Annotated in this window: 56 protein-coding genes and 1 other RNA gene (2 of these 57 running past the window's edge); 27 read left to right on the top strand and 30 right to left on the bottom strand. The window is 68.9% G+C overall.

Annotated elements, in window-relative coordinates:
• The 3 genes from EV644_RS08685 to EV644_RS08675 form a co-directional block, all read left to right on the top strand.
• Positions 1–63, top strand: partial view of a zinc ribbon domain-containing protein gene (locus tag EV644_RS08685; protein ID WP_241997934.1) — the final stretch only. The gene continues 849 nt to the left of window position 1, outside the view; the window shows 63 of its 912 coding nt (coding positions 850–912); its start codon lies beyond the left edge, outside the window; its stop codon occupies positions 61–63.
• Positions 60–1,196 (top strand): bifunctional RNase H/acid phosphatase, encoded by a 1,137-nt coding sequence (locus tag EV644_RS08680; protein WP_132187699.1) that lies wholly within the window; start codon positions 60–62, stop codon positions 1,194–1,196. The genes EV644_RS08685 and EV644_RS08680 overlap by 4 nt, the downstream gene beginning before the upstream one ends.
• A 72-nt stretch (positions 1,197–1,268) precedes the next feature.
• The gene (locus tag EV644_RS08675) at positions 1,269–2,705 is read left to right on the top strand and encodes an RNB domain-containing ribonuclease (protein ID WP_132187700.1); all 1,437 of its coding nucleotides are present in this window, start codon (positions 1,269–1,271) and stop codon (positions 2,703–2,705) included.
• Here EV644_RS08675 and EV644_RS08670 read toward each other — a convergent pair.
• Positions 2,694–3,263, bottom strand: coding sequence for a TetR/AcrR family transcriptional regulator (locus EV644_RS08670; protein WP_132187701.1), 570 nt, complete (start codon positions 3,261–3,263; stop codon positions 2,694–2,696). The genes EV644_RS08675 and EV644_RS08670 overlap by 12 nt on opposite strands.
• A gap of 46 nt (positions 3,264–3,309) precedes the next feature.
• Here EV644_RS08670 and EV644_RS08665 point away from each other — a divergent pair, with 46 nt between their 5' ends.
• Together EV644_RS08665 and EV644_RS08660 are read left to right on the top strand one after the other, a co-directional pair.
• Positions 3,310–3,819, top strand: a complete 510-nt coding sequence (locus EV644_RS08665) for a GNAT family N-acetyltransferase (RefSeq protein WP_242001012.1) — start codon at positions 3,310–3,312, stop codon at positions 3,817–3,819.
• A gap of 274 nt (positions 3,820–4,093) precedes the next feature.
• Complete coding sequence (locus EV644_RS08660) at positions 4,094–4,864, top strand: DUF899 domain-containing protein (protein WP_132187702.1); 771 nt, start codon at positions 4,094–4,096, stop codon at positions 4,862–4,864.
• Positions 4,865–4,922: 58 nt separating this feature from the next.
• Here EV644_RS08660 and rnpB read toward each other — a convergent pair.
• The 7 genes from rnpB to EV644_RS08625 all read right to left on the bottom strand — a co-directional run bounded on the left by rnpB (position 4,923) and on the right by EV644_RS08625 (position 9,355).
• An RNA gene (gene rnpB / locus EV644_RS08655) (RNase P RNA component class A) lies at positions 4,923–5,327 on the bottom strand.
• A gap of 7 nt (positions 5,328–5,334) precedes the next feature.
• The gene (locus tag EV644_RS08650) at positions 5,335–5,703 is read right to left on the bottom strand and encodes a DUF952 domain-containing protein (protein ID WP_132187703.1); all 369 of its coding nucleotides are present in this window, start codon (positions 5,701–5,703) and stop codon (positions 5,335–5,337) included.
• Between the two features lie 181 nt (positions 5,704–5,884).
• The gene (gene frdD, locus EV644_RS08645) at positions 5,885–6,244 is read right to left on the bottom strand and encodes a fumarate reductase subunit FrdD (protein WP_132187704.1); all 360 of its coding nucleotides are present in this window, start codon (positions 6,242–6,244) and stop codon (positions 5,885–5,887) included.
• On the bottom strand, positions 6,241–6,621 hold the full coding sequence (locus tag EV644_RS08640; RefSeq protein WP_132187705.1) for a fumarate reductase subunit C: 381 nt from the start codon (positions 6,619–6,621) through the stop codon (positions 6,241–6,243). Before EV644_RS08640 ends, frdD begins: the two co-directional genes overlap by 4 nt.
• Complete coding sequence (locus tag EV644_RS08635) at positions 6,618–7,361, bottom strand: succinate dehydrogenase/fumarate reductase iron-sulfur subunit (RefSeq protein WP_132187706.1); 744 nt, start codon at positions 7,359–7,361, stop codon at positions 6,618–6,620. The genes EV644_RS08640 and EV644_RS08635 overlap by 4 nt, the downstream gene beginning before the upstream one ends.
• A 1-nt stretch (position 7,362) precedes the next feature.
• Entirely contained in the window at positions 7,363–9,111 is a 1,749-nt protein-coding gene (gene frdA, locus EV644_RS08630) for a fumarate reductase (quinol) flavoprotein subunit (RefSeq protein WP_132187707.1), read from the bottom strand.
• A 10-nt stretch (positions 9,112–9,121) separates the two neighbouring features.
• On the bottom strand, positions 9,122–9,355 hold the full coding sequence (locus tag EV644_RS08625; protein WP_132187708.1) for a hypothetical protein: 234 nt from the start codon (positions 9,353–9,355) through the stop codon (positions 9,122–9,124).
• A gap of 227 nt (positions 9,356–9,582) precedes the next feature.
• Between EV644_RS08625 and EV644_RS08620 the strand changes: the two genes are divergently transcribed.
• Positions 9,583–10,392, top strand: coding sequence for a maleylpyruvate isomerase N-terminal domain-containing protein (locus EV644_RS08620; RefSeq protein ID WP_199239692.1), 810 nt, complete (start codon positions 9,583–9,585; stop codon positions 10,390–10,392).
• A 39-nt stretch (positions 10,393–10,431) separates the two neighbouring features.
• Here the strand turns inward: EV644_RS08620 and EV644_RS08615 are convergent, their stop codons facing one another.
• The gene (locus tag EV644_RS08615) at positions 10,432–10,989 is read right to left on the bottom strand and encodes a TetR/AcrR family transcriptional regulator (protein ID WP_132187709.1); all 558 of its coding nucleotides are present in this window, start codon (positions 10,987–10,989) and stop codon (positions 10,432–10,434) included.
• Entirely contained in the window at positions 10,989–11,378 is a 390-nt protein-coding gene (locus EV644_RS08610; RefSeq protein WP_199239691.1) for an ester cyclase, read from the bottom strand. Before EV644_RS08610 ends, EV644_RS08615 begins: the two co-directional genes overlap by 1 nt.
• Positions 11,379–11,466: 88 nt before the next feature.
• Here EV644_RS08610 and EV644_RS08605 point away from each other — a divergent pair, with 88 nt between their 5' ends.
• Entirely contained in the window at positions 11,467–12,996 is a 1,530-nt protein-coding gene (locus EV644_RS08605) for a S10 family peptidase (RefSeq protein WP_132187711.1), read from the top strand.
• Positions 12,993–13,766, top strand: coding sequence for a nucleotidyltransferase domain-containing protein (locus EV644_RS08600; protein WP_132187712.1), 774 nt, complete (start codon positions 12,993–12,995; stop codon positions 13,764–13,766). The genes EV644_RS08605 and EV644_RS08600 overlap by 4 nt, the downstream gene beginning before the upstream one ends.
• A gap of 131 nt (positions 13,767–13,897) precedes the next feature.
• Here EV644_RS08600 and map read toward each other — a convergent pair whose 3' ends face one another.
• On the bottom strand, positions 13,898–14,746 hold the full coding sequence (gene map / locus EV644_RS08595; protein WP_132187713.1) for a type I methionyl aminopeptidase: 849 nt from the start codon (positions 14,744–14,746) through the stop codon (positions 13,898–13,900).
• Between the two features lie 54 nt (positions 14,747–14,800).
• On the opposite strand from map, the gene EV644_RS08590 reads away from it, so the two are divergent.
• On the top strand, positions 14,801–14,989 hold the full coding sequence (locus EV644_RS08590) for a hypothetical protein (RefSeq protein WP_132187714.1): 189 nt from the start codon (positions 14,801–14,803) through the stop codon (positions 14,987–14,989).
• Positions 14,990–15,063: 74 nt separating this feature from the next.
• On the opposite strand, the gene EV644_RS08585 is transcribed toward EV644_RS08590, so the two are convergent.
• Positions 15,064–15,738 carry a histone H1-like repetitive region-containing protein gene (locus EV644_RS08585; protein WP_132187715.1) on the bottom strand — a complete coding sequence of 225 codons (675 nt, stop codon included), beginning with the start codon at positions 15,736–15,738 and terminating at the stop codon, positions 15,064–15,066.
• 394 nt (positions 15,739–16,132) lie between these two features.
• On the opposite strand from EV644_RS08585, the gene EV644_RS08580 reads away from it, so the two are divergent.
• Together EV644_RS08580 and EV644_RS44415 are read left to right on the top strand one after the other, a co-directional pair.
• The gene (locus tag EV644_RS08580; protein ID WP_132188312.1) at positions 16,133–16,870 is read left to right on the top strand and encodes a helical backbone metal receptor; all 738 of its coding nucleotides are present in this window, start codon (positions 16,133–16,135) and stop codon (positions 16,868–16,870) included.
• Positions 16,871–16,933: 63 nt separating this feature from the next.
• Complete coding sequence (locus EV644_RS44415; protein ID WP_158292769.1) at positions 16,934–17,110, top strand: hypothetical protein; 177 nt, start codon at positions 16,934–16,936, stop codon at positions 17,108–17,110.
• Here EV644_RS44415 and EV644_RS08575 read toward each other — a convergent pair whose 3' ends face one another.
• On the bottom strand, positions 17,111–17,608 hold the full coding sequence (locus EV644_RS08575; protein WP_132187716.1) for an NUDIX hydrolase: 498 nt from the start codon (positions 17,606–17,608) through the stop codon (positions 17,111–17,113). It abuts the gene before it with no gap.
• Positions 17,609–17,711: 103 nt separating this feature from the next.
• Between EV644_RS08575 and EV644_RS08570 the strand changes: the two genes are divergently transcribed.
• Entirely contained in the window at positions 17,712–18,614 is a 903-nt protein-coding gene (locus EV644_RS08570; RefSeq protein WP_132187717.1) for an aldo/keto reductase, read from the top strand.
• Positions 18,615–18,641: 27 nt separating this feature from the next.
• Here EV644_RS08570 and panB read toward each other — a convergent pair whose 3' ends face one another.
• The 3 genes from panB to EV644_RS08555 form a co-directional block, all read right to left on the bottom strand.
• The gene (panB, locus tag EV644_RS47700) at positions 18,642–21,314 is read right to left on the bottom strand and encodes a 3-methyl-2-oxobutanoate hydroxymethyltransferase (RefSeq protein ID WP_241997936.1); all 2,673 of its coding nucleotides are present in this window, start codon (positions 21,312–21,314) and stop codon (positions 18,642–18,644) included.
• A 191-nt stretch (positions 21,315–21,505) separates the two neighbouring features.
• On the bottom strand, positions 21,506–23,278 hold the full coding sequence (locus tag EV644_RS08560; RefSeq protein ID WP_132187718.1) for an NAD+ synthase: 1,773 nt from the start codon (positions 23,276–23,278) through the stop codon (positions 21,506–21,508).
• A gap of 350 nt (positions 23,279–23,628) precedes the next feature.
• Positions 23,629–23,991: a nuclear transport factor 2 family protein gene (locus EV644_RS08555; RefSeq protein WP_132187719.1), complete on the bottom strand. Its 363-nt coding sequence runs from the start codon at positions 23,989–23,991 to the stop codon at positions 23,629–23,631.
• Positions 23,992–24,077: 86 nt separating this feature from the next.
• Here EV644_RS08555 and EV644_RS08550 point away from each other — a divergent pair, with 86 nt between their 5' ends.
• Together EV644_RS08550 and EV644_RS08545 are read left to right on the top strand one after the other, a co-directional pair.
• Entirely contained in the window at positions 24,078–24,611 is a 534-nt protein-coding gene (locus EV644_RS08550; protein WP_241997937.1) for a hypothetical protein, read from the top strand.
• Positions 24,608–25,594, top strand: a complete 987-nt coding sequence (locus tag EV644_RS08545) for an HTTM domain-containing protein (protein ID WP_132187720.1) — start codon at positions 24,608–24,610, stop codon at positions 25,592–25,594. Before EV644_RS08550 ends, EV644_RS08545 begins: the two co-directional genes overlap by 4 nt.
• On the opposite strand, the gene EV644_RS08540 is transcribed toward EV644_RS08545, so the two are convergent.
• Positions 25,520–25,924: a hypothetical protein gene (locus tag EV644_RS08540; protein ID WP_132187721.1), complete on the bottom strand. Its 405-nt coding sequence runs from the start codon at positions 25,922–25,924 to the stop codon at positions 25,520–25,522. The two genes, EV644_RS08545 and EV644_RS08540, sit on opposite strands and share 75 nt — an antisense overlap.
• 10 nt (positions 25,925–25,934) lie before the next feature.
• Positions 25,935–26,351 (bottom strand): thiol-disulfide oxidoreductase DCC family protein, encoded by a 417-nt coding sequence (locus EV644_RS08535; protein WP_241997938.1) that lies wholly within the window; start codon positions 26,349–26,351, stop codon positions 25,935–25,937.
• A 134-nt stretch (positions 26,352–26,485) separates the two neighbouring features.
• Between EV644_RS08535 and glnA the strand changes: the two genes are divergently transcribed.
• The 3 genes from glnA (at position 26,486) to EV644_RS08520 (ending at position 32,574) form a co-directional block, all read left to right on the top strand.
• Positions 26,486–27,826, top strand: a complete 1,341-nt coding sequence (glnA, locus tag EV644_RS08530) for a type I glutamate--ammonia ligase (RefSeq protein WP_132187722.1) — start codon at positions 26,486–26,488, stop codon at positions 27,824–27,826.
• Positions 27,827–27,949: 123 nt separating this feature from the next.
• Complete coding sequence (locus EV644_RS08525; RefSeq protein WP_132187723.1) at positions 27,950–29,017, top strand: HupE/UreJ family protein; 1,068 nt, start codon at positions 27,950–27,952, stop codon at positions 29,015–29,017.
• Complete coding sequence (locus EV644_RS08520; protein ID WP_132333346.1) at positions 29,014–32,574, top strand: outer membrane protein assembly factor BamB family protein; 3,561 nt, start codon at positions 29,014–29,016, stop codon at positions 32,572–32,574. Before EV644_RS08525 ends, EV644_RS08520 begins: the two co-directional genes overlap by 4 nt.
• Before the next feature lie 173 nt (positions 32,575–32,747).
• Here the strand turns inward: EV644_RS08520 and EV644_RS08515 are convergent, their stop codons facing one another.
• Positions 32,748–33,248 carry a hypothetical protein gene (locus EV644_RS08515; RefSeq protein WP_132187725.1) on the bottom strand — a complete coding sequence of 167 codons (501 nt, stop codon included), beginning with the start codon at positions 33,246–33,248 and terminating at the stop codon, positions 32,748–32,750.
• 176 nt (positions 33,249–33,424) lie between these two features.
• Between EV644_RS08515 and EV644_RS08510 the strand changes: the two genes are divergently transcribed.
• Entirely contained in the window at positions 33,425–36,409 is a 2,985-nt protein-coding gene (locus EV644_RS08510; protein WP_132187726.1) for a bifunctional [glutamine synthetase] adenylyltransferase/[glutamine synthetase]-adenylyl-L-tyrosine phosphorylase, read from the top strand.
• Positions 36,410–36,416: 7 nt separating this feature from the next.
• Here EV644_RS08510 and EV644_RS08505 read toward each other — a convergent pair whose 3' ends face one another.
• Complete coding sequence (locus EV644_RS08505; RefSeq protein ID WP_199239690.1) at positions 36,417–37,169, bottom strand: phosphotransferase enzyme family protein; 753 nt, start codon at positions 37,167–37,169, stop codon at positions 36,417–36,419.
• A 433-nt stretch (positions 37,170–37,602) separates the two neighbouring features.
• On the opposite strand from EV644_RS08505, the gene trmB reads away from it, so the two are divergent.
• Entirely contained in the window at positions 37,603–38,238 is a 636-nt protein-coding gene (trmB, locus tag EV644_RS08500) for a tRNA (guanosine(46)-N7)-methyltransferase TrmB (protein WP_241997939.1), read from the top strand.
• A gap of 16 nt (positions 38,239–38,254) precedes the next feature.
• On the opposite strand, the gene EV644_RS08495 is transcribed toward trmB, so the two are convergent.
• The 5 genes from EV644_RS08495 to EV644_RS08475 all read right to left on the bottom strand — a co-directional run bounded on the left by EV644_RS08495 (position 38,255) and on the right by EV644_RS08475 (position 44,961).
• On the bottom strand, positions 38,255–40,927 hold the full coding sequence (locus EV644_RS08495; RefSeq protein ID WP_132187728.1) for a family 78 glycoside hydrolase catalytic domain: 2,673 nt from the start codon (positions 40,925–40,927) through the stop codon (positions 38,255–38,257).
• Positions 40,928–41,019: 92 nt separating this feature from the next.
• A complete protein-coding gene (locus EV644_RS08490; RefSeq protein WP_132187729.1) occupies positions 41,020–41,754 on the bottom strand; it encodes an SDR family NAD(P)-dependent oxidoreductase in 735 nt (244 codons plus the stop codon).
• A 2-nt stretch (positions 41,755–41,756) separates the two neighbouring features.
• Positions 41,757–42,995 (bottom strand): SAM-dependent methyltransferase, encoded by a 1,239-nt coding sequence (locus EV644_RS08485; protein WP_132187730.1) that lies wholly within the window; start codon positions 42,993–42,995, stop codon positions 41,757–41,759.
• Positions 42,995–43,708: a DUF1365 domain-containing protein gene (locus tag EV644_RS08480; protein ID WP_241997941.1), complete on the bottom strand. Its 714-nt coding sequence runs from the start codon at positions 43,706–43,708 to the stop codon at positions 42,995–42,997. The genes EV644_RS08485 and EV644_RS08480 overlap by 1 nt, the downstream gene beginning before the upstream one ends.
• Complete coding sequence (locus EV644_RS08475) at positions 43,702–44,961, bottom strand: NAD(P)/FAD-dependent oxidoreductase (RefSeq protein ID WP_132187731.1); 1,260 nt, start codon at positions 44,959–44,961, stop codon at positions 43,702–43,704. The genes EV644_RS08480 and EV644_RS08475 overlap by 7 nt, the downstream gene beginning before the upstream one ends.
• A gap of 176 nt (positions 44,962–45,137) precedes the next feature.
• Here EV644_RS08475 and EV644_RS47695 point away from each other — a divergent pair, with 176 nt between their 5' ends.
• The 5 genes from EV644_RS47695 to EV644_RS08455 all read left to right on the top strand — a co-directional run bounded on the left by EV644_RS47695 (position 45,138) and on the right by EV644_RS08455 (position 48,885).
• A complete protein-coding gene (locus EV644_RS47695; RefSeq protein WP_363704822.1) occupies positions 45,138–45,233 on the top strand; it encodes a putative leader peptide in 96 nt (31 codons plus the stop codon).
• A gap of 98 nt (positions 45,234–45,331) precedes the next feature.
• Positions 45,332–46,408 carry an ABC transporter substrate-binding protein gene (locus EV644_RS08470; RefSeq protein WP_132187732.1) on the top strand — a complete coding sequence of 359 codons (1,077 nt, stop codon included), beginning with the start codon at positions 45,332–45,334 and terminating at the stop codon, positions 46,406–46,408.
• 59 nt (positions 46,409–46,467) lie between these two features.
• On the top strand, positions 46,468–47,280 hold the full coding sequence (locus EV644_RS08465) for an ABC transporter ATP-binding protein (RefSeq protein ID WP_132187733.1): 813 nt from the start codon (positions 46,468–46,470) through the stop codon (positions 47,278–47,280).
• Positions 47,267–48,172, top strand: a complete 906-nt coding sequence (locus tag EV644_RS08460) for an ABC transporter permease (RefSeq protein ID WP_132187734.1) — start codon at positions 47,267–47,269, stop codon at positions 48,170–48,172. Before EV644_RS08465 ends, EV644_RS08460 begins: the two co-directional genes overlap by 14 nt.
• Positions 48,173–48,372: 200 nt before the next feature.
• Positions 48,373–48,885, top strand: coding sequence for a PLD nuclease N-terminal domain-containing protein (locus tag EV644_RS08455; RefSeq protein ID WP_132187735.1), 513 nt, complete (start codon positions 48,373–48,375; stop codon positions 48,883–48,885).
• A gap of 220 nt (positions 48,886–49,105) precedes the next feature.
• Here the strand turns inward: EV644_RS08455 and EV644_RS08450 are convergent, their stop codons facing one another.
• Positions 49,106–49,399, bottom strand: coding sequence for a WhiB family transcriptional regulator (locus EV644_RS08450; RefSeq protein ID WP_012920258.1), 294 nt, complete (start codon positions 49,397–49,399; stop codon positions 49,106–49,108).
• A gap of 153 nt (positions 49,400–49,552) precedes the next feature.
• On the opposite strand from EV644_RS08450, the gene EV644_RS08445 reads away from it, so the two are divergent.
• Positions 49,553–50,560, top strand: coding sequence for a MerR family transcriptional regulator (locus tag EV644_RS08445; protein ID WP_132187736.1), 1,008 nt, complete (start codon positions 49,553–49,555; stop codon positions 50,558–50,560).
• 15 nt (positions 50,561–50,575) lie between these two features.
• On the opposite strand, the gene EV644_RS08440 is transcribed toward EV644_RS08445, so the two are convergent.
• Both EV644_RS08440 and EV644_RS08435 read right to left on the bottom strand, forming a co-directional pair.
• The gene (locus tag EV644_RS08440; RefSeq protein ID WP_132187737.1) at positions 50,576–51,118 is read right to left on the bottom strand and encodes a histidine phosphatase family protein; all 543 of its coding nucleotides are present in this window, start codon (positions 51,116–51,118) and stop codon (positions 50,576–50,578) included.
• A gap of 187 nt (positions 51,119–51,305) precedes the next feature.
• On the bottom strand, positions 51,306–51,830 hold the full coding sequence (locus EV644_RS08435; protein WP_132187738.1) for a GNAT family N-acetyltransferase: 525 nt from the start codon (positions 51,828–51,830) through the stop codon (positions 51,306–51,308).
• A 287-nt stretch (positions 51,831–52,117) separates the two neighbouring features.
• Between EV644_RS08435 and EV644_RS08430 the strand changes: the two genes are divergently transcribed.
• Positions 52,118–53,203 carry a 3-deoxy-7-phosphoheptulonate synthase gene (locus EV644_RS08430; RefSeq protein WP_132187739.1) on the top strand — a complete coding sequence of 362 codons (1,086 nt, stop codon included), beginning with the start codon at positions 52,118–52,120 and terminating at the stop codon, positions 53,201–53,203.
• Between the two features lie 65 nt (positions 53,204–53,268).
• A complete protein-coding gene (locus tag EV644_RS08425) occupies positions 53,269–55,344 on the top strand; it encodes a phosphocholine-specific phospholipase C (RefSeq protein WP_132187740.1) in 2,076 nt (691 codons plus the stop codon).
• A gap of 45 nt (positions 55,345–55,389) precedes the next feature.
• Here the strand turns inward: EV644_RS08425 and ybaK are convergent, their stop codons facing one another.
• On the bottom strand, positions 55,390–55,881 hold the full coding sequence (ybaK, locus tag EV644_RS08420) for a Cys-tRNA(Pro) deacylase (protein WP_132187741.1): 492 nt from the start codon (positions 55,879–55,881) through the stop codon (positions 55,390–55,392).
• Between the two features lie 52 nt (positions 55,882–55,933).
• Positions 55,934–56,013: the 3' portion of a helix-turn-helix transcriptional regulator gene (locus tag EV644_RS08415; protein ID WP_132187742.1), read on the bottom strand. It continues 601 nt past the right edge of the window; 80 of the gene's 681 nt are visible here — the last part of the coding sequence; the start codon falls outside the window, past its right edge; it ends in the stop codon at positions 55,934–55,936.

The raw sequence follows: 56,013 nt of genomic DNA, 5'->3' as shown, positions 1-56,013 counted from the left end.
GCCGTACTGCGGTGCGAGGAGTGCGGGCGGATCCTGGTCCGCACCGCGGAGAGCAACGTATGAGCCAGGGCCTGTCCCACGTCATCGTCGAGGCCGACGGTGGTTCCCGCGGCAATCCGGGGCCGGCCTCGTACGGCGCGCTCGTGCGCGACCCGTCGACCGGTGCGGTGATCGTCCAGAAGGGCGTCATGATCGGCGTCGCGACGAACAACGTGGCGGAGTACAGCGGGTTGATCGCGGGACTCGAGCTGGCCCGGGAGTATGCGCCGGACGCCTCGATCGAGGTCCGGATGGACTCCAAGCTGGTGATCGAGCAGATGGCCGGGCGCTGGAAGATCAAGCACCCGGACATGAAGCCGCTGGCGATCAAGGCGCAGAGCCTGGCCCCGTTCGGCACCGAGTGGACCTGGGTGCCGCGGGAGCAGAACTCGGCCGCCGACGCGCTGGCGAACATGGCGCTCGACGGCAAGCCGGTCCCGCTCCGCCCCAGTGAGGCCCCTACCGGTCCGGGGGCCGGTGCTGCGGTCGCGAAAGAGCCATCGGACCAGCAGAAGGCCCTGCAGGGTTGGGGTGCTCAAACCGAGCCTCCGACCCAGCTGATCTTCCTGCGGCACGGCGAGACCGCCCACACCGTGGACAAGCGCTTCTCCGGGGCGGGTGGCGACGACCCGGGGCTGAGCCCGACCGGCGAGGCCCAGGCGCAGGCGGCCGCGCGGTACCTGTCGACCATCGGCGGGATCGACGCAGTGGTGGCGTCGCCGATGCGGCGCACTCAGCAGACGGCCGCGGTGGCGGCGGAGTCGCTCGGGCTCGAGGTGAAGGTCGAGAAGGGCTGGGTGGAGTGCTCGTTCGGCGACTGGGACGGGTACACCTTCGCCGAGGTGCAGGAGAAATGGCCCGACGCGCTGAAGGCGTGGATGGGGTCGACGTCGATCGCGCCGCCCGGTGGTGAGTCGTTCGACGCGTGCGCCCGGCGGGCTCGGTCGGCCCGCGACGGCCTGCTCGCGGCGTACCCGGGCAAGACGGTGCTGGTGGTCACCCACGTGACGCCGATCAAGCTGATGGTGCGATCGGTGCTGCAGGCCCCGATGACGTCGCTGTTCCGGATGGAACTGAGCTCCGCGACCATCACCGAGATCCACTGGTACGCCGACGGCCTCGCGTCGCTGAAGTCCTTCAACCTCCAACCCTCGTGAGTGGTGCGGGCTCCACTACTCTGAGCCTGACCCCGCACAACGAGGTGCGGGGCGGAGGGACGGAGTGGTCGCGTGCCGTTGCAAAGGGTGCATTTCGCTGAAGAGGTGCCGGAGGTGTTCCGCGCGTCGCTGCAGGCGATCCGGCGCGAGCTCGAGGTGCCGGCCGACTTCCCGGCCGAGGTGGTCGAGGCCGCGCTGGCCGCGGCGGCGAACCCCCGGCTGCCGGAGCTCGACCGGACCGACCTGGAGTTCGTCACCATCGATCCGCCGGACTCGATGGACCTCGACCAGGCGTTGTACATCGAGCGCGCCGGCGACGGCTACACCGTGTACTACGCGATCGCGGACGTCGCCGCCTTCGTCCAGCCGGGTGACCCGATCGACGTCGAGGCCCGCAAGCGCGGCGAGACCCTTTACGCGCCGGACAAGCGCACGCCCCTGCACCCGCCGGAGTTGTCCGAAGGCGCGGCCTCGCTGCTGCCCGACGAGGTCCGGCCCGCGCTGCTCTGGACCATCGCGGTGGACGCCACGGGTGAAGGCACGGACGTCTCCTGCAAGCGTGCGCTGGTGAAGTCGCGCGCCAAGCTGAACTACGCCGGCGTGCAGCGCGACCTGGACGCCGGTACCGCGTCGGAGTCGTTGCAGTTGCTCCGCGAGGTCGGCAAGCTCCGCGAGCGGCGCGAACTCGAGCGCGGCGGCGTCAACCTGCCGATCCCGGACCAGGAGATCATCGCCGCGAACGGCGACTGGACACTGGAGTTCCGCGCGCCGCTGCCGGTGGAGGGCTGGAACGCGCAGATCTCGCTGCTCACCGGGATGGGCGCCGCGCACCTGATGATGTACGGCGAGATCGGCATCCTCCGGACGCTGCCCGAGTCCCACGACGATCTGCGCCGCAAGCTGGAGAACACCGCGAAGGCCCTCGGGATCGGCTGGCCTGTCGGCACGTCGTACGCGGCGTTCATCCACGGGCTCGACCCGAAGGTGCCCGCGCACGCGGCGATGCTGGCGGCCTGCACGGTGCTCTTCCGCGGCGCCGGCTACACCTCCTTCTCGGGTGGTGTGCCCGACCAGCCGGAGCACGCCGCGATGAAGTCGGAGTACGCGCATGTCACCGCGCCGCTGCGGCGGCTGGTGGACCGCTGGACCGGCGAGATCTGCGTGGCGCTGTGCGCGGACGCCGAGGTGCCGCAGTGGATCCGCGAGTCGCTCGACGAGATCCCCAAGATCATGGACGAGTGCGACCGCAAGGCGCACGCGTACGAACGGTCGATCGTCAGCATGGTCGAGGCCGGCCTGGTCGCCGACCACCTCGGCTCGAGCTTCGACGGAGTGATCACGGATGTCGACGAGCGCGACCCCACTCGCGGCATCGTCGCGCTGACCACGCTCGCGATCGAGGGCCGGGTGACAGGCTCTGCCGCGCTGCCGCTGGGTCAGCCGGTGCGGGTGAAGCTGGTCGAGGCCGACATCGCGAAGCGCACGATCGCCTTCGCACTAGTGAGCTAAGTACTCGTTCACGGCCGCAGTCGTCCGCTTGACGTCACCAGTCGCGAGCAAGTCGAGCAACGCACCCCGCAGTACAGCCAGCACTGCGGTACGCCGTGCTTGCTGCGTCTGGGTGGTTCCACTGCCGGTCTGGGCTGTCCTGAGAAGCTCCAGCCAGTCGTCGACGGTCGAGCGGGCGAAGTCCGTCCACGGGCCGTCGGGCGCCACCAGCGATCGCCCGTAGGCCTCGACCCAGAGCTTCATCAGCGGGCGGCGCTCCTCTGCGGCCAGCCACGTCCACAGTTCCCGGGCGATCACGTCGAGCCCGGGCGGTTCGTCGTACCGGTCGGTGATGCGCTCCAGCAGGTCCAGTTCGTCGCTGCGAGCGCGCGCCAGCAACGCCCGGATCAGCCCGTCCTTGCTGCCGAAGAGGAACAGCAGCACCCGCGGGCTCGACCCGATCGCGGCCGCGAGGGGACGCAGCGAGAGATCGGCCAGCCCGTGCGTCAGCGAGTACGCGTAGGCGAGCTCGAGCAACTCCGTCTCCCGCGCGGACGGGGCTGGTTTCGTGGTGGACACCGGTCTAGTATCTCCTACTGAAACAGTCGTGTCAGTAGATCGGGTGATGGCTGTGATGGATGTGACGGCAGTGGAGATCAGAAGGCTCGGCCGGCCGGGGGATCTCGGCTGGGTGGTCCAGGCGCACGGCGAGCTGTACGCCGCGGAGTACGGGTGGGGTGAGGCGTTCGAGTCGCTGGTGGCGCGGATCGTCGCCGACTACGCGAGCGACCACGACCCCGAACTGGAGGCGGCCTGGATCGCCGAGCAGGACGGCGAACGCGTCGGCTGCGTTTTCTGCGTCCGTGGTCCCGACGAGGGGACCGCCAAGCTCCGGTTGCTGCTGCTCCATCCAGATGGGCGTGGTCAGGGCCTGGGCGGGCGACTGGTCGACACCTGCTTGCAGTTCGCCCGCTCGGCCGGTTACAAGCGGATGGTGCTGTGGACGAACGACCCGCTCGTCGCCGCCCGGCACATCTACCTCGCCCGCGGCTTCAAGCTGACTGGCTCCGAGCCGCACGACCTGTTCGGCGAGGAAGTGCTCAGTCAGACCTACGAGGTAGACCTGACCAGGTAATGCAGAGCAGTAGAACCGGGCGTCTGGCCGAAGGCGCGGCGGAAGACGTCGATGAAGGCGCTCGGGGTGGACCAGCCGCGGCGATGGGCGACGCTCGGTGCCGTGATCACCTTGCCGTTTGCTACGAGCCGGTGGTGGCGTGCTGGTGCGGACGAGAACCCTGTCCGGAGCGGACGACTGGCGGTTGGGCTGACAGATCCGTCCTGAGGCATGTCGAGAAGGTCTGACCGGCTCCGACGTCCCGGTGATCTGATTGCCGACCGAGGAGATGTCGATGAACCTGCCCGAGGTGGTTTCGGCCGAGAGGTGGCTGGTCGCCCGGAAGAAGTTCCTGGCGGAGGAGAAGGACTTCACCAAGCGCCGGGACGCGCTGAACGCGAACCGCCGGCGGCTGCCGATGGTGAAGGTCGAGAAGGACTACGTGTTCGAGGGTCCGGCGGGACAGGCGCGTCTGATCGACCTGTTCGAGGACCGCCTGCAACTGGTCGTCTATCACTTCATGTTCCAGCCGGAGTGGGACGCGGGCTGCCCGAACTGCTCGGGGTTCGCGGACGAGATCGGCCACCTGGACTCACTCAACGCCCGGGGGACCACCTTCGCGGCGGTGTCGCGCGCGCCGTACGAGAAGATCGCCGCGTTCAAGCAGCGGATGGGGTGGAGGTTCCCGTGGTACTCGTCGTACGGGAGTGACTTCAACTTCGACTTCCACGTGACCATGGACGAGTCGGTGCTGCCGGTCGAGTACAACTACCGGACGAAGACCGAGTGGGACCAGGTGCCGAACAACGAGCATGTGCAGGGCGGGCAGCCGTTCGACCTGCACGGCCTGAGTTGCTTCCTGCGGGTGGCGGACGACGTCCACCACACCTACTCCACCTACGGCCGGGGCACGGACTCGATGGGCTTCACCACCAACGCCCTAGACCTCACAGCCCTGGGCCGCCAGGAGCCGTGGGAACAACCTGCGGGCCGCACCACCGGCCTGGGCGCCAAGGCCGGCGACTCCTCCATCACGCACCGCGAGACCGACGACCACTGCCACTGAGACCGTCAGCCGGGGGGTGCGGCCGAGCCCCAGGGCCGCGCCCGGCTGGGGGAGTGAGTGAACGGGCCGGTCATGTAAGCCGGATTCTGTCGGTGGCGATCATCTATCTACGGTGCCCGTTGCCGGACACCTCTAGCGGCCTACCCGCGAGCTCGGGCGGGCAGCCCTCGAGCGCTCGCGCGGACGACGGTCGCCCGCCGTCCTTCTTGGCCTTGCTCCACGTGGGGTTTACCGAGCCTCCGCAGTCACCTGCGGAGCTGGTGGTCTCTTACACCACCGTTTCACCCTCACCCGCACCTGGATGAACCACGGGGTTCATCCAGGCCGCTGGCGGTCTGTTCTCTGTGGCACTGTCCCGCGGGTTACCCCGGGTGGGCGTTACCCACCACGTTGCCCTGTGGAGTCCGGACTTTCCTCGGCGCCCACCGTCTCCGGTGAACAACGCGATCGCCCGACCGGCCCGTTCAGCTTCAGGATAGGGCCTGAGCGGTGACATCGGGCCATCGGCCGTCCGCACCCCGCTCGTACGGCCGTACGTCGACCACCGCGTCCAGGTTGAGCGGGCCGTAGATGTGCGGGAACGACATCCCGATCCCGTCCAGGTCCTCGTCGCACAAAGCGGAGACCAGCCGCTCCGTGTCGATCACCAGCAGGCACAGCGGCTCGGTGGCATCGGCGTACACGAAGTTCGCCACCAGGCTCACCTGTTCGGGCCGGGACGCGTGGATGAACGTGGCCCCGTCGTCCAGGCTCTTCCCTCGCGTGGACATCCGGTAGCTGCCCGCCCGGTGCGCCGCTTCCCACTGCTCCACAAAGGCAATGTGCAAAATCAACGCCATGCCCCGACCCTAACGGTGCACCAGTCAGCCGCCCGGCAGCGCCGCTCAATCGGCCGGTTCCGTCGATCCAGGGGCCTGGCTGGCGGGTTCTTCGACGACTGGCGTTTCGTAAGGCGCCAGCCGCCGAACAACCCACCAGCGAGCAACCCACGGGCAGCCCACCAGCCCGCCGGTCGGGAGGTCAGACGCGGAGCAGGAGGTAGGCCGAGATGATCGATCCGATGACCGCACCGCCGTAGCAGAACAGGATGATCGGGACGCTGAACCTCTTGAGCTGCAGGCCGTCGTACAGCGTGTACCGGAACCGATGCGCCCAGTGGAACAACGCCAGGGCGCACAGTCCGAACAAGACCAACCTGGTGATGGGATTCTGCAGTACTGCGAGCAGGTGGGCGTGGCTGGGCGCGGTCAGCCAGTCCAACGGGAAGGCGACGCCGAACAGGAACAGGAGGACTGGGACGAACAGGGCGGCGATCATGCCGCCGGCGCTGAACAGCAGCCAGAGGAACGGCTCGGGCGCGGGCGGTCGGCGGGTCGTCATCGGAGGATCACCCAGGCGATGACAGCAGACAGCACCAGCCAGGCGGCGTAATGCGCTACCGCGATCTGGCGAGGTGGCACGCGGCGACCGCGCAGGCGCGCCACGATCGCTTTCGGCGCCAGGCCGAACCAGGTCACCGAGTGCAGCAGCACGAACAGCAGGGCGATCACATTGATGGCGACCACCCACCAGTGCCCACTCCGGTCGAGGAAGCGTTCGTACTCGGCGCTGCCGCCGCTGACCGCGTTGATCAGCAGCAGGAGGTACACGACGAACCAGGCGATGAACACGCTGCTGAGCTCACGGAGTACGAACACGAGGTAGGAGCGACGCTCGAGCCACCAGAAGATGGGGATCGGCCGGTGGTACAGGCTCATCGTGCGCCCCGGGGCAGGAGGAGGTTCTTGACCGCCTGGGTGGCCGCGGTGAGCTTGTAGCGCTGGATCGCGGCGGCCGGGTCGACGTCCTTCGGGCAGGCAGCGCTGCACTCGCCGACGAAGGTGCAGGCCCAGATCCCTTCCGGAGAGGTCAGTACGTCGTCACGGTCCGCGGCGCCCTCGTCCCGGGAGTCGAGGTTGTACCGCTGGGCCAGCGCGATCGCCGCCGGGCCGACGAACGAGGGGTCGAGGGCATAGACCGGGCAGGCCGAGTAGCACAGCATGCAGTTGATGCACATGCTGAACTGCTTGTACTCGTCCAGCTCCTCGGGCGTCTGCAGGTACTCGCCTTCCTCGACCGGACTGTCCACGTCGCGGATTATCCACGGCTTGACGGTCGGCAACTTCTCCATGAAGTCACCGATGTCGACGACGAGGTCGCGGACCACCGGGAAGTTGCGCAACGGCTCGACCCGCACCGGACCGGGCGCGTAGTCGGTGAGGAAGGTGGCGCAGGTCAGCTGGGGGTCGCCGTTCACGGTCATGCCGCAACTGCCGCAGATGCCCATCCGGCACGACCACCGGAAGGAGAGCGTGCCGTCCAGGTGGTCCTTGATGTAGGTGAGACCGTCGAGGATGGCCCAGTGCTCGCGCAGCGGCACCTGGTAGGACTGCATCACCGGTTCGGTGTCCAGCCCCGGCCGGTAGCGTGCGACCTCGAGGGTTATCTGGTCGGCCATGCTATCTCCCGTAGACGCGTTCGCCCGGTGGCCAGCGGGTGATGGTCACCGGGAGGTACTGGACCCGACGGCCGTGGCGGTCGGGTTCGCGGTGGACCAGCGAGTGCGCGAGGTAGCGCTCGTCGTCGCGGGCCGGGAAGTCGGTGCGTTGATGCGCCCCGCGTGACTCCTCACGCTGCAGTGCGCAGGTGATGATGCTCTCGGCAACGTCCAGCATGAACGACAGCTCGAGGAGGGCGACCAGCTCGGTGTTGAACGTCCGGCTGTGGTCGTCGATGGCGGCATCGGCGAACCGCAGTCGCAGCTCCTGCAGCTCATCGGCCGCCTTCGCCAGCGAGTCGCCGTCCCGGTAGATCCCCGCGCCGTTCTCCATCGCTGTCTGCATCTCGGTCCTGATGTCCGCGATCCGCTCGCGCCCCTCCTCGGCGTGCCGCGTCAGCTCCCGCTCCAGCCGGTCTTCCTCGTCGCGGCCCTGCGCCAGAATCGCCGGCGGGATGGCGCCGCCGTACTGGCCGGCGAACACGGCGGCGGCCCGGCCGGCGCGGGTACCGAACACCAGGCACTCCGGCAGCGAGTTCGACCCCAGCCGGTTGGCGCCGTTGATGCTCACGCAGGCGACCTCCCCGGCGGCGTACAGACCCTGGATCGGCGTCGCACCATGGATGTCGGTGTGGATGCCGCCCATCATGTAGTGCACCACCGGGCGCACCGGGACCAGCTCGGTCACCGGGTCGATGTTCTGGTACTGCGAGCACAGCTCCCGCACGAAGGGGAGCTTGGCGTCGATGAGCTCGGCACCCAGATGGCGAAGGTCCAGATGCACGATCGGCCCGTACGGCGTGTCGATGGTCCGGCCCTTGTCGAACTCGTGCACGAAGGCCTGTGACAAGCGGTCGCGTGGTCCCAGCTCCATGCTGCGCATCACCGGAGTGGGCTCGGGGATGCCGAGGTCGTAGTCCTGCAGGTAGCGGTAGCCGTCCTTGTTGAGCAGCCAGCCGCCCTCGGCCCGAGCTGCCTCGGTGATCAGGATGCCGGTGAAGGGCAGGCCGGTCGGGTGGTACTGGACGAACTCCATGTCCTTGAGCGGTGCGCCGGCCCGGTAGGCGAGCGCCATGCCGTCACCGGTCTTGATGTTGGCGTTCGTGGTGAACGGGTAGACCCGGCCACAGCCGCCGGTGCACACGATCACGGCGCTGGCGGTGATGGTCTCGGTCCGCCCGGTGGCGAGTTCGATGGCGACGACGCCGTACGTTCTGCCGTTGTCGACCAGGAGCTTCGTGACGTACCACTCGTCGTACCGGACGACCTCGGGAAACGACAGCACGGTCTGGAAGAGCGTGTGCAGCATGTGGAAGCCGGTCCGGTCGGCGGCGAACCAGGTGCGCTTCTTCTTCATCCCGCCGAAGGCCCGTACGGCGGTGTGCCCGTCCGGCTGGCGGCTCCAGGGACAGCCCCAGTGCTCCAGCCGGAGCAGTTCACGGGGAGCCTCGGCGACGAAGGCCTCGACCGCATCCTGATCGCACAACCAGTCGCTGCCCGACACGGTGTCGTAGGCGTGCTCGTCGAGGCTGTCGTCGGCAGCGGCGACACCCGCAGCTCCACCCTCCGCGGACACCGTGTGGCTGCGCATCGGATAGACCTTCGACACGATCGCCACCCGCAGCCGCGGGTTGGTCTCGGCCACCGCGATGGCCGCGCGCAGCCCGGCGCCGCCGCCCCCGATCACCAGAACGTCATGGAACGCGCTCATCGACGGCCGGTCATGCTTCGTGGTCGCCGCTGTGCTCGTCCATCAGGACCTTCCCGTCGTGGCGGATGGTCCTGATCCGCATACTCCCGTCGTGGAACTCGTGCTTGACCCGACGGCAGCCGCACGCGTACGTCATGTCGTCGAAGCGAAGACCCTCGAGGTCGTCGTCCCTGCTGCGATCACCGTCCACGAGCCGTCCGCAAGGGGCTCGCTCCGCGGTGAAGTGGGTAATGGTTCCGGTCATCACCAACCTCCTCGGCTGCCCGAATGTTTGTGACTCACATCACACATAGATAGTGCCCCTCGGACCTGCTCGCGGCAATGGCTGCGCTTGTTCGCAGACCCTGCTCAACCCAGGCCGGCCGGAGTACGTTTGAACTTTCAAGGTGATGCCCGCCCCGTTCCGGGTGCGGTGCGCCCGGCTCGACGGACACCACCTCCAGCCCCTCAGGCTGCAACGGAGGTAGGGACATGAGCAGCTGGAACCCGATGTCGTACGAGGGCAAGGAGACGATTCTCCGGGTGGTCCGGGACGAGGCCGAACAGTTCTTCGACCTGGTCGACAGCGAGGAAGCCTGGGAGGCGCCGACCGGTGCGGGCCACTGGCAGGTTCGCGACACCGTGGCACACATCGCCGACACCACCGAGGCGTACTTCGTCGCGTTCGACGCGGCCAGGGCTCATACCGAGGTGCCGGCGGCCTATGGTCTGCCGGGCATGGCGGAGCGGGTCGACAAGCAGGCCCTGGCGCTGCGCGACGTCCCCCGGACCGAGCTGGTCGAACGGCTTCGCGGCGACTTCGACAAGATCATGCAGACCTTCGACGCCCTCGGACCGGAGGATTGGGGCGGGCTGACCGTGCCGCACTTCTACATGGGCCCGTTGCCTTCGTTCTTCTTCCCTGCCTTCCAGTTGATGGACTACGGCGTCCATTCCTGGGATGTACGGCAGGGCACCGGCCGGGCGCACGGCCTGACCGGCGAGGCGGCCGACCTGCTCGTGCCCTTCATGTACGTCCTGTGGCAGTACACGACCGGAGTCAACGAGCCCTGCGAGCTGGGCATCCGGATCACCAGCGGCCCGAACGCCGGCGACACCCGGGTCCTGGTCAGGCCCGAGGGCATGTCGTACGAGACCGGAGAAGTGAACGACCTGAGTACGGTCCTCGAGTTCGACCCCGGCAGTTTCGTGCTGACCGCCTTCGGCCGGAGCAACTCCGGGACGATCCGCGGCGATCGGGCCGTCGCCGACCGCTATCTCAACCTGTTCTTCCGCATCTGAGCTGGAGTTCGGGACGCTGGATCGGCCGCGCTAGCGGGATCAGCGGACCAACGCGGACACCAGCGTCGCCGCCGTCTCCCGCAACCGCGCGGGGTCGCCGTACACCCGTTCCAAGACGGCGAGGGCGCGGGTGTGCGCGACGACAAGCCGCGCCGCCTCGCGCCGTTCCACCGTCAGGCCGGCTGCTGGCAACGCCTCGAACACCAACTCCTCCAGGTCATCGAGCAGCTTGCGTACGGCGTCCTCGACCGCGCCCGGGTCCGCCTCGACCGCAGTACGGGTGGAGAGGCAACCGCGTGACGGTGATCCGGTGGTGATCGAAGCGATGCAGCAGTCGAAGAACCGGAGCAACCCCTCGTGGGGATCCGACGGCTTGAGAGCGTCGGCGACCCGGGCTAGGAAGTCGTTCGCGAACTGCTCGAAGAGGCGGAGGAACAGTTGCTCCTTGCCGCCATACGCGTGATAGAGCGAGCCACGCTGTACTCCGGTCGCCGTGGCGAGGTCGAGCATCGACGTCGACCGGAAACCTTTCGTCCAGAAGACGTCGAGCGCCGCCGCGTACGCCTGCTGCTCGTCGAACTGCCGAACTCCGGCCATTAGGTCGTCAGTACGGCAGGCGTCGACCGCTCGACCCAGTTACGTACGAGGCTGCCGTCGCGGACCTCCCAGACGGCCGTCCCGGTGAAGCCGATCGGCTCGCCGATCGCCGCGCTGTGCAGGTAGCCGTAGTTCGTGCCGGTGATTCGCCAGCGCGAGGTGACCCGGCTGCCGTCGGCATTCTCGAACGTTTCCTCCACGTGCATGCGCAGGTCGGGAAGTTCGGCGAGGAACGCGGCCACCCAGGCCTTGAAGGCGTCCCGACCGACGATGTCGCGACCGCCGTTGGTGATCACGAAGTCCTCGACCACGAACCGGTCGACCGCCTCGGGGTCGTGCGCGTTCCAGACCTGCTCCCAGAACGCTTCGACGAGCTCGCTCGATGTCATCGGTGCTCCCATGTTTGACAGTGGTGTCAAACATACCTGATGCCCGGTCGGTGCGGTGCAGGACTGTCCAGCCTCTAGGGTGCAGGCCATGGCGACGGCGGAGCGGGCACCGAAGAAGCAGGCGGCACCGAAGAAGCAGCAGACGGCACCGGAGGACGAGGCGGTGAGCGCGACCGCGCCGGCCGCCGAGGTTCCGGTGGACGACCTGACGACGACGCAGCACGTGCTGACGATCGGGCGGCGGAAGCTGAAGTACACCGCCACCACCGGGCGGATCGTGCTGCGCCAGGAGGTGCTGACCGAGGGCAAGTTCGACGGGCATCTGCCGAAGGCCGAGGTGTTCCTGACCGCCTACACCCTCGACGACGCGGACGCCTCGGACCGGCCGGTCACGTTCGCGTTCAACGGTGGGCCTGGGTCGTCGAGTCTGTGGTTGCACATGGGACTGCTCGGCCCGCGACGCGTCGTCTCGGGTGATGCCGGCGAACTCGCGCCCCCGCCGTACGGGCTGGTGGACAACGCGGAGACGTTGCTGCGGCACAGCGACCTGGTGTTCATCGACCCGGTCTCGACGGGCTACTCGCGTGCGGTGGCAGGGGAGAAGCCGGGGGAGTACCACGGCTTCACCCGCGACCTGGAGTCCGTCGGCGAGGTGATCCGGCTGTGGACGTCGCGCAACGGCCGCTGGATGTCGCCGAAGTTCCTGGCCGGCGAGTCCTACGGTACGACGCGCGCCGCCGGGCTGGCCGCGCATCTGCAGGACCGGTACGGGATGTACCTGAACGGAGTGATGCTGATCTCCGCGGTACTGGAGTTCGGCACGCTGGACTTCACCCCGGGCAACGATCTGCCGTTCACGCTGTTCCTGCCGTCGTACGCCGCGGTCGCGCACTACCACGGGTTGATCCCGGACCGGGAACTGGCGGAGGTGCTCGCCGACGCGGAGCGCTTCGCGGCCGGCCGCTACCCCAATGCCCTTGCCCAGGGCAACCGGTTGCCGGCGGACTACCGGGCCGAGGTGCTCACCCGGCTGGCGGGGCTGACCGGTCTGTCGGAGGACTATCTCGACCGGGTGAACCTGCGGATCGAGCACACCCGGTTCTTCGCGGAACTGCTGCGTTCTCGCCGCCAGGTGGCCGGCCGGCTGGACGGGCGCTTCACCGGCTGGGACGCGGACGCCGGTGGCGAGGTGTCGACCGACGACCCGTCGTTCCGGGCGATCATCGGCCCGTACACGGCGGCGGTGAACCACTACCTGCGCGCGGAGCTCGAGTACCTCAACGACCTGCCGTACGAGATCATCAGCAGCCAGGCGGCCAAGGACTGGTCCTTCAAGGAGTTCGAGAACAGCCACGTCAGCGTCGCGGACAAGCTGGCCGAGGCGATGCGGGCGAACCCGCACCTGAAGGTGCACGTGGCGTCGGGACACTACGACTGCGCGACGCCGTACTTCGCCACCGAGCACACGATCGGCCGACTGCAGATCCCGGCGGAACTGCGCGACAACATCGAACTTCGTTACTACCCGGCGGGTCACATGATGTACGTCCACGAGCCGTCGCGGGTGCAGCAGTCCAAGGATCTCGCGGCCTTCATCCAGGGAGCCTCCAACCGATGACGTCCCTTCCGCCGGAAGTCGCCGAGACCACCACGCGTTATCTGGAACTGATCGACAAGGTGCTGCCGGACCAGGTGGTCGGCCTCTACCTGACGGGGTCGGTGCCGCTCGGCGACTTCCACCCGGCGTCGAGTGACATCGACGGCGTGGTCGTCGTCGCCGAGCCGATGACGGAGGTCGCCGCCGTCCGGTCGGTGCACGAGGAGTTGCCGGCCAAGCCCGCCTTCGACGTCACCTACCTGACCGCCGAGGACTTGGCGGTCGCGCCGGATCCCAGCAAGCCGGTCGTGTTCACCCTGGACGGCGTCTTCAAAGAAGCCCCGTACGGCGGTCCGGTCAGCCCGGTCCTCTGGTCGGAGCTGGCACGCCAGTCTCTGGCTGTACGGAGCGCGCCCGGCCTCACGATCCATGACGACCACCAGGCTCTCGTCGACTTCACCCGCGCCAACCTCACGTCGTACTGGACCCCGAGCTTCGACCAGCTCGAGGCAGCCGTCGCCGACAAGCCCGGCGACGAGGTCCTCCCCGACTGGATCCTCCCGTGGGTGGTCCTCGGCGTCCCCCGGCTCCACGCATTACTTGCCACCGGCAACATAATCTCCAAGACCGCCGCCGGCGAACACGCCCTCACCACCTTCCCCACCTGGACCGGCCTCATCACCCGCTCCCTGACCCACCGCTCCGGCCACCCCCAGCACTTCACCATCGCCGACGCCAAATCAGCAGTCCCCTACGGCCGCGAGGTAGTCACCACAGCCCTGGCCCTCTAGATGCTCAGGAGGGGTAGAGACGGAGGCCTGAAAGCGTGTGGTGGTCCAGTGACGCGTAGAAGGCTTCTGCGGTGTCGGTGACGAGGTCTACTCGGTGGGTGGCGGCGTCGCGGAGTACGGTCGCCGGGGGGTCACGGGAGGGTGAGGATCTCGGCGCCGGTGTCGGTGACGAGCAGGGTGTGCTCGAACTGGGCCGTGCGCGAGTGGTCCTTGGTGGTGGCGGTCCAGCCGTCGTCCCAGAGGTCGTAGTCGTAGGACCCGAGGGTGAGCATCGGCTCGATCGTGAACGTCATACCCGGCTCGATCACGTCGTCGAACCGCTCGTCGTCGTAGTGCGGGATGATCAGCCCGGAGTGGAAGGCGGTGGCGATGCCGTGCCCGGTGAAGTCGCGGACGACGCCGTAGCCGAAGCGTTTCGCGTACGACTCGATCACGCGGCCGATGATGCTGACCTGACGGCCGGGCTTCACCGCCTTGATGCCGCGGTTCAGCGCCTCGCGGGTGCGCTCGACCAGCAGCCGGCTCTCCTCGTCGACGTCGCCGACCGGGAAGGTCGCGTTGGTGTCGCCGTGCACGCCGTCGAGGAACGCGGTGATGTCGACGTTGACGATGTCGCCGTCCTCGAGCGGGCGGTCGTCGGGGATGCCGTGGCAGATCACCTCGTTCACCGACGTGCACAGCGACTTCGGGTAGTTGCGGTAGCCGAGGGTCGACGGATAGGCGCCACGCTCGACCAGGTAGTCGTGGCCGATCGCGTCCAGCTCATCCGTGGTGACACCGGGCTTCGCGGCGGCACCGACAGCCTCGAGCGCCTGCGCGGCGAGCTTGCCGGCGACGCGCATCTTCGCCACCAGCTCGGGCGCGGTGACGTAGGACCCGTCGTACGGCGTCGGCGCGGGCTTGTCGACGTAGTCCGGCCGGGGAATGGACGCGGGTACCGGACGGCGAGGCGAGATGATGCCAGGAGTGAGAAGCGACATGGTGAGATCATTCTAGTTAGCTGCGACAAGACTCCCGGGAGGTGGTCAGCGGTTATGGCCGACGATCACAGCAACGAGTGGTACTACAACGTCAAAACCGGCAAGGTCGAGCCTTACGACGGTGACCGGGCCGCGGAGCGACTAGGTCCCTACAGTTCGCCGGAAGAAGCGGCCCGGGCGCTGGAGAAGGTCCAGGAACGCAACGAGGCCTGGGACAACGACCCCAGGTGGAACGACGACTGACCATCACCTGAGCACGGCTGAGGGGCACCACCGCATTCGGTGGTGCCCCTCAGTGTCGTGGTGCGAGCTCGCGATCAGGCCTTCTTCGCCGCGGCCTTGCGAGCCGGGGCCTTCCGCGCGGTCGTCGCCCGCTTGGCGACGGTGTTGCGGGCCGGGGCCTTCGTGGCAGCCACCTTGCGGACGGGTGCCTTCTTGGCCGCGACCTTCTTCGCGGGTGCCTTCTTCGCTGCGACCTTGCGGGCCGGTGCCTTCTTGGCCGCGACCGTCCTGGCCGGCGCCTTCTTGGCGACGGTCTTCTTGGCCGTCGTCTTCTTGGCGGGGGCCTTCTTGGCCACGGTCTTCTTCGCGGTCGTCTTCTTGGCCGGCGCCTTCTTCGCGACGGTCTTCTTCGCCGTCGTCGCCCTCTTGACGGGGGCCTTCTTCGCCACGGTCTTCTTCGCCGGAGCCTTCTTGGCCGTCGTCTTCTTCGCGACGACCTTCTTGGCGGCGACCTTCCTGGCCGGGGCCTTCTTCGCCGTCGTCTTCTTCGCGACGGTCTTCTTCGCAGTCGTCGTCTTTGCGGCCGTCTTCTTGGCGGGGGCCTTGGAGACCGCCTTCTTCGCCGCACTCACCTTCTTCGTCACTGTCTTCTTCGCTGCGGTGACCTTGCGCGCGGTGGTCGCGGCGCTGGTCTTCTTGGCGACAGTCTTCTTGGCGGGAGAAGCCTTCTTGGCTGTCGCCTTCCCTGCGGCTGCCTTTGTGGCTGGCACTCTGCCTCCTTGGTGCGGCTGAGGAAAACCACGGTGGATTCCTCGTCGTCATGATGATGACAACACTTGGTGCGTACGTAAAGCACCCGAAACGTCAGCACGTTAAGGCGTCCCGGCGGCCAATCCGGGCGAAAAGTCCGAGAATCCTTGTAGAGAAGGGTTTCCGGTGCGCGTCGAGCTTGCCCGATGGGCCGTGAGATTTGTTGGCGACACGCGCAGAAAAACGGTGCCGAACAGCCGTTTCGCGGTGTCGCGGCGAAGTGTTGTCATCGGCAACCTCTCCTCACAGCACATGTCGAACGCACCTCGAAGGCACGGTGAACGCACCGTCGAACGGTCGTCGGAAGGGTCTGCGATGCTGTTGTGCAGCCGATCGAAGAGAGGTGCTGAACGCATGCACGACGACCAGCAAACGGTTGTCTCGTTGCCGTCGCGAGTGCGCCGGGTGGTGAGCATCGTGCCGTCGCTGACAGAGGCTGTCGCGGCAACGCACGCGCACTTGCTGATCGGTGCGACGGACTGGTGCACGCATCCCGCGGACCTCGACGTGACGCGCGTGCGCGGCACCAAGAACCCGGACGTCGAACTGATTCGCAACCTCGCGCCGGATGTCGTGATCGCGAACGCCGAAGAGAATCGCGACGCCGATCTCGACGCGTTGCGCGCGGCCGGGATCGCGGTCTGGGTCACCGCGCCGACGACCGTCGGCGAATCACTCGACTCACTGGAGCGAATGCTCTCGGCAATCACCGGCGAGATCCCGCAGTGGCTCGACAACGCCCGCGCGGTTTGGCGGACGCCGTACCGCGGACCGCGCCGGCGGGCGGTGATTCCGATCTGGCGGCGGCCGTGGATGGTTTTGGGACGCGACACCTTCGCCGGTGATCTGCTGCAAAGACTCGGCGTCGACAATGTCTTCGCGGATTCCCCGGAGCGTTATCCGAAGGTCGACCTGGACGCCTTACCGGAGTACGACCTGGTGGTGTTGCCGGACGAGCCTTACCCGTTCTCGCCCGCGGACGGGCCGGAGGCCTTCGAGCGGCCGAGCCGGTGTATATCCGGACGGCACCTGACCTGGTACGGACCGTCACTGGTGGAGGCCCGGTCACTGCTGATCGACCAGCTGCAGTGAGTTGCGACACGATGGCTGCGAGGTCAGGTAGACGGTTAGGGCAGGCTCACCTACGCTTGCCGGATGCCATCCATGACCGCGAAGAAGAAGTGCTGCAAGGACAAGCCGAGGTGCAAGAAGTGCCCGGTCGTCCTGAAGCGCCTGAGTGACGCCGGCTGCGCCGAGCGCCTCGACCTGCGGAACTACATCGTGGACAAGAAGCTCAAGAAGAAGGTCCTGAAGACGGCCCGCGAGCGCTGATCAGGACGCCTCGCGGTACCTGATCTCCTCGACCGCCTGCCGCAGCAGGTTCGGGATGGTGATGTGCGCGGCCTGTCCGGTCGCCTCCAGCTCGTCCGGGTGCCACCAGCCGTGATCGCTGATCGTCTCCAGCTCGAGCTGTTCCTGGTTGGCGAAGCTCACCTCGACGGCGTCGACGCCGACCGCGAAGAACGTCTGGTGCTGGATGATCGGGCAGCCGCCCCACTCGAACTCGATCTCGTTCGTCGCCACCGGCTCGCCCAGCTGGTCGGGGGGCAGCAGGATGCCGACCTCCTCGGGCAGTTCGCGGATCCCGGCCTGCTTCACCGTCTCGCCGGGCTCGACGCCACCGCCGATGGTGAACCAGTACGGCGTCTGCGGGCGCAGCGGGTCCCAGCCGTGCAGCAGCAGCACCTTGCCGTCCGGGCGGACAGGCAGGACGCGGGCCGTCTTGCGCCGGACGACGGTGCCAGGTGGTGGCAGGCGGGTATCAGTCACACCTCGAAACGCTACCGACCGCTTCGCACCTTCGAGTGTTCGTGCGGCGCGTCTCACATCGAGCGAGCGTGGCCGCGTTGGTCGCCGGTGAGACGATCGCAGCATGACTGCGCGGATCGGACTGGGACTGGCGGCAATCGGACGACCGGGGTACATCAACCTCGGACACGACCAGGACCTCCCGCCGGGCCGTGAGGTCGAGGACCTCCGCCGCCGGACGCACGAACTGCTCGAACAGGCCTGGAAAGCGGGTGTCCGGTACTTCGATGCCGCGCGCTCCTACGGTCTGGCGGAACAGTTCCTGGGGGCGTGGCTCACTCCCGAACGGCGTAGCGAGCTGACGGTGGGTTCGAAGTGGGGTTACACGTACGTCGCCGATTGGCGGCATGACGCGGACACCCACGAGGTGAAGGACCACTCGCTCGCGACCTTCGAGCGGCAGTGGCCCGAGACCCTGCAGGCGCTTGGTGGTCCGCCCGACCTCTACCTCATCCACAGCCTCACGACGGACAGCCCGGCTCTCGGCGACAAGGACCTGCTCGACCGACTCGCGAAGTTGGCGGATACCGGAGTACGGGTCGGGTTGTCGACGAGTGGTCCGCGCCAGGCGGAGACGTTGCAGAAGGCTCTGAAGCTCGGCGGCCCGTTCTCCGCGGTCCAGGCGACGTGGAACGTGCTGGAGACCTCGGTCGGCCCGGCGCTGGCCGAGGTCCACGACGCCGGCTGGTTCGTGGTCGTCAAGGAAGCCGTCGCCAACGGACGCCTCACTTCGCGGGCAGGCGAAACCCCCTTCAACGAGTTCGCCGCACAACACGGCGTCGCGCCCGACTCCCTGGCGATCGGTGCGGCCGCCGCCCAGCCCTGGGCTGACGTAGTACTGAGCGGCGCAACCACCGCCGAGCAACTGAAAAGCAACCTCGCACCCGAGAACCGCGGCCCACTCACAGAGTTCGTCCAGGAGCCCTACGAGTACTGGTCGGAGCGCTCGGCTCTTCCTTGGATCTAGGCCGCCCTGGATCCAGATCTGCGGGGGTCAGAAGGTGTGGTCGTCGGTGGGGAAGGTGCCGTTGGCTACTTCGGCGGCGTAGGTGGTGGCTGCGGTGGTGAGGATGCCGCGGAGGTCGGCGTACTGCTTGACGAAGCGGGGCATGGGGCCGGAGCGGAGGCCGGCCATGTCCTGCCAGACGAGGACCTGGGCGTCCGTGTCGCGGCCGGCGCCGATGCCGATCGTCGGGACCGGGATGCGCTTGGTGATCTCCGCGGCGACATCGCCCGGCACCATCTCCAGCACCACCGAGAACGCACCCGCCTCGGCCAGCGCGACCGCGTCGTCGATCAGCGCGGCCGCTTGGTCACCACGCCCCTGGACGCGGTAGCCGCCGATGCTGTGCTCGCTCTGCGGGGTGAAGCCGATGTGGGCCATCACCGGGATGCCGGCCTGGGTCAGCTTCTCGACCGCCGGTACGACGGTTCGGCCGCCTTCCAGTTTCACCGCGTGGACGCCGGCCTCCTTCATGAAGCGGACGGCCGTGTGGAACGCCTGCTCGGGCGACGCCTGGTACGAACCGAACGGCAGGTCCGCGACGACCAGCGCCCGCTCGACGGCGCCGGCGACCGCCCGCGCGAGCGGGATCAGTTCGTCGACGGTGACCCGCAGGGTCGACTCGTAGCCGAAGACGTTGTTCGCGGCGGAGTCGCCGACCAGCAGCACGGGGATGCCGGACTCGTCGAAGATCTCGGCGGTGTACTGGTCGTACGCCGTGAGCATCGCCCACTTCTCGCCGCGGTTCTTCATGTCGCGCAGGTGATGGATCCGGTACCTGCGCGGTCGCTTGCCCGCATCCGCCGGAGTACCGCCGGACGCGCCGCTGGTTGCCGAGGCGCCGGTCGAACCCGTGCTGTTGGTGACGGTGCCGGGAGTGCTGCCGGACGGCTGGGCACGACGGCCCGCACGGCGCGAGCCTGCCGCGTCCTGGCGGACCAGGCTGGGTGCGTCCTGCTGCACATCAGCACGACGGCGAGCCCCGGCGGGCCGCTGCTCGCTCGAAGGAGGTGCATTGCTCATAGGTGCGTTGCTCACAGGTGCATTGCTTTCGTACTCCGCTGACGGGTCCGACGGGTAACCGTTGGCCGCGCTGGCCGCGGGACTGGGTGGGATCGAACCGGGAGTCGGCGCAGGACCAGTCCAGCCCGTCGGACCCTGAGAGCTCGGTCCGGTCCTGGTCGCAGCGGGTTCGTTGGACGCCGCGGTGTTCGTCGGGTCGGCCGGGGCATTTGAAGCAGCGCCGCCTGCGGTCGGTCCGTTGGCCGGTTCGCTGGGAGCCGCGCTCGCAGGAGACGGGCTCGCAGCCGGGCCGTCGGGTGCCGGGTTGCCGGCGGACGGTTGCGCGGGGCCGGGCGGCGTCGTGCCGTTCGCGGCCTTCGGCTGAGGACCACCGGACGCGGGACCCGACGTCAGGCCGTTGGAACCACTGGAGCCCACACCGTTGGAACCCAAGCCGTTGGAACCCAGACCGTTCGAGCCCGGGCCGTGCGAGCTCAAGCCGTTGGAGCCGACACCGTGCGAGCTCAGCCCATTGGAGCCGGGGCCGTGCGAGCCGAGTCCGTTCGCCGAGGGGTTCGCGGCGGGCTGGGCCGGCGATGGCGGCGGGGTGGGAGTCGAGAGTCCGTTGGACTGCGACGAGCCTGGGGTGGCGTTGCTCCAGCCGTTGCTACTTGAGCCGTGCGGCGTCACACCGTTGCCGGCAGCACCGGGCGCACCCGGCCGCAGTCCCTGCCCGGGAGTACCGGTCTGTGCCGGTCCGCCTGGTTGCGCAGGGCCACCAGCCGGCGCAGGGCCACCAGGACCTGGCGCACCTGGACGGTTCTGCGGCTGACTTCCGGCGGCACCGGGAGCGAACGGGTTCTGCTGCGGCTGAGCCCGGAACGGACTCTGCTCCTGCTGCGACAACCGCTCCTGCGCGGCACGTTCCTGGGCGGCACGTTCCTGCGCGGCACGTTCCTGCGACACCCGCTCTTGGGTGGCACGCTCCTGAGCCGCCCGGTCCTGGGCAGCACGCTCCTGCGCGGCACGCTCACGAGCAGCCCGCTCCCGCACAGCCCGCTCCCGCACAGCCCGCTCCCGCACAGCCCGCTCCCGCACAGCCCGTTCCTGGGCAGCACGTTCTTGCGCAGCGCGTTCCTGGACGGCGCGTTCCTGTGCCGCGCGCTCCTGGGCCGCCCGCTCTTGAGCAGCCCGCTCCTGCTGAGCACGTTCCTGCAATGGACGTTCCTGCGTCGGCTCCTCGTACGGAGGCCGCGGCGCGAACGGCGACTCGTCGTACGACGGCTCGCGGTACTGCTCCCGGTACGGCGGCTCCCCGTACGACGGCTCGGTGTACCCCTGCTGATACCCACCGGCCGGCGGGTACTCCGGCTCCGGAGGCGGACCCGGCAGGAACGGCGACTTCGGCACGTACGGCTGCTGAGGCACGGGTCCACGCTCGTAGGACCGGGGCGCGTTCGGCAGCGACGGGGACGGGTCGAGGCCGTCCAGCGCCGTGGAGCGGTCGCGCCAGCCGTCGCCGGAACGGTCCGGTTCGGCATAGCCGTACTCCGAGCGGTGGGGCTCCTCGGTTGTCCGGTTCTTCGGTCCGGTCCCGTACGGCGCCGGCATCTCGTCATCGGCGTCGCCGTTGGTACCGGCCGACATGAAGTTGTCAACCATGCGCCCATCGTCCCACCGTTGCGGAGGGTGAGCGCTACCGCCCGTAGGTGAGTGCTCGCTCACACCGGACCGAGGCGGGTTCGGGTCGGCATCGATGCCGCGTTCGGGCAGGTCCCAGTCGTCCGCGGCGTCCGGAGACTCCGGCGGGAAGAACGGACTGTCGTTGAATGGGCGGTTACGCCAGGATCCGCTCAGGTCTCCGTCACCTTCCTCGCGTCCTCACGCCAAGCGTTCGTGATCGGCAGCCGCCGGTCCCGGCCGAAGGCCTTGTGGGTGATCTTCGGACCCGGAGGATACTGCCGTCGCTTGTACTCCGCTCTGTCGACCAGCTGGATCACCTTGCTGACGAGCTCCGTGTCGAAGCCGGCGGCGACGAGCTCCGCCGTACCGCGGTCCTGCTCGACGTAGTCGTCCAGCATGTCGTCGAGCAGGTCGTACGGCGGCAGTGAGTCGGTGTCGACCTGGCCCGGCCGGAGCTCGGCCGACGGCGGCTTGGCGATCGCGTTCTCCGGGATCGGCGGCTGCTGACCGCGTTCCTTCGCATCCGCGTTGCGCCACTTGGCCAGCCGCCAGACCACCGTCTTCGGCACGTCCTTCAGCGGCGCGTACCCGCCGACCGCGTCGCCGTAGATGGTGGAGTAGCCGACGGCCAGCTCAGACTTGTTGCCACAGGCAAGCACCAGGTGGCCGTCGGCGTTCGACAGCCCCATCCAGATCACCGCGCGTACCCGTGCCTGCAGGTTCTCCTCGGCCAGCCCGGTCAGCCCGAGCGTGTCGAGGAACGGCTGCACCATCGGCTGGATCGGCACCACCCGGTAGTTCAGCCCGGTACGCGCGGCCAGTTCGGCGGCGTCGTCCCTGGAGTGGTCGCTGGAGTAGACGCTCGGGTTGGAGATGCCGAACACGTGCTCGGCGCCGATCGCGTCGCAGGCGATCGCGGCCACCAGCGAGGAGTCGATCCCACCCGACAGCCCGAGCAGCACGGACTTGAACCCGTTCTTCTGGACGTAGTCGCGCAGCCCGGTCACGATCGCGCCGTACATCTCGGCCTCGTCGGACAGCCGCGGCGCCTGCGCGCCGGCGATCGGCTCGTACTCCGGCAGCGGGTCCTCGTGCAGCACGGTGTGCACGATGCGGATGCCCTCGTGCTCGCCGCCCGGCGTACCGGTGGGGGCGGCCAGGTCGAGGTCGACCACCATGCTGCCCTGCTCGAACTGCGGCGCGCGGGCGAACACTTTGCCCTCGGCATCGGCGATCAGCGAGTCGCCGTCGAAGACGAGCTCGTCCTGGCCGCCGATCAGGTTCACGTAGGCCAGCGGGCAGCCGGCCTCGCGGGCCCGGCGGCTGACCAGTTCACCACGGACGTCGTCCTTGTTCGCCTCGTACGGCGAGCTGTTCACCACCAGCAGGAGTCCCGCGCCGGCGGCGCGGGTGGCCGCCACCGGGCCGCCGTCCTGCCAGAGGTCCTCGCAGATCACCAGGGCGACGTCGACGCCGTGGATCCGGATCACCTGCAGGGTGTCGCCGGGGACGAAGTGCCGGAACTCGTCGAAGACGCCGTAGTTCGGCAGGTGGTGCTTGACCGCGCTGGCGACCACCTCACCCTGGTGGATCACGGCCGCGGAGTTGGTGGGGGATCCCTTCGGGCGCCCCAGCCGATCGATCCCCATTGCCGTACCGGTGGCGCGGTCGAGGTAGCCGCAGATCACCACGATCTCGCCGAGACCCTCCTCGGCCAGCCGGGCCGCGAGCTTGCGCAGCTTGACCTGGGACGCCGTGACGAACGACTGGCGCAGGGCCAGATCCTCGACCGGATAACCGGTCAGCGCCAGCTCCGGAAAGGCGACCACGTGGGCGCCCCGCTCGACGGCGTTGCGCGTCCAGGAAACGATCTTGTCGGTATTCCCATCGATGTCACCGACCGTCACGTTGAGCTGAGCGAGAGCAACCCGAAGCTGAGGCACGGGAGCACCCTACTGGTCGGTCGACCCTCTTTCGACCAAGGCTGCAGGATCTTGACCATTTCTGCGCGAGCGCACAGACGAAGGTCGCGGCGGCCGATACTTTGTGCGGCTGCCGGACCGCCGCGCAGCCGCTTCGGTGGGGGAGTGACGGCCGATCACCCAGGCCGTGGCGGCTGTCGGTCGTGTGGGCCGTTGCCTTCACCCCCTACCTGGGCGGTCTGGCGGACGACCGACCGTCACGACGACAGCGCTGCTGGCGACAGCGACCTGGTTGACGACCGCGCTGATGGCCGACTGGATGCGGCGCACCGGTCGGCGGGGGCGATGGAGGTCCTGATCCGCCGGTTCACCTACCGGACGTCGTCGGCCTCGATCTCGGCGGTGTAGGAGGTGATGCCGACCAGCCAGCCCTGGACGAACTCGTACACGTCGCAGGACCGGACGAACGAGCCCTGCCACCTCGCGTCGACGTACTTGGCGACGGTGTCGACGGCGACCGCGTCGGTCCCGACCACGCTCTTGAACCGGAGGAACTGGGTCGACGTGCGGGACAGTTGCTCGAGGGACTGCTCGCAGGCGACCTTCACCTGGTCGGGTCCCTCCAGCCGGGCGGCGCCGACCAGCACCCACTCGACCTGCGGGTGGAGATAGTCGTAGACCTCCCGGAACCGGTGGCTCGAGAAGGCCTCGGCGATCTGCTGGATGGTGGGCATCCTGGTGTCCCTTCGCTGCGCGTCCGGCCCACATTCTCACCACGGCGCCGCCGGAGGGTGAAACCAGGCTGGTGTGTAATGGCGGCGTGACGAGCGGGCAGCAGCGGACGGAGGACGGCTCCAGACCAGACGGTTCCAGACCAGACGGTTCGGGGCCCGACGGGCCGGACGGCCGGCTCCGCCTGGGCCGGGTGGGTAAGGCGGTCCGGATCCTCGTCGCGCTGGCCGGGATCGGGCTGCTGATCAACGGCTCGGTGCACGCCACCGACGACGTCTGGCCGTTCGGCCCGATGTCGCAGTACGCCGGGGCGGTGGCCGACGACGCGTCGATCACCTACACCCGGATCAGCGCGCAGACCGACGCCGGCACCACGGTCGACGTACCGCTGAACATCGAGGGCGCCGGGGTGGCCCGGGCCGAGATCGAGGCGCGGACCGGGGAGATCGTCGCGGACCCGTCGCTGCTCCAGTCGGTCGCCGACGGGTGGGCGCGCAAGCACCCGGACCAGCCGAGGTACGTGAAGCTCGAGCTGATCCGGGACACCACCACGCTGGTGAAGGGCCGGGTCGAGGGCCCGCCGAAGTCCGAGGTCCTCGCCACCTGGCAGGTGCGCCGATGAGCGCGGAAGCCACCCGGACGCAGAGAGCCCTGAACTGGTTCACCCCGGCGATCGCGCTGGCCCGGATCGCGTGGCTGCGGACGATCCTCTACCTGTTCGTCATCCTCGACATGCACGCGTTCGTGCGTGACACCCGGCTGAAGGGCGAGCACCCCGGGCTCTACCAGCCGCTGTTCCTGGCCCGGCTGTTCGACCTGCCGAAGCCGTCCGTGGCGAACACGACCACCCTGTACGTCGTACTGATCGTCGCGTGTCTGGTGGCGTCCACCAACAGGTTGCCGCGGCTGGCCGGCTGGATCGTCGCCCCCGCGTTCACCTGGTGGGTGCTGATCGGGATGAGCGACGGCAAGGTCGACCACGACCACCTGGCGCTCGTGGTCGCGCTCTGGGTGCTGCCGACGGTGGCCCCGCGTACCAAGGGCTGGAACTGGAATTGGCGCCGGGAGGTCTCGCCGTACGCGGACCAGACCAGGTCCGAGGCGGCCGGCTGGGCGATCAAGTGCGTCCAGATCTCGGTGATCTCCACCTACTTCCTGTCCGCGATCGCGAAGCTGCGCGGCTCCGGGTGGACACTGGCCTGGCCCGGGAGCGCGATCCTGACCTGGGCGATCGTGCGGCGGCCGCATCCGGTCGGCGAGTGGCTGCTGCACCACCCGTGGATGCTGCACGTGATGCAGTGGGTCGGGATCATCGGCGAGTTCCTGTCCCCGGTGATCCTCTGGCTGAAGGGCCGCTGGCAGTTGCTCGGGGCGCTCTTCTTCATCGGGTTCCATCTCGCCAACACGGCGATCCTGCTGATCCACTTCCTGCCGACCGTGGTCTGCTGGCTGGCGTTCGCGCCGATGGAGCGGATCGTGCCCTGGTTCAAGCAGCGCTGGGGCCCGAACAGCTCAGACAGCTCGAGCAGTTCAGCCGGCGACGCCGGAGAGGCCGAAGACCAGGCCGAAGAGGGCCGGCAGGCCAAGGAGCAGGCCGGCGCGTAGCCGGAAGCGGCGGCCGCCGGGGCCCGGAGTACGGACCACTCGGGACAGCACCGCACCGGCGTACCCGAAGACGAACGCGGCGAGCAGGATCTGCTTGGTCGGCAGGGTGCCGTCGGCGTCGGTGAGGGCGAGCGTGACCAGGCCGGGGCAGCAGAAGGCGAACATGCCGAAACCGAGCTCCGGGATCGGCAGCCAGCGGCGCCCGAGGACGTCCAGCTCGGCGGGTCGCTTCTGCTGGACCGAGCGGACGAACCGGGCCGTGCTGAGCAGCAGGTCACTGGCGCAGAGGAGCCCGGCCACGATCAGGGCGGCGTGGAAGATCGTCTGCACCCGACGAAGATTAGTCCTCCGGCGTACTGGTTTGACGCGGCAGGGCGCAAGCGGGCGTGCCGCCGGGCATCCTCTCCCGGGTGTTCGCGATCAGCCGGTAGACGCCCGCCGCCAGCCGGCGCACCGGTGGGAGCGTGATCACCGTGCCGAGCACCCGCCAGGCGCCGCCGCTGTGGATCAGCCACCGCGCGAACGCCTGCGCGCCGCCGTGGATCCGTCCGGCCTGGTCCACCCAGAGCACCTCGTACGACGCCCGCTCCGCGGTGGTCCCGTACGCCGCGAGGTCGGTGAACTGCCAGGGCTCCACCAGCACGCTGCCGCCCAGTTTTCCCTGCAGCCAGCGGGCGCTCGTCGTACAGAAGGCGCAGTCGCCGTCGAAGATCAGGATCGGGGTCTGGATCGGACTCTGGATCGGACTCGGGGCCACAGCTGTACGGTACGCCGAGGCCGGTTTCGCCGGAGGCGCCCACCAGGACGTAACGTCTGCTTAACAGAGCCGGGGCAGACTGTGTGAGGCTCGCTCGACAACTGTTTCCCGACGCATGAGAGGTGGACTCGCCGATGGACAAGCAGCAGGAGTTCGTGCTGCGCGCGCTCGAGGAGCGCGACGTACGGTTCGTGCGGCTCTGGTTCACCGACGTGCTCGGGTTCCTGAAGTCGGTGGCGGTGGCGCCGGCCGAGCTGGAGGGCGCGTTCGCCGAGGGGATCGGCTTCGACGGCTCCGCGATCGAGGGCTTCGCCCGGGTGACCGAGGCGGACATGCTGGCCAAGCCGGACCCGTCGACGTTCCAGATCCTGCCCTGGCGGGGCGAGACGATGGGCACCGCCCGGATGTTCTGCGACATCAACATGCCCGACGGCTCGGCCTCCTTCGCCGACCCGCGGCACGTGCTGAAGCGGACCCTGTCGAAGGCGGCCGACCTCGGCTTCACCTTCTACACCCATCCCGAGATCGAGTTCTACCTGTTCAAGTCGCTGACCGGCGCGCCCGGCACGTACCCCGAACCGGTCGACTCCTCCGGGTACTTCGACCACACCCCGCAGGGCATCGGCAACGACTTCCGCCGCGAGGCGATCACGATGCTCGAGTCGATGGGCATCTCGGTCGAGTTCAGCCACCACGAGGGCGGCCCGGGCCAGCAGGAGATCGACCTGCGGTACGCCGACGCGCTGAGCACCGCCGACAACATCATGACCTTCCGGGTGGTGGTGAAGGAAGTGGCGCTGAGCCAGGGCATCTACGCCTCGTTCATGCCGAAGCCGCTGAGCGACCAGCCGGGCTCCGGGATGCACACCCACATGTCGCTGTTCGAGGGCGACCGGAACGCGTTCTTCGAGGGCGGCGCGCAGTACCAGCTGTCCAAGACCGGCCGCGCGTTCATCGCCGGGCTGCTGCACCACGCCTCCGAGATCACGGCCGTCACCAACCAGTGGGTGAACTCCTACAAGCGGCTCGCGGTCGGCGACGAGGCTCCCTCGTTCATCTCGTGGGGCCACAACAACCGCTCCGCGCTCGTCCGGGTGCCGATGTACAAGCCGCACAAGGGGCAGTCGAGCCGGGTGGAGTTCCGCTCCCTGGACTCCGCGGCGAACCCGTACCTCGCGTTCGCGCTGATGCTGGCGGCCGGGCTGAAGGGCATCGAGGAGGGGTACGAGCTGCCCCGCGAGGCCGAGGACGACGTCTGGTCGCTGACCAGCCGCGAGCGTCGTGCGCTCGGGATCAAGCCGCTGCCGAGCAGCCTGGCCGAGGCGATCCAGGCGATGGAGGACAGCGAACTGGTCGCCGAGACCCTCGGCGAGCACGTCTTCGACTTCTTCCTCCGGAACAAGCGCGCCGAGTGGCAGGACTATCGCCGCCAGGTGACGCCGTTCGAGCTGAACAAGCTGCTGCCCGTCCTGTGACCGATCCCCTGCGACGGAGTCGCAGATAGTTACTGCTTGCCGCGTTATAACGGTAAATAGTTTCCTGATCGGACACCTAGAGGTCGTCCGGGTCGCGTGGGATGTCGTCTCATGCGGCGATGGATGACGTTCTTCGGTCTGGTGTTCTTCCTGCTCGGTTTCGGGGTGAGCACCGCCCAGGCGCACGTGATCGCGTCGACGGGGTACTCGACGGTCACCCAGGACGGCCAGCAGGTGAACTACCTGCTCAGCCTGGAGTACGACGTACTGGCCCGGGCGGTCGATCTCGGCGCACCCGCGACCGACGACGACCACCGCAAGCAGGCGCTCGAGGGTGCCAGGGACCGGCTCGAGGTGTACCTGAACCCGCGGGTCGTCGTCTCGCTCGACGGGGCCGCGTGTGAGCCGGTGCTGCAGAGCACCTCGGTCTCGCAGCGCGCGCAGAAGGCGTACGCCGAGCTCGCGCTGACCTTCTCCTGCGCCGGGTCGCAGGGGTCGTACCACCTGCAGTACAAGGTCTTCGAGGACTCCGAGGCCGTCGCCGACGATCACACCAACCTGGTCGAGTACCACTTCGGCGACCGGACCGGCCGGACCGTGTTCGACCGCAGCCACCACGACTTCAGCCTCGGTGACAGCTCGATGGTCACGTCCAGCGTGCAGTTCGGCAGGATGGGCGTGGAGCACATCCTGCTCGGCCTGGACCACGTGCTGTTCGTGATCGCGCTGATCATCGGCGCCAAGAACTTCCGCAGCCTGCTGCAGGTCACCTCGACCTTCACCCTGGCCCACAGCGTCACGCTGATCTCCACCCTGCTCGGTGGGATCAGCGTGCCCACCATCGTCGTCGAGCCGCTGATCGCGCTGTCGATCGCGTTCGTCGCGGTGGAGAACCTGCTCGGCTCCACCCGCCACCGGTTGCCGGTGGTCTTCGGTTTCGGTCTTCTGCACGGTCTCGGCTTCGCCGGGTCGCTGCGGATCACCGATGAAGTCAGCGCAGACCTGCTGGTCTCGCTGCTCAGCTTCAACGTCGGCATCGAGACGGGCCAGGCGCTCCTGCTGGTCGCGGTCTTCCCGTTGCTCCTGCTGGTCCGGAAGACCAGCTTCGGGGTGCCGGCGCAACGTACGGCGACAGGGGTCGTCGCCGCCTTCGGCCTCTTCTGGTTCGTAGAAAGGTTCTTCCTCGCATGAGTCCCCTTTTGGGCAAGCCCCGTCCCGGCAAGCCCCGCTCCGATCGACCGCGGATCGGTACCTGGCACAAGGTGCTCTACGGCACCACGGCCGGGCTGACCGCGCTCGTCATCGGGGTGCCGCTGACCGGCGTGATCGCCGACGCGGTCGACGCGCCCAGCGCCACCATCTCCGGCACGGTCTTCGAAGACCGCGACAACGACGGCCGGATCGACAACGACGAGATCGGCCTGGCCGGCGTCAGCGTGTCCGACGGTCAGCAGATCGTCGTCACCGACCTGCAGGGCCGCTACACCTTCCAGTCCGACACCGAGCGGCGTGACGTCGACCTGGTCTTCGTCACCCAGCCGGCCGGCTACTCCGTCGGCACCGACGACAACATGACGCCGAGGTTCTACCGGAACCTCGGCTCGCTCGCCGCCGGTGACACCCGCGAGGTCAACTTCGGCCTCCGCAAGGACAAGGCCTCGGCCGACGGCGGCTTCACCTTCGGCAACGTCGCCGACCCGCACGTCAACGCCCAGCTGCCCGAGCAGATCGAGGAGATCAACTCGACCAAGCAGCACCTGGCGTTCATCCAGGTCAGCGGCGACCTGACGAACAACGCCACGGACTCGGAGTTCGAGTTCTACAAGGCGGGGACCGCGGGGTCGAAGGTCCCGGTCTGGCCGGCCGTCGGCAACCACGAGTACGCCGCCGGCAGCACCTACGCCGCGCGGATCAACAACTACCGCAAGCACGTCGGCCCCGAGTGGTACTCCTTCGACTACAGCGACCGGCACTTCCTGGTGCTGGAGAACAACGGCGCCGCGCCGTTCGCCGAGCAGCTGGAGTGGGTCAAGACCGACCTCGCCCAGAACGTCAGGAACGGCAAGCACCTGGTGGTGCTCACCCACCAGCCGATGAACGTGCCGTTCGGGTCGCCCTCGGTGTACGACGAGTTCGGCAAGGTGCTGGAGCAGTACGGCGCCGAGTTGATCCTGGTCGGCCACGAGCACTCGAACGACGTCGAGCCGAAGAGCGACTTCGCCGGCACCGCGAAGCACATCCAGACGGTGTCGAGCTCGTACACGATCGACAACTCGCCGCGCGGGTTCCGGTTCATCAACATGAACAACAAGACCTTCGACAACCCGTTCCGGATCTACGGCGCGGAGAAGGACCTCACCATCGTGAGTCCGGCTCCGGGCACGTCGGTCCCGCTGGACAAGTTCCCGGGCATCCAGGTCAACGCGTACGACACCACCGACGCGCCGGTGAAGGCGCAGTTCCGGGTCGACGGCTCGCCCTGGAAGCCGCTCAGCTCGACGGGTGAGTTCACCTGGTACGCCGACCTGCCGGCAGGAGTGAACATCGGCAACCACACGATGGACGTGGAGGTGTTCGACAAGACCGGCGCCTCCTGGAAGACCTCGTCGAAGTTCACCCTCACCAACGAGAAGGCGATCAAACCGGTCGGCGGGGCGAACTGGTCCCAGCACCACGGCGACGCGTCGCACGCGGGTGTCGCGGCCGACGCCATCAGCCCGGGGCAGCGGCTGGCCTGGTCGTACCGGACCAAGGGCACCTTCCTGACCGGTTCGCCCGCGATCGTCGACGGCGTCGTGTACGCGGGGACGCGGGACGAGAACGGCGAGGGCAACAGCGCGGTGCACGCGGTCTCGCAGATCACTGGCAAGAAGCTTTGGAGCTACACGGTTCCTTCCTCGGTGCACGGCAGCATCGCGGTCTCCGGCGGAATCGTCTACGTGCCGACGCTGCGGGGCACGCTGTTCGCCCTGGACGCGAAGACCGGCACGCTGTTGTGGCGCAACGACCCCCAGGGGGCGCCGGAAGGCAACAACCAGCGCACCTACGGCTACTACGGAGTGACGGTTGCCGATGGCAAGGTTCTGTTCCCGTACCAGACCCGCTTCGGCGAGGCGGCGGCCGGCATCCTGCTGGCGCTCGACGCCAAGACCGGTCAGCGGATCTGGGCCTCGCCGATGGCCGGCAACACGATGAGCGACGGTACTCCGGCGGTCGCGGACGGCCGGGTCTACGTCGGCAACCAGGACGGCAGCGTCGTGATCGCCTACGACCTGAAGACCGGCCAGAAGCTGTGGACCGGCACGGACACCCTCGGCGGCTGGCAGGACGGCATCCCGTCGGCGGCTGACGGCCGAGTGTTCATCGGCTCGAACAACGGCATCGTCGCCCGCGACGGAGCCACCGGTGCGGTTCTGTGGAGCTACACGAGCTCGCATCCGTCCCTGGTCAGCAGCGGAGCGACCCCGTCCGCGGCGACGATCAAGAGCAACACCGTCTACATGTCCTTCCCGAGCGGCGCGGTGACCGCTCTCAACGCGACCACCGGTGCGGTCATCTGGGACCAGTTGCTGCCGGGTTCGCAGTACCGGGGTGGGTCCTTCACCTCGCCGGCGCTGTCCGGCAACACGCTGTTCGTGGGCGCCAACAGTGGCGGCTTCTACGCGCTCGACGCCGGGACGGGTCAGCCGCGCTGGCAGCAGAACATCGGCACCTGGGTGTCGGCGGGTCCCGCGGTCAGCGGCAACACGGTCGTCGTCGGTGCTCTCGACGGCAACCTGTACGCCTTCACCCCGGGCGGTACGGCGGTCGCGCCGTGGCCGGTCGTGACCGGCAATGTGACGAACAAGACCACCGGAGCACCGGCCGCCAGTACGACGGTCACCGTGGTGCAGGGTGGTTCGGCCATCGGGTTCACCTCGACCGATGCCGCTGGCAACTACCGGGTCGGGCTGCCGCAGGGGCCGGGCAGGTACACCGTCCAGGTGGCGCAGCTCGGCTTCGGCACGGCGGCCAAGGAGCTCGAGGTCGGCGCCGGCGGAGCGACCGGGATCAACCTCGAGATCTCGCCGGTGAACGTCGACGCGAGCATCGGCAAGCGGCTGCCGAGCGGCCTGGTCGAAGGCGGACCCGGCGACATCGTGATCGAGAACAAGCACCTCGCGATGGCGATCGCCAAGGTCTACAACGACCCGCAGCTGCCGCAGTCGACCACCGGCAAGGTGCTCGACATGGCGATCACCGGTCAGCCGGACCAGCTCGACTGGATCAACCTGCCGTACGTGAGCACCGCCGAACCCGTCGGCGGCAACGCGTGGCAGCAGCTGCAGACCCGGTCGAACGACGTACAGGTCGTCGAGAACACCGGTGAGAAGGCGGTCGTCCGGGTCACCGGCACTTCGGCCGAGCACCCCGGGCTGAAGATCGTCACGACGTACACGGCGACGGCGGACGACCAGTTCATCACCGCGGCGACGACGTTCAGCAACGACTCGGCGGCCGCGCTGTCGGTGTGGGCCCGCTGGATCGGGCAGGCCGGCACGGGTGCGGACAACCAGACCTACGGCCTGGTCTACAGCGCGGCGAGCGGGCCCTTCACCGGGTACTCGCAGAGCAACTTCACGATGAGCAAGTTCAAGCTGGAGATCCCGGCCGGCGGTGACCACACGATCACCCGCAAGCTCGTGGTCGCCTCCAACGGCGGAGCGGCGGACAAGTTCGCCGTCCTGAACCAGATCCCCGCCGAGTAGTCCATCGCGAGGTAGTCCTCGCGGTGTAGTCCTTCGCCGTCCGGGGGATCTCTCCTCAGATCCTCCGGACGTGCGGGCTCGTGTCCAGCGCCGGCTGCCAAAGCCGGCGCTGGCGCGCGTTGCAGCCGGTGTTGCTTCGTCCGGCTGAGTCCAGGTTGCCGTGTTCGTGGAGCTCAGGCGGGTTCGTGGAGCTCGGTGGCGGTGCGTTCGTGGGCGGACCAGCGGGCCGCCGCGGTGGAGTGCCGGTACGGCGGGAGCTCGTCGGCTCCGAGCGGGCGGATCGAGGTCAGCCCGGTGATGTCGAGCTCGGCGGGCCGCTCGATCACCGGGGTGCCGTCGGGTGCGAGCGCATGCACCTCCTCGAGCGTGAAGAGACCGACAGGGCGGACTCCCTCGGTGACCACCACGATCCCTCCCGGCACCACCTGCTGGGCCCGGTGGCCCGGCCCGGGGATCAGGATCCCCTCGGCGGATGATCGCCAGGCGCCCGGCGCGAACCGGCGCAGCGCGACTCCGGCCTGGCCCTCCTCGGCCGTGCGCGGCGGTAGAAAGGCGGTTGCTGTGTAGTCGTAGTCGTAATCCGGCTCAGGCGGCCCGGACACTCGCCCGCCCTGCTGGGGCGTCAACCAGACCACCGTGCCCCGGACAGCGAGCGACCCCGTCATCATGACCATAACCAGCCATCATGCCGACTACGGACCGAATCTGCCAAGCAACTCCGTGTGTCGGACCGAGCGCTGTCCGCAACCCCTCCGATCCGGCCGCGCGGCGACCGAGACATCTCGCAGCCAGGGGAGTGGGCGACTCACGGGCGGTGAAGGCGGTCTGGCGGTCCCACTAGGCTGGCGAGGTGGCGGAGGCGCGGAGAGTATCGGGTGAAGGGCGGCTGGCGAGGGCGGGATTCGCCGATCCGCAGCGAGCCGCGAAGATGCTGGACCGGCTCGACGAGTTGGACGTCCGCAGTCCGATGGCCAGCGACCAGGTGGTCACCTCGCTCTCGGAGTCGGCGGACCCCGACCTCGCGCTGACCGGCCTGCTCGGGATGGCCGAGGCGCTCGACCAGAACGACCACGACCTCGCCGCGTTCGCGCGCACCCTCGACGTGGACCCGGACTTCCGGCGGCGGCTCATCTCCGTGCTCGGAGCGAGCGAGGCGCTCGGCCGCCACCTCGGCGTACACCCGCGGCACTGGTACGACCTGGCCGATCCGGCGCTGGCGAGCTCGCACCCGACGCCGGACGACGTGGCCGCATGCCTGGCCACCGCGGTCGACGCGGAGAACCCGGTGGACGCGCTGCGGGTCGAGTACCGCCGCCTGCTGCTGAGGTTGGCGGCGCGCGATCTGGCCGAGGGACTCCTTGTCGACGAGGTGGCCGCAGTACTGGCTGACCTTGCCGGGGGTGCGCTGGAGACGGCGTTGCACATCGCGCGGAACGACTACTTCAAGGGGCACCCCGAGGCTGCCGACTGCCGGCTCGCGGTGGTTGCCATGGGCAAGTGTGGCGGCCGCGAGCTGAACTATGTGAGCGACGTGGACGTGCTGTTCGTCGCGGAACCGCTGGACGGCGAGCTTGAGGCGCCCGCGCTGAAGACCGCCACCCAGCTGGCGTCGGCGGCGATGCGGATCTGCTCGGCGCACACCGCGGAAGGCACCCTCTGGCCGGTCGACGCCGCGCTGCGTCCGGAGGGCAAGTCCGGTCCGTTGGTCCGGACGCTCGACAGCCACCTCGCCTACTACCAGCGGTGGGCCAAGACGTGGGAGTTCCAGGCCCTGCTCAAGGCCCGGCCGGTCGCGGGTGACGCCGAGCTGGGCCGCGCGTACGCCGAGAAGACGGACGAGCTGGTCTGGTCGGCCGCGGACCGGGAGGGATTCGTCGACGACGTCCAGGCGATGCGCCGACGGGTCGTCGACCACATCCCGGCTGCTGATATGGACCGCCAGCTGAAGCTCGGCCCGGGTGGACTACGCGACGTGGAGTTCGCAGTACAGCTGCTGCAACTCGTGCACGGGCGCAGCGACGACTCGGTGCGGAGCGGGACGACGCTGATCGCGCTGGAGCAGTTGACCAGCCACGGGTATGTCGGCCGGACCGACGGCGCGATGCTCGCGGACGCGTACCGGTTCCTGCGGTCGATGGAGCACCGGATCCAGCTGTACCGGCTGCGGCGTACGCACTCGGTTCCCGATGACGATGACGACCTGCGCAGGCTCGGGAGGTCGCTGGGCTTCACGAGGAACCCGATCACGGACCTGGTCGCAGCGTGGAAGAAGCACGCGCTGGAGGTCCGCCGGCTGCACGAGAAGCTCTTCTATCGGCCGCTGCTCGCCGCCGTCGCGCGGATCCCCGGCGGCGAAGTACGGCTGACACCAGAGGCCGCCAAGCAGCGGCTCACCGCACTCGGGTACGCCGATCCGGCGTCGGCGCTGCGCCACATCGAGGCCCTGTCCGAAGGGGTGTCGCGGCGTTCCTCGATCCAGCGGGCGTTGCTGCCGGCCATGCTCGGCTGGTTCGCCGAATCGCCTGACGCCGACGCCGGGCTCCTCGCCTTCCGGACCATCTCGGACGCGCTCGGCTCGACTCCGTGGTACCTCCGGCAGTTGCGCGACGAAGGCGCCTCGGCCGAGCGGCTAGCGCACCTGCTCGCCAGCGGCCGGTACGCCGTCGACCTGCTGCAGCGGGCCCCCGAAGCGACGGCGATGCTGGCGGACGAGCGGGAGCTGACCCCGCGCAACCCGGAGTCCCTGCTGTCGGAGATGTCCGCAGCGGGCAAGCGGAAGGACGAGCCCGAGGCGGCCGTGGCGGCGATTCGCGGCGCGCGGCGGCGCGAGTTGTTCCGGGTCGCGGCGGCGGATCTGTCCGGGCTGCTGGAGGTCGAGGAGGTCGGCGAGGCGCTCACGACGATCTCCGTCGCGACCCTGACCGCGGCGCTGGAGGTCGCGCGGAGGACCGTGTCCAAGGGCGAACCCGAGCCGACCCGAATGGCGATCGTCGCGATGGGCCGCTTCGGCGGGCACGAGCTGAGCTACGGCAGCGACGCCGACGTGATGTTCGTGCACGACCCGCTGCCGGGTGCGTCCGAGAAGGCGGCCACCGACTTCGCGACCCAGGTGGCGACCGAGCTGCGGCGGTTGCTCGCCCTGCCCGGCGCCGATCCGGCCGTCGCGGTGGACGCGGATCTCAGGCCGGAAGGCCGCCAGGGACCGCTCGTCCGCACGCTTGCTTCCTACGCCACGTACTACGCGCGCTGGTCGGCTGTGTGGGAAGCACAGGCTCTGCTCCGGGCGGATCCGCTCTGCGGTGATCCCGAGCTGTGCGACACCTTCCGCTCACTGATCGACCCGCTGAGGTACCCGGCCGACGGCGTCCGCGAACGCGACGTGATGGAGATCCAGCGGATCAAGGCCCGCGTGGATGCCGAACGCCTGCCGCGCGGCGCCGACCCCGCGACCCACACGAAACTCGGCCGCGGCGGCCTCGCCGACATCGAGTGGACCGTGCAACTGCTCCAGCTGCGCGAGGCCCACCGAGTGGAAGGCCTCCGCACGACCAGAACCCTCGGCGCCCTGCGCGCCGCCGTCGACGTAGGCCTGGTCGAGCCGCCGGACGCCGACATCCTCAGCCGCGCCTGGGAGATGGCAACCCGCATCCGCAACGCCATCATGCTCGTCCGAGCCCGCCCCAGCGACTCCCTCCCAAGAGACCCCCGAGACCTAGCCGCCGTAGCCCAGATCTGCGGCTACAACGCCGGCGAAACCAGCCGCTTCACCGATGACTACCTCCGCCGAACCCGCCAGGCGCGGAATGTCGTGGACCGCTTGTTCTGGGGTGATTGAGGCCCGCTCAGGACAGCGCGGCAACCCACTCGTCGTGGTGCCGCTCGATGTACTCCGCGGCTGGGCCCCAGTGGGCGGCGTGACCTTCGGAGTACAGACGTGCCCAGGGCTGCTCGCCGCTCTGATGCCCCCGCCGGAGCAGGTCGAACATGCCGCGAGTGTGGGCTGCGATCTGGGCAGGCAGTTCGCGACGCCCTGCAGCGTCCAGGCCGTATCCGTCCACCAAGGCGCGCAACCGCGGTGCATCCACCGCCGGATCGCCAGCGGGCAGGAACGGCACGAAGCCGTGGGCCGCATAGCCGAGATCCCACAACCGTGATCCCGGTCCGGCGCCGTCCCAGTCGATGAACACCCACCGCTCGCCGTCCCGTACCAGGTTCCACGGCGCGAGATCGTGGTGGCAGATGAGCGTGCCTTCTGCCGGATCCGGGATCGGGACGTTCCATACGACGTCGTCCGGTGGCTGGAAGTCCTCCATCGCGTCGTGCAGCTCACGGATCAGCCCGCCGAGCTTGTGGAGCTCGGTCGGAGTGAGCGGCGGCGAAGTGTCAGCCAGCCGCCCGGGGATGTACTCCACGACGTGCCGCCCTTGCCCGTCGCGGCCCAGGGTGCGGGGCGACGCCGGAAAGCCCGCGAGATGCTCCAGGACGGCCTCGACCCCCGCCGTCGACGGAGTAGCCGGCTTGCGCACAGTCCGGCCGATCCGGACAACCTCGCCGGAGACGTTCCCACCGGTCAGCACCTCTTCATCCAACTCCACCCGCCCATCCTCACCGATCGACAAGCTCACTCCACCGGACGCCAAACAACGGCTGTCAGCAGCTGCGCTGGCACCGGCTGTACCGAAGGACAGGAAGAACTCGCTCGTGGCGTCAACCTCCACGCCTTCTGAGGGGGGTTGAGGGCGCACGGAGAACGCAGTACCTCCTGTCGATCCGTACGCCGCTCGCCCGTCCTCAACGAAAACCGGGCGGTCGCCTCCACCTTCAAACACCGCTCCACTCACCGAGGGCAGACCACCCGCACCCACGAAATGCGGGACGCCCGGGCGACTACCTGGTTGTTGCTGACGAGGCGGGCTGGAGCGGGCGTCGGAGGAGGCTGCGTGGGGGCTCACATAGGATTGCGCGGTGGAGACGGTGGATGAGGTTCGGCAGGCGGGGGTGTTCAGCCATATCCGGCGGAGCGTTCGGATGACGGTTGGGCAGCAGCGGGTTTGGGATACGCACTGGGGTGAGTTGGGGCGGAAGCTCGAGGAGTTGCCCGCGGGTGAGGTCGATCTGGCGGGCTGGTTCGGGCGGGAAGCGTCTGTGGTGTTGGAGATCGGGTCGGGGATGGGGGACGCGACGGCGCAGTTGGCCGCGCGGGCGCCGGACGTCAACCACCTGGCGGCCGAGGTTTACCCGGCCGGGCTTGGGCAGTTGATGTTGTGGGTGGAGAAGTACGAGCTGGAGAACGTCCGGCTGCTGCACGGCGACGCGCTCGACTTTCTGCGAGACCACCTGCCGCCGGACTCGCTGGCCGGAGTACGGGTGTTCTTTCCTGATCCCTGGCCGAAGAAGCGGCACCACAAGCGGCGGCTCATCACGCCGAGGTTCGTCGCGTTGCTGGCCTCGCGGCTGGCGCCGGGCGGAAGGTTGCATCTGGCAACGGACTGGCAGGACTACGCGGAGCGGATGCTGGCGATCTGCACCGCCGAACCGTTGCTGCGCAACGAGTACGACGGCTGGGCGCCGCGACCCGACTGGCGCCCGATCACCAAGTTCGAGTCCCGCGCCCATGCCGAGGGCAGGATCTGCCACGACCTGATGTTCACAAAGGCTGCTTGAACCTCCAGGACCGGCGCTACGAAGTCCGTGACGTGAAGCTCCAGTGCCCGGCCGGCACTGTGTAGATGGTGTAGCCGTCCGCGAACGCAGGCTCACCTGCGAAGGGCGCAGGCACCGCCGTCACGTCGGAGATGGCGGCCGAGGGCACGTGCACCTCGGCAGTCGAGCCGACCGGCACCTGGACCTCGAGCTGGAACACCCGTCCGACCCGCCGCCACGAAACGGCCACCCGCCCGCGCACGGTGTCGGTACGCAGCGCGGCCGAATCCACCTGCTCCCGGCCGTCGGGCCGAACCAGGATGCGCTCCCACCCGTTGCTGAGATTGCGCAGACCCGCGACGTTCTCGAGCAACCATTGCGCGACCGTGCCCTGGAAGTAGTGGTTGCGCGACCGGGTGTCGGTCTCCCACATCTCCCACATCGTGTCAGCGCCCTGGTCGAACCAATAACCCCAACTCGGGTACGTCCGCTGCAGCGCCACCTTCGCCGCCACATCGGCATGCCCGTACGCCGTCAGCACCGGAAGCAGTACTACGACGCCGAGACATCCCGTGTTGAGGTGGAACCCGCGCTCCTCGATGTCGGCCACCAGGTTCGCCACAACCTGCGGAACCACCTCATCCGGCACCAGCCCGAAGGCGAGCGGCAGCGCGTTCGAGGTCTGCCGGTAGTCCGGGTCCAGATCTGACCGATAGACCCCGGCCGATCGGTCGAGGAACGCATGGTTGATCCCGTCGGCCAGTTCACCCGCGGCCTTCCGCAGGCGATCCGCCTCGCCGGTGTGCCCGAGGAGTTCGCCGATCTCGGCCACCGAGATCACCGCGCGATACAGGTACGCCGTACCGGTGAGGCGGCGGTCTTCCGGTGGGGGACCGGACGGGTATCCCGGCGGGATCCAGTCACCCAGCACGCTCAGGGACAACCCGTCCTCGACCCGGCCGAGCTCGTAGTCGACGTACCGCAGTACGGCGTCCCAGTGCTCGGCGAGCAGCCGCTCGTCGCCGTACCAGCGGTGCATCTCGCGCAGGATGAACGGGTAGACGGTGGACCACTCGGTCGCCGGGGAGAGCTCGGTGAATCCCCAGTCGCCGGTCGGCACGATCACCGGCAACTGGCCGGCCTCGTTCTGGCTGTCGCGCAGGTCGCCGAGCCACTTGGTGAAGAACCGTGACATGTCGAGGGTGCCGGCCATCGTGGGGGAGCCGACCTGGGCGTCACCCGTCCAGCCGTTCTTCTCCAGCTTCGGAGTGTCGGTCGGGATGCCGTGCAGGTTGTTCAGCACGGTCCGCCGCATCGCTTGGTCGATCTGCTCGTACAGCGGCTGGCTCGCGGAGAACCGGCTGATCTCCCGGACGTCGGAGTGCACCACCCGCATCGTCACCGCGCCGAGCGTCGGCTCACCGGGGAAGCCCTCGAGCTGCACGTAGCGGAATCCCTTGTAGGAGAAGCGCGGCTCCCACTCCTCCACCCCGTTGCCAGCGGCAATGAACTCGTCACGCTGGAACCGGGGCTTGTGGACATGCTTGTTCTCGGCGAAGACGGTGCCGTCAGCAAGCAACCACTCGCCGTGCTCCAGGCTGATCCTCGTCCCCTCGGAAGCGTCGACCCGGAGCTTGGTCCAGCCCGCTGTGGTCCGACCGAAATCGGCCACCCAGACACCCGGACGGGGCTGCGTGAACGAGACCGGAGCAACGTCCTCGATCACCCGGATCGGCTCGTGCTCCTGAGCGCGGAGCTGGCCGCGCGGCGCGGGCAGCACGAGCGCCGCGGTCCACGAGCCGTCATCGAACCCGGGCGCGTCCCAGCCGACCGGATTCAACCGGGAGTCGTAGGTCTCACCGCAGAAGAGCGAGTCGGACCGCGTCGGTCCGTCGGTCACGCGCCACGCGTCGTCGGAGCGGATCTCGGTCACGCTGCCGTCGGTGTGCTCGATGACCAGCCGGGCCAGCAGCCTCGGCTCGGCGTTCCACGGGGTCTGGTGCCAGCGCCAGGTGTTCGGTGTGCTCAGCCCGAAGAAGCCGCGGCCGAGTTCGGCGCCGAGCACGTTGTCGCCGGTCCGCAGCAGCCCCGTCACGTCGTGAGCGACGTAGAGCACGGTGTCCTCGTAGTCGGTGAAGCCCGGGTCCAGCACCGCATCGCCGACGCGGAGCCCGTTCACCCTCAGCTCCTGGTACGCGAGCCCGCTGGCATAAAGCCGGGCGCGCTCGACGGGAGCCGTCAGAGCGAAGGCTCGGCGCAGCAGCGGCGCGGGCACGTCCTCGTCGCGGACCTCCTCGCGGGCGCCGATCCACTGCGCGTCCCCGAAGCCCTCCGCCAGCAGGCCCGTCTCGAACCACGTCGGCCCACTCCACCGACCGCCCCGCTCGACGCCGTCCCAGAGCCGGACCGCCCAGTGGTACCTCGTGCGCGGGGCCAGCGCGGGCCCGTCGTACTCGATGCCGAAGGTCTTCGCCGAATCCACCTGCCCGGAGTCCCAGACGTCCGCGGTCTCGGGCGTCAGCAGCTCAGGCGCCGACGCCACCAGGAGCTGGTACGCCGACTGGGTGGCTCCATAGCCGGGCGCCGAGGCGATCCACCCGAGCCGGGGCCGGGCGACGTCCGTGCCCAGCGGGCGGTCGGCGTACTCGGCGGTGAGCTTGTCCGCGGTCAATGGTCCACCAGGGGTCCAGCTGTCCGGGGCAACAGGCATCAGGCGAGCTCCTCAACATGGCGGGCAGATCCCGGAGGACCGTATGCAGCCTGCTCCCGTTGGGGCAACAGCCATGTCCTGATCTGGACAGTTCAGGACCGAGGGGTGAGAGCGATCGCCCAGAGCCGGTCCGGGACCAGCTTGGCCGCCTTCATCAGCAGCGCCATCTGCCACGGGAACACGATCCGGGCCGACTGCTTCGCCATCCCGTCGGCGATCGCCCGGGCGGCTTCCGGCGCCTTGATCATGAACGGCATCGGGAACGCGTTGTCCTCGGTCATCTCGGTCTCGACGAAACCCGGGCAGACGGTCAGCACGTCGATGCCGTCCGGGCGCAGGCCGGCTCGGAGCGACTCGAGCAGGTTGATCTGTGCGGCCTTGGTCGCGCCGTACGCCTCGGCGCCGGGCAGACCGCGGTAGCCCGCGACCGACGAGATGCCGACGATCATCCCGGCCCGCTGGGCCTTCATTCGCGGGATCAGCTCGCCGAGGCAGTTCGCCATCCCGCCGAGGTTCACGTCCAGGTGCCGGTGGAACGACTCGACATCGAACTCGCTCATCTGCTTCCAGTAACCCGCGCTCAGTACCGCGATGTCGATGCCGCCCAGTTCGGCCTCGACCTCGGCCACCGCCTCTTCGACGGACGACCGGTCGGTGATGTCGCAGGTGACCGCGGCCATCCACTCGCCCGCGACCTCCTTCAGCGCGTCGCCACGGCGGGCCGACACGGCGACGTGCGCGCCGCGGCGGCACAACTCCTCCGCGAGCGCGGCGCCGATACCCGAGGAGGCGCCGATGACCCAGATCCTGCGGCCGGCGAGTTCCACGATCAGTCCTTCCTGGCCAGAGCCAGCTGAGAGACCCCGAGGTATCCGGCGCGGAAGCCGGCCTCGGAGTACGCGAGGTAGAACTCCCACATCCGCCGGAAGACGGCGTCGAAGCCGAGGTTCGCGACGTCGGCAGCGCGCGACGTGAAGCGGTCGCGCCAGAGCCACAGGGTGTGCGCGTAGTCGGGCCTGAGGTCGCGGCGTTCGACGACCTCGAGCCCACCCGCGGTCGCCGCGATCTGGTCGATCGCGGTCAACGAGGGAATCAGTCCGCCCGGGAAGATGTACTTGTGGATCCAGCCCTGGGCGTGCCGGGTGGCTAGCAGCCGGTCGTGCGGCATGGTGATCGACTGCAGCCCGAACCGACCGCCCGGCGCGAGCAGCCGGTCGACGGTCGCGAAGTACGTCGGCCAGTACCGCTCGCCGACCGCTTCGATCATCTCGACGCTCACGACCGCGTCGTACTGGCCCTGTACGTCGCGGTAGTCGCGCAGCTCGACCGTCGCGTTGACACCGGCGTCGGCGATCCGCTTGCGGGCCAGATCGCGCTGCTCGGCGGAAAGTGTGACGGAGGTGATCGTCGCGCCGCGCTCGGCGGCCTGGATCGCGAGCTGTCCCCAGCCGGTACCGATCTCCAGCACCCGGCTGCCCGCGCGGACGGCGGCGAAGTCGAGGACGCCGTCGATCTTGCGCCGCTGGGCTTCCGCGAGCTCGCCGAACCCGTCGGTCGGTGCGGAGAACCACGCCGACGAGTACGTCATGGTGGAGTCGAGGAAGGTGGCGAACAGGTCGTTCGAGAGGTCGTAGTGCCGGGCGATGTTGGCCCGAGCGCCCTGCCGGTCGTTGTCCTCCGACGAAGGCATCCGCTGCTCGATCAGCTTGCGGAACCGCTGCAGTACTGGCGGTACGAGGTGGCTCAGGCGGCTCGCGAACACGCTCAGCAGGTCGGCAAGGTCCGTGCCCCTACCGGCTCGCCAGTTGCCGGCCATGTAGGACTCGCCGAAACCGATCTTGAGGTCGGCGCCGATCCGGTGGAAGAAGCTGTCCGAGACGATCTCCATCACCGGCGCGCCGGCACCACCCGCGCCGAGCCGTCGGCCGTCCGGGAGCAGCACGACGACCGGTAGCTCGCGGACCGCCCAGCGCAGGATCTGCCGTGCCGCGGCCGCCCGCACCGGGCTGTACGGCGTACGGGCGACGGCCGGCCAGTGTTCGACATCGACGAGTTGCAGGGTGCTCATCAAACTCCATCCGGTGGGACATGCCGGCGACGCTCGATCACTGGCAACCGGCGGAGCCAGAGCCAGACACCATGCATTCGGATCAGTGCCCAGATCTGATAGGCCGGGAACGGTGTGCGCAGAGCCACACCCAGCCGGTGCATCCACCGCGCCGGACGGGTCTTCCCGGTGAAGGCGGCGGAGAAGACCCGGTGGTCGTGCTGGGTCAGGTCGATCGCCACGGCCACCCGCTCGGGGTCAAGCCGCAGCGTCACCTCGTACCGCCCGGCCACCGGGAAGAACGGCGACACGTAGAACTCCTTGCCGAGCGTGAACCGGTCGGCGCTGTCCGGGCGGGCCAGTTGCGCGTGACGTTCGCCGTACGTGTTGTGGATCTCGAGGACGACACATCGCACCGCACCGGTCGAGGTGAGACACCAGAACACGCTCAGCGGATCGAAGACGTAGCCGAGGCTGCGCGCGTTCGCCAGCATCACGACCCGGTCGTCCGGGGCGAGCTGGACACCGTGCGCCGCAGTGAACGTGGCGACGTTCTCCTTCAGCGACGGCCCTTTGCCGAGGTGGTCGGCCGCGGAGAAACGCCGCCGCGGCAGGTGGTCGAGATCCACCAGCCACTGGTACGTGCGGTAGCGGAATCGATGGCGCACCGGCATCCGGCGGGAGTGGCTGACCTGGCCGACCACGAGGGCCGGCAACTGGGGGAGTGCTACCACGAAGCGCCGAGCCTCTCGGCCGCGTCGGCGCCCGAGCGGCAGCCGTCCTCGTGGAACCCCCAGCCGAGATGGGCCCCGGCGAAGGCAAGCCGCACCCCGCCTGCGGCTCGCAACGCCGAGGCGGCCGCGACCGACTCCGGGGTGAACACCGGGTGGGCATAGCTCATCCGCGCCGTCGCCCTGGCCGGGTCCACCCAGCCGTCGGGGTTCAAGGTGACCAGGTGCTCGTCGGCGCTCTGCAGGCCCTGCAGCCGGTTCATCCAGTAGCTGACCAGCACCTGCGGCTCGTCCGTGGCGCAACCCCGCATGCGGTAGTTCCACGAGGCTCGTGCGCGGCGCGATGCCGGTAGGACGGATGTGTCGGTGTGTAGCCAGGTCGGATTGACCGAGTAGCGGAACGCGTCGAGCAGCGACTTCTCTCCCGGAGTGGCGTCCGCGAGCAGGTCGAGCGCGGTGTCGGCATGCGTCGCCACGACAACCTTGTCGAACTCCTCGGTCCGGTCGGTGATCACCTCGACCCCGTCGTCGTGCCGCAGTACTGCGCGAACCGGCGCCGAAGTCCGTACTGCGCTGACCCGGGCCGTCACCGCGTCGACGTAGCTCCGGGAGCCACCGGTGACCGTGCGCCAGCGGGGCGCCCCGCCGACCGAGAGCATGCCGTGGTGCTCGAGGAAGCGGAACAGGTATCGCGCCGGGTAGAGCGCCGCATCCGCCGAACCCGCCGACCAGACACAAGAAACCAGCGGTACGGCGAAGTGGTTCGCGAAGTACGGGGAGAAGCCGCGGGTGCGGATGAAGTCGCCCCAGGTGAGCCAGTCGTCGTCGGAGTCGAGGACGGTGCGGGCCTCGCGGTGGAAGCGCGGAACCTCGGCGAGCATCCGCAGGAAGCGGGGATCTGCCGCGCGCCGCGCCTGGCTGAACAGCGAACCCGCGCCACGACCACCGGCGTACTCGAGTCCGCAGCCGTCGCAGTGCACGCTCATGCTCATCTCGGTCGGCTGGGTTGCGACGCCCAGTTCGCGGAAGAGCCGGAGCAGGTTCGGGTAGGTGCGCTCGTTGTGCACGATGAAGCCGGTGTCGATCCGCAGTGACTGCCCGGCGGAGTCCGTCACGTCGTGCGTGTGGGCATGGCCGCCGGGCCGGTCGTCGGCCTCGAAGAGGGTGACGTCGTGGGTCCGGTGCAAGACATAGGCCGCGGTCAGGCCCGAGACCCCGGAACCCACGACCGCGGCGCTGGGACGCTGGCCGCTCATACCGGAAGCCTTCCAGCTGCATAAGTTTGGAACAATTTTGAACCAGTCATGCAGGAACTTCGGAGCCGATCGGTCCGGTGATGGGTGATCGGCGGACAGTGCGGATCTGTCTCAGTAAGTGATTTGTCGTCTCGGATCGTGAAACCACAGCCCGTTGATGGACTTTCTCCGGTTTCATGGTGTGCATGCAGGTCACCGCCAACCGACCAGCCGACGCGCTCACCCGCCGTCGGCACGTCGACCTGCTCCGCGTCGCCTCCGCGACCTGTTGACCTTCGGCACTTTCTCAGCCCGCTGTCTGAAGTCCTTCTCCAGCCTGCTCTGAACTCCGCCCGCGACCGTGGTCGCCCGCACCTCCGAGGGTTTCCCTGTGAGCATCACCAGCTTCCGTCCTGCCCGCGTTCTGGCGGCCTCCGCCGCCCTTCTCTCCCTCGTCGCCGCCGTGGCCGGCTGCTCCCGCGCCGACAGCGACGAGACGCCCGCCGCCTCGAGCGACAAGGGCCCGGCCACCGAGCTGCGGCTCGGCTACTTCCCGAATGTCACCCACGCGGCCGCGCTGATCGGCCTCGACAAGGGCCTGTTCAGCAAGGAGCTCGGTACCACCAAGCTCGTGCCGACCAAGTTCAACGCCGGTCCGGAGGCGGTCGGCGCGCTGCTCGGCGGCTCGCTGGACGCCTCGTTCATCGGCTCCGGCCCGGCCATCAACGCCTACGCGAAGTCGAACGGCGAGGCCGTCCGGCTGATCGCCGGCAGCACGTCGGGCGGCGCCCAGCTGGTGGTTCGGCCGACCATCACCAAGCCGGAGGACCTGGCCGGCAAGACCGTGGTCACCCCGCAGCTCGGCAACACCCAGGACGTGTCGCTGAAGAAGTGGCTGGCCGAGAAGAACCTGACCGGCAAGGTCAAGGTGACCAACCTGGAGAACGCGCAGACGCTGGACGCGTTCAAGAACGGCGAGGTCGACGCGGCCTGGCTGCCGGAGCCGTGGTCGTCCCGGCTGGTGCTCGACGCCGGCGCGAAGGTGCTGCTGGACGAGGCCGAGCTGTGGCCGGACGGCAAGTTCCCGACCACCGTGCTGATCGTCCGCACCCAGTTCCTGCAGGAGCACCCCGAGTCGGTCAAGCAGTTGCTGACCGGCCTGGTCGCGGCGATCGACTTCAGCAACACCGACAAGGCCGCCGCCAAGACGGTGGTCAACGACCAGCTGAAGGAGCTGACCGGCAAGGCCCTGAAGCCCGCCGTGATCGACCGCGCCTTCAGCAAGATCGAGGTCACCGCCGACCCGATCGCCGCGCAGTTCCCGCAGCTGGCCAAGGACCAGGTCACCGCCGGGATCGCCAAGGAAGCGCCGAGTGTCTCGGGATTCGCCGACCTCGGCCCACTGAACGACGTACTGACGAAGGCCGGCAAGCCGACAGTCGATGCCGCCGGTCTCGACACGAAGTAGCCAGTGTTCTGCGCCGCAGCGCCCACAGGTGCTCCGGTTCCGCGACGAGGAGGCAGACGATGACCGCGACAGTCGAAGCCAGCGAGACGACCATCACGAGTGGCACCGAGGTACGGCCGGTGCGGTTCCACCAGGTCGGCAAGGCCTTCGGGCACGGGCAGAAGACCGTGGTCGCGCTCGACCAGGTCGACCTGGACGTGCACGTCGGTGAGTTCGTCTGCCTGCTCGGCGCGTCGGGTTGCGGCAAGACCACCCTGCTCAACCTGGTGGCGGGTCTGGATCAGCCGACCAGCGGCCGGATCGAGCTGAACTCCTCGCGTCCCGCTGTGGTCTTCCAGGAGCCCGCGCTGATGCCGTGGCTGACCGCCGCCGGCAACGTCGAGCTCCCGCTGCGGATGGCCGGCGTACCGAAGGCCGCTCGGCGTGCGAAGGCCGCTGAGCTGCTGGAGCTGGTTCGGCTGGCGGGGCTCGGGGACAAGCGTCCGCACGAGCTGTCCGGTGGCATGCGGCAGCGGGTCGCGCTGGCGAGGGCGCTCGCGTCGACGACGGACAACACCGGCTCCGGAGCCGGCAAGCCCTCGCTGCTGCTGATGGACGAGCCGTTCTCCGCCCTCGACGCGATCACCCGCGACGTGTTGCAGGGCGAGCTGTTGCGCATCTGGCGCGCCACCGGGACGGCGATCCTCTTCGTCACGCACGACGTCCGCGAAGCGGTCCGGCTCGGGCAGCGCGTCGTGCTGCTGTCCTCGCGGCCGGGCCGGGTCGTGCGGCAGTGGGATGTGGACGACCTGTCCGGCGCGGGGGAGACCGACGCAGTCGATGAGATCAACGCGGAACTGCGGAAGGTGATCAGCAGTCATGCCGCAGCCTGAGAGCACCGGCCTTCGGGACCGTACGGCGGACGATCAGTACGCCGGGTCGGTCAGGGCCGGGCTGGATGCGCTCGACACCCCGGTCAACTCGGCTCAGGGGAGCCTCCTGTGGCGGATCGTCGGCAAGGTGCTGCCGCCGATCGCCGCCATCGTGCTGCTCGTGCTGGTCTGGCAGCTCCTCTGGGCGGCGGCGTTCTGGCCCGAGTTCAAACTGCCCGCACCGGTTGACGTGTGGTCGCAGATCTGGCAACTGGTGACCACCGGGAAGATCCTCGAGCTGTTCTGGGTGTCGGTGCACCGGGCCGTGATCGGATTCGCGATCTCGCTGCTGATCGCCGTACCGCTGGGGCTCGCGATCGCCAACATCACCGTCGTCCGGCGCGGTATCGGTCCGCTGGTGTCGGGGCTGCAGAGCCTGCCGTCGGTGGCCTGGGTGCCGGCGGCGATCCTGTGGTTCGGGCTGAACGACCGGGCGATCTACTGGGTCGTCCTGCTCGGCGCCGTCCCCTCGATCGCCAACGGCCTCGTGTCCGGGCTCGACCAGGTGCCGCCGATCCTGCCCCGGGTCGGCAAGGCGCTCGGAGCCGGTCGTCTGGGCGGGATCAGGTACATCCTGCTGCCGGCCGCGCTGCCGGGCTTCCTCGGCGGACTCAAGCAAGGCTGGGCTTTCTCCTGGCGATCGCTGATGGCCGCCGAGCTGATCGCCACCTCGCCCGATCTCGGCGAGGGCCTCGGGCAGTACCTGCACAACGGCATGTCCCTGTCCGACATCTCGATGGTCTTCGCCGGAGTCCTGATGATCTTCGTGGTGGGCGTCGGCATCGAACTGCTGGTCTTCCGCCCCTTGGAGAACTCAGTACTCCGCGCCCGCGGCCTCACCCGGGCCACCTGACCCCGCCGCCCCAAGGAGCAATGCTTGCGACGTCTCATCCTGATCGCCCTGCTCGGCTCGCTCGCCCAACTCGTGACGCCCGCACCCTGCTCAAGGGCATCGGCGTCGCCGAAGGCCGATGCTGACATGTCAGGACGGGCGGCACGCATTGTGATGTGGGCGCGCCGGTCCGATCTCGTCCGTAGCCGTACTGTTGGAGCGTGGTCCGATTTCTGCCGTTCCTGATCAGCCTGGTGCTCAGCGTCTATGCGCTCTTCTCCTGCATCCAGACCCGCGACAAGGACGTTCCCTACCTGCCCAAGCTGGTGTGGATCGTCCTGATCGTCTTCGTGCCCTTCGTGGGCCCGATCGTCTGGCTGCTGGTGTCCCGCACGGACGGAGTCAGACGCGAGCGCAACACGCGGCCGGTGAAGCCGACGGCCCGCCCGGTCGCGCCCGACGACGACCCGGACTTCCTGGCGTCGCTCGAGCGGTACCGCGATCCGCGCACCACCGTGCGGCCGCCGAAGCCCGGCGAGCCCGGCGAGCCCGCGAACAAGGACAAACCCGCCGCTGACGACCAGCCCGGCGATCCGGCCCGGGACGGCGTCCAGGACGAGGTCCACCCGGACAAGCCGAACGAGAAGTCCAAGGGGAACAAGTCCAAGGGTGGCAAGGCGAAGGACGAGACCGAGTCGGAAGCACCGACCGAGTCCGACGACGGCAAACCCTGATCGCGTCACCGCGCCGACATCGCCTTGACACGCCGAGCCTGGTCGCGCCAGTGCGCCGCGATACGCGCCCAGCAGCTGCTTGCGACCGCGCAAGGTCTACCGACACGCCCTGGTGGATGATCGACCTCCGCGCGGGTGAGGCTGCTGGAGGTCGGAGCCGGGCCCGGCCGGTGCGCGGCCGGACCCGGATGGGTCGGGGTGGTTCAGCTCCCGGCGGCCGTCAGGCGGACTTCCTGTGTTCGGCGAGTACGACGTTGTCCCGTTCGGATTCCGTGGTGCCACCCCAGACGCCGTACGGCTCCCCGACGGAGAGCGCGTGCTGGCGGCATTCGGGCTGGACCGGGCAGGTCCCGCAAAGTGACTTCGCCACCATCTCGCGAGCGCGTTTGCGAACGCCACGCTCCGACTCGGGGGAGAAGAACAACTCCGGGTTGACGTCGCGGCAAGCGGCTTGCGACTGCCAGTCCCACAGATCCATGAGCGGGCGGGGTAGGCGAGGCATCCCTCTCGACATGGCAACCTCCTTGACTCACCGTGAGCGCGGACGGGCGCTCGGTGAAAACTATGCTCAACTCATGCGTAGTTCAACCCTTGTTGTCTCGAACTTCGGTCGACTTGTTATCGGCCCGTGGCGATTCCTGCCGTTCAGAGGCGGCGAACGGGCATCATGAACGCCGTGCCGCCCAAGCCGGATTCGACCGCAGACACCCTCACCGTGGGTGCCGCGGCACGACGTCTCGGCATCGCCGCGCCTACGCTGCGCAGTTGGGAACGCAGGTACGGATTGAGCCCGAGCGCGCGTTCAGCGGGCGGTCACCGGCGGTACAGCCCGGAGGATCTCGCCCGGCTCCAGGCGTTGGTCGGGATGGTCAACCAAGGAGTTCCGACGGCCGAGGCCGCGTCCGCCGTCCGTGACCGGATCTACCCTGCTCAATCACCTACTGTGACATCGGCCACGTCCGTTGCCGAAGGCACCCTGAGGCACTCCGTCCAGAAGCGCGGCTTCGCCGTCCGGTCGTCCGGGCGGGCGAAGTCGGCCGGGCCGGGCAAACTCGCGGACCTCTTCGAACTCGCCAACGCGATGGACGGCGAGCGGCTCACCCACGAGGTCGCCCGGAGTCTGGACCGGTCCGGCGCGGTCGAGGCATGGACGAGCCGGCTGGCGCCGCTGCTGGTCGAGGTCGGTGACCAGTGGGAGCGCACCGGCGCGTGCGTGGAGATCGAGCACCTCGCGTCGGACGCGGTCGCCGGTGGCCTGCGGTACCACACCCGCCGGGCGGTCGAGCGGTACAAGCCGGACGAGACGGAGCGGCCCGTAGTACTGGCCTGTCTCGAGAAGGAGGATCACGCCCTGCCGTTGCTCGCGGTGGCGGCTGCTCTGGCCGAGCGCTCGATCCGGGTCCGCACCCTCGGCGCCGCGACGCCGGTGAGCTCCCTGTCGACGGCCGTACGCCGGATCCGCCCGTCCGCGGTGTTCATCTGGTCGAGTGCGCCGGAAACCGCGGACACGGATGCCCTGCGCATGCTGGCCCGCACCCGGCCGTCGTACTCGCTCGTGGTCGGCGGACCTGGCTGGCAGGTGCCCGGCACGCCCGACGGCTGGGTGAACTCGCTGGCGGACGCCGTCACCAGCCTGGTCACCGCGGTGCGGCCCGAGACCGCGGTACGCGCCTAGCTCTGCGGCTCTGGTTCAGGCCTTCGACTCGTAGCGGAAGTACTGGTGGGCGCCGTGCGGGATGTCCCGCTCGCCCGTGAGGGCACGGATCACCATCGAGTGGGTGATCGCCAGCACCGGGCCGTCCGTGCTCGCCGTATGCCGTGCCAGAGCCGCCAGGGCCCTCTCACGGACCTGTGAGAGGGGCTCCCAGGCCCGACGGATCCCCTCGGGCCATTCCCCGTCGTACTCGTCCAGCTCGGCCTGTGCGGCCCGTACGTCGGCTTGCCCGCGCCAGAAGCCCGAGCTCTCGGGCAACCAGTCGCGCAGGTCGTAGTCCACCCGTACGCCGAGGGCCAGGCGGTGGCCGATGATCGCGGCGCTGTGCAGAGCGCGGGTGAACGGCGAGCTGACCAGGTAGGTGGCCCCGATGCCACTGAGCAGGTCCGCGACAACCTGCGCCTGCTTGGCGCCCTCCGGAGTCAGGGGAGCCGTGTCGGCGGCCAGCCCGGGCAGGCGGCGGCTGTCGACTGCCTCGTAGTCCGGCTCGCCGTGCCGGACCAGGTAGATCTGGGTCACGGTGAAGTTCTACCTGAGGTGGCGGGCGCCCGCCCAGCCTCTGGCGCTCCGGTTGCCGGGCAGCGCGGCGGGGGCCGCGATGACCTCGACCTGTTGCGACCTCAACGACGCACGCACCACCCCGGTTACACCCAGGTAAATCCCGACCCCAGTCAGTGACACCAACCGTCCCGGCTCCCGGCCACGCCTAGCCCGTGAGGTCTCGCCGCATGCAGATTCGGTCGGCCGGGTCGAGGCCAATCGCGGTCTCGGCGGCGCGGACCTCCCCGAGCCCTGGCGTGAACTCCGCGGCAGACAGCTCACGGAAGCCCAGGCGGGCGTAGTACGGGCCATTCCAGGCGACGCTGCGGAAGGTGGTCAAGGTGAGCGCCGGCAGGCCCTGCTCGGCGGCCCAGCGGTCGACCTCGTCGATCAGCAGCCGCCCGATCCCGCGTCGGGCCTGAGCCGGGTGGACGCTCACCTGCTCGATGTGGGCGCACCCGTCCACCAGCATCACCAGGATGTACCCGACCGGCCGGTCGTCCTGGTCCGCCGCGACCCATGCCCTCCCGTCCCGCTGGTACTCGGCCATCACGGACAGCGGCGGTGGGGCGTGGTCGGCGACCGCGACCATGCCAATATCGCGGAACAACTCGCCTGCGGCCAGTTCGATCGCCTGCAGTTCGGCCAACTCGCCGGTCCGCGCGGCCCGGACGGAGACACCATCGCTCATAGCCCGAGGCAACCATGCCGCGCGCCGCCCGGCCACCGATTTTCGGGCGGTCGCGCTCGCGGGTGGCGGAGGTGCTCGTTGCGGTGGGTGATATCGTCGGCGACGTGAAGCGTTGGTATTGGCAGTTTTTTGAGTGGCCGGCTGTGGTGCCGGGCGACTCAGCTGCTGCTGACGCCTGAACCAACCAGAGCCGGCCCGAGGCAAGGACACTCGTCCTTGCCTTTTCTCATTCCCAGCCGGCGCTGTCCTCGGGTCCACCGCGGAGTTCCGGCGGAAAGGTCCCAGTGATGAACACCCTTCCCCAGCAGACCAGCCCAGCGGCTGTGGTCGACCGACGGATCGAGAAGACCGTCCCGCTGATCACCCCGCAGGCGCTGCATGACGAGTTGCCGCTCAGTGATCAGCTGGCCGAGACCGTCGTCGCCGGACGGCAGGCCGTCACCGACGTCCTGAACGGCGTCGACGACCGGCTGCTGGTAGTCGTCGGCCCCTGCTCGGTGCACGACGCGCAGGCGGCCCTTGAGTACGCCGAACGCCTGCGCCCGGTGGCCGAGCGCCTCTCCGACGGTCTGCTCGTGGTGATGCGGGTGTACTTCGAGAAGCCGCGGTCCACCCTCGGCTGGAAGGGTCTGATCAACGACCCGGGCCTCGACGGATCGGGTGACGTCAACACGGGTCTGCGGACCGCCCGCGCGCTGCTGCTCGAAGTACTGGCCAAGGGTCTGCCGGTCGGTTGCGAGTTCCTCGACCCGATTACGCCGCAGTACATCGCGGACGCCGTCGGGTGGGGCGCGATCGGGGCGCGGACGGTCGAGAGCCAGGTGCACCGGCAGTTGTCGTCCGGGCTGTCGATGCCGATCGGGATGAAGAACCGCCCCGACGGCAGCATCTCGACCGCGGTCGACGCGATCAAGGCTGCCGCAGTGCCGCACGTGTTCACCGGTATCGACCACGACGGTGCGCCCGCGATCCTGCACACTCGCGGCAACCCCGACTGCCACCTCGTACTGCGCGGCTCGGACGCCGGGCCCAACTACGACGCCGAGTCCGTCGCTGGAGCCCAGGCGCTGCTGAGCAAGGCCGGTCTGGCCGAGCGGGTCGTCGTCGACGCGAGCCACGGGAACAGCCGCAAGGACCACCGCCGGCAGCCGCAGGTGGCGGCCGAGATCGGTGCGCAGGTGGCGGCCGGCAACCGGGCGATCGTCGGCGTGATGCTGGAGTCGTTCCTGGTCGAGGGCCGGCAGGATCTCGACCCGACGAGGCCGCTCATCTACGGACAGTCGATCACCGACGCGTGCCTGGGCTGGGACACCACCGAGGCCGTTCTGGAGCAGCTCCGCGACGCTGTCGTGCAGCGTCGTACGGGCGCGTGAACTTCAGACGAATGAACGCCTGAAGGCATCCCGCGACGGGTCGGTGCTGACCTACTGTCCGGGGCATGACTGAGATTTCCCGCCGCCTGGTCCTTGGTTCCGCAGCCGGTGGGGCAGCGCTCTCGCTGCTCCCACCGTCGCTGCACGCGGCGATGGCCCAGCCGATCCGACCCGGCGGCCTGAAGGCCGTCGAGCACGTCATCGTGCTGATGCAGGAGAACCGTTTCTTCGACCACTACTTCGGCACGCTGCGCGGCGTCCGCGGGTACGGCGACCGCCTGCCGCTGCGGCTGCGCAACGGCAAGTCCGTGTTTCACCAGCCGGTGACCGGCGGCCGCGAGGTGCTGCCGTTCTCCGTCCGCGAGGCCGCGGTCGCCGCGGGGCGCAGTACGGACGACATCCAGTACCTCGGCGCGCTCGCGCACGGGTTCACCGACGCGACCCAGGCCTGGGGCAACGGCTGGAACGACGACTGGGTGCAGGCCAAGACCGCCGCGACCATGACGCACTACGAGCGCCGCGACATCCCCTTGCAGTACGAGCTCGCCGAGACCTTCACGATCTGCGACGCCTACCACTGCTCGGTCAACGGCTCGACCAACCCGAACCGGAACTACCTGTGGTCCGGTACGACGGGGTACGAGCCCGGTACGACGAAGCGCGCGGTGACCAACGCGGCGTACGACTACAACCACGCCGGCTACGACTGGACGGCGTACCCCGAGCGGCTGGAGCAGGCCGGGGTGTCCTGGCAGATCTACCAGGAGTGGGACAACTTCACCGACAACGCGGTCGAGTACTTCAAGACCTTCAAGGAGCTCGGCCACCGCATCCTTGCCTCGGTGCCGGGCGGTTACCGGACCACCGAGGAGTTCTACGACAAGCTGTTCGCGAAGACGCCGGCCGAGCGGACCGAGGCGCTGAAGCAGCTCGAGGCGGCGGTCGCCAAGCAGCCGAAGAAGGACCAGGAACTCTTCTACAAAGCGATGTTCCGCGGTGAGCCGGAGTCGCTCGTGCCGCGGCTGCGGGCCGACATCGAGGCCGGCAAGCTGCCGCGGGTGAGCTGGCTCGTCCCGTCCGCGGTCGACTCCGAGCACCCGGGATCCTCGACCCCGGTCGGCAGCGCCAACCTCGTCTACGACGTGCTGGACGCGATCGCCTCCGACCCGGACACCTGGTCCAAGACCGTGCTGCTGATCAACTTCGACGAGAACGACGGGTACTTCGACCACGTGCCGCCGCCGGTCGCGCCGCGGCCCGACTCCGGCGAGAGCGACGACTGGTACGCCGGCCGCCCGATCGGCCTCGGCCCGCGGGTCCCGATGACGGTCGTGTCGCCCTGGTCGGTCGGCGGCCACGTGAACTCCCAGGTCGCCGACCACACCTCGGTGATCCAGTTCCTCGAACGCGTCACCGGCATCCGCGAGCCGAACATCAGCAGCTGGCGCCGGACGGCCTGCGGTGACCTCACCTCGGCGTTCGACTTCACCCGCTCGCACCGTCAGCCGTCGGTCGACGCGCCTGGTCCGGTGCCCGCGCCGATCACCCGGTGGAAACCGACCCCGCCGGCCACTCAAGCTGTCCCGCTGCAGGAGCCGGGTCGTCGTCCGGCTCGCGCATTGCCTTACCAGCCGTCGGTTTCGGGCCTTGTTGCCGATGGCAAGTTGATGCTGCGACTGGGCAACAAAGCCGACGAGGCCGCCCACTTCGCGATCTACCCGTACGGCGGTGAGCTGCCCGCCCCGGCGCATCTCGACGTCAAGGGCGAGCGCGTGAAATCCCTTCCGGTCAGTGGTCCCTACGAGCTCGCGGTGCAGGGGCCGAACCGCTTCTGGGTGGAGCTGGCCGGCTCGGTCGACGGACTCGCGGCCGGGTTCGACGTACAGGCTCGGGTGGTGCACGGTTCGGTCGAGCTCGAGCTGGAGAACACCAGTCGCAAGCCGCTCAGCGTGAAGCTGAAGGCCCGCGGTTACCGCGGCAGGACGATCCACCAGGAGTTGCGCGGACGACAGACCCGCAAGGTGACCTGGCCGACCGACGAGGGCTGGTACGACGTCGAGATCACCGTCGCCGAGGATCCGACCTACCGGCGCCGCCTGACCGGCCACGGAGAAACCGGCCACGCGAGCGTCACCGGCTGATGAGCCGGCCTCTGCAGCTCCCGGCGCGTGAGCCTGGGCCGGCTGTCAGCGGGCGACGGGGGCGGTGATGGCTGAGGTGATTGAGATGAGGTCGGCGGGGTTTAGGCCGAGGTCTAGGCCCCGGCGGCCGGCGGAGACGTAGATGGTTTCGTGGTCGGTGGCGGTGCTGTCGATGACTGTCGGGAGTGCGCGCTTCTGGCCTATCGGGCTGATGCCGCCGACCACGTAGCCGGTGGTTCGTTCGGCAGCCGCCGGGTCGGCCATGGTTGCCTTCTTGCCTTTGAGCGCGGCGGCTACGGCCTTCAGGTCGAGTTGGCGGTCGACCGGGACGACGCCGACCGCGAGTTTGCCGTCGACCTCCACCAGGAGGGTCTTGAACACCTGCTCGGGCGCGAGTCCGAGCGCCTCCGCGGCCTCGAGGCCGTACGACTTGGCGGCCGGGTCGTGCTCGTATGCATGGGTGCTGAAGGGGAGTCCAGCCTTCGTCAGTGCGACCGTCGCGGGAGTGCCCTGCCCGGTCTGCTTGCTCTTAGCCACCCGACAAACCCTACGTCGGCCCGGCGGACTCCAGCGTCGGCCCAGTGGCCTCCTACGTCGGCTCGGCGGGCTCCAGGCGGACACAGCAGTGGGCGGGGCGGGGGTGGAGCTCGGCTCGCAAGCCGGTGTCGC

Source organism: Kribbella orskensis (genome assembly GCF_004342085.1).
GTDB lineage: Bacteria > Actinomycetota > Actinomycetes > Propionibacteriales > Kribbellaceae > Kribbella > Kribbella orskensis.
This window is presented reverse-complemented; position numbering and strand designations above follow the sequence as displayed.

Bases quoted from the DNA above. Each gene is read 5' to 3' on its own strand.
- EV644_RS08465 (WP_132187733.1), top strand. From the start codon at position 46,468: ATGACCGCGACAGTCGAAGCCAGCGAGACGACCATCACGAGTGGCACC.
- EV644_RS08555 (WP_132187719.1), bottom strand. From the start codon at position 23,991: ATGCCCACCATCCAGCAGATCGCCGAGGCCTTCTCGAGCCACCGGTTC.
- EV644_RS08525 (WP_132187723.1), top strand. From the start codon at position 27,950: ATGACGTTCTTCGGTCTGGTGTTCTTCCTGCTCGGTTTCGGGGTGAGC.
- frdD (WP_132187704.1), bottom strand. From the start codon at position 6,244: ATGACGACCCGCCGACCGCCCGCGCCCGAGCCGTTCCTCTGGCTGCTG.
- EV644_RS08485 (WP_132187730.1), bottom strand. From the start codon at position 42,995: ATGAGCACCCTGCAACTCGTCGATGTCGAACACTGGCCGGCCGTCGCC.
- EV644_RS08475 (WP_132187731.1), bottom strand. From the start codon at position 44,961: ATGAGCGGCCAGCGTCCCAGCGCCGCGGTCGTGGGTTCCGGGGTCTCG.
- EV644_RS08520 (WP_132333346.1), top strand. From the start codon at position 29,014: ATGAGTCCCCTTTTGGGCAAGCCCCGTCCCGGCAAGCCCCGCTCCGAT.
- frdA (WP_132187707.1), bottom strand. From the start codon at position 9,111: ATGAGCGCGTTCCATGACGTTCTGGTGATCGGGGGCGGCGGCGCCGGG.
- trmB (WP_241997939.1), top strand. From the start codon at position 37,603: ATGACGGTTGGGCAGCAGCGGGTTTGGGATACGCACTGGGGTGAGTTG.
- EV644_RS44415 (WP_158292769.1), top strand. From the start codon at position 16,934: ATGCCATCCATGACCGCGAAGAAGAAGTGCTGCAAGGACAAGCCGAGG.
- EV644_RS08445 (WP_132187736.1), top strand. From the start codon at position 49,553: ATGAACGCCGTGCCGCCCAAGCCGGATTCGACCGCAGACACCCTCACC.
- EV644_RS08515 (WP_132187725.1), bottom strand. From the start codon at position 33,248: ATGGTCATGATGACGGGGTCGCTCGCTGTCCGGGGCACGGTGGTCTGG.
- EV644_RS08635 (WP_132187706.1), bottom strand. From the start codon at position 7,361: ATGGCCGACCAGATAACCCTCGAGGTCGCACGCTACCGGCCGGGGCTG.
- EV644_RS08460 (WP_132187734.1), top strand. From the start codon at position 47,267: ATGCCGCAGCCTGAGAGCACCGGCCTTCGGGACCGTACGGCGGACGAT.
- EV644_RS08625 (WP_132187708.1), bottom strand. From the start codon at position 9,355: ATGACCGGAACCATTACCCACTTCACCGCGGAGCGAGCCCCTTGCGGA.
- EV644_RS47695 (WP_363704822.1), top strand. From the start codon at position 45,138: ATGGTGTGCATGCAGGTCACCGCCAACCGACCAGCCGACGCGCTCACC.
- EV644_RS08660 (WP_132187702.1), top strand. From the start codon at position 4,094: ATGAACCTGCCCGAGGTGGTTTCGGCCGAGAGGTGGCTGGTCGCCCGG.
- EV644_RS08570 (WP_132187717.1), top strand. From the start codon at position 17,712: ATGACTGCGCGGATCGGACTGGGACTGGCGGCAATCGGACGACCGGGG.
- EV644_RS08545 (WP_132187720.1), top strand. From the start codon at position 24,608: ATGAGCGCGGAAGCCACCCGGACGCAGAGAGCCCTGAACTGGTTCACC.
- EV644_RS08680 (WP_132187699.1), top strand. From the start codon at position 60: ATGAGCCAGGGCCTGTCCCACGTCATCGTCGAGGCCGACGGTGGTTCC.
- EV644_RS08615 (WP_132187709.1), bottom strand. From the start codon at position 10,989: ATGGCCGGAGTTCGGCAGTTCGACGAGCAGCAGGCGTACGCGGCGGCG.
- EV644_RS08620 (WP_199239692.1), top strand. From the start codon at position 9,583: ATGAGCAGCTGGAACCCGATGTCGTACGAGGGCAAGGAGACGATTCTC.
- EV644_RS08590 (WP_132187714.1), top strand. From the start codon at position 14,801: ATGGCCGACGATCACAGCAACGAGTGGTACTACAACGTCAAAACCGGC.
- map (WP_132187713.1), bottom strand. From the start codon at position 14,746: ATGTCGCTTCTCACTCCTGGCATCATCTCGCCTCGCCGTCCGGTACCC.
- EV644_RS08600 (WP_132187712.1), top strand. From the start codon at position 12,993: ATGACGTCCCTTCCGCCGGAAGTCGCCGAGACCACCACGCGTTATCTG.
- EV644_RS08650 (WP_132187703.1), bottom strand. From the start codon at position 5,703: ATGGCGTTGATTTTGCACATTGCCTTTGTGGAGCAGTGGGAAGCGGCG.
- EV644_RS08425 (WP_132187740.1), top strand. From the start codon at position 53,269: ATGACTGAGATTTCCCGCCGCCTGGTCCTTGGTTCCGCAGCCGGTGGG.
- EV644_RS08580 (WP_132188312.1), top strand. From the start codon at position 16,133: ATGCACGACGACCAGCAAACGGTTGTCTCGTTGCCGTCGCGAGTGCGC.
- EV644_RS08665 (WP_242001012.1), top strand. From the start codon at position 3,310: ATGGCTGTGATGGATGTGACGGCAGTGGAGATCAGAAGGCTCGGCCGG.
- EV644_RS08430 (WP_132187739.1), top strand. From the start codon at position 52,118: ATGAACACCCTTCCCCAGCAGACCAGCCCAGCGGCTGTGGTCGACCGA.
- glnA (WP_132187722.1), top strand. From the start codon at position 26,486: ATGGACAAGCAGCAGGAGTTCGTGCTGCGCGCGCTCGAGGAGCGCGAC.
- EV644_RS08435 (WP_132187738.1), bottom strand. From the start codon at position 51,830: ATGAGCGATGGTGTCTCCGTCCGGGCCGCGCGGACCGGCGAGTTGGCC.
- panB (WP_241997936.1), bottom strand. From the start codon at position 21,314: ATGGTTGACAACTTCATGTCGGCCGGTACCAACGGCGACGCCGATGAC.
- EV644_RS08450 (WP_012920258.1), bottom strand. From the start codon at position 49,399: ATGTCGAGAGGGATGCCTCGCCTACCCCGCCCGCTCATGGATCTGTGG.
- EV644_RS08495 (WP_132187728.1), bottom strand. From the start codon at position 40,927: ATGCCTGTTGCCCCGGACAGCTGGACCCCTGGTGGACCATTGACCGCG.
- EV644_RS08605 (WP_132187711.1), top strand. From the start codon at position 11,467: ATGGCGACGGCGGAGCGGGCACCGAAGAAGCAGGCGGCACCGAAGAAG.
- EV644_RS08640 (WP_132187705.1), bottom strand. From the start codon at position 6,621: ATGAGCCTGTACCACCGGCCGATCCCCATCTTCTGGTGGCTCGAGCGT.
- EV644_RS08610 (WP_199239691.1), bottom strand. From the start codon at position 11,378: ATGACATCGAGCGAGCTCGTCGAAGCGTTCTGGGAGCAGGTCTGGAAC.